General features: G+C 70.2%; 50 protein-coding genes. 17 read left to right on the plus strand and 33 right to left on the minus strand.

Translation table 11 applies throughout. The features are described from left to right. Nucleotides 1-91: 91 nt before the first annotated feature. The 14 genes from ACWENQ_RS41280 to ACWENQ_RS41345 form a co-directional block, all read right to left on the minus strand. Nucleotides 92-415, minus strand: coding sequence for a DUF2469 domain-containing protein (locus ACWENQ_RS41280; protein WP_068895098.1), 324 nt, complete (start codon nt 413-415; stop codon nt 92-94). Nucleotides 416-433: 18 nt separating this feature from the next. Continuing rightward, nucleotides 434-1,096 carry a ribonuclease HII gene (locus ACWENQ_RS41285; protein ID WP_452419191.1) on the minus strand — a complete coding sequence of 221 codons (663 nt, stop codon included), beginning with the start codon at nt 1,094-1,096 and terminating at the stop codon, nt 434-436. 30 nt (nt 1,097-1,126) lie between these two features. After that, nucleotides 1,127-1,696, minus strand: coding sequence for a signal peptidase I (gene lepB, locus ACWENQ_RS41290; RefSeq protein ID WP_449929549.1), 570 nt, complete (start codon nt 1,694-1,696; stop codon nt 1,127-1,129). A 10-nt stretch (nt 1,697-1,706) separates the two neighbouring features. Beyond that, nucleotides 1,707-2,495: a signal peptidase I gene (gene lepB / locus ACWENQ_RS41295; RefSeq protein WP_449929551.1), complete on the minus strand. Its 789-nt coding sequence runs from the start codon at nt 2,493-2,495 to the stop codon at nt 1,707-1,709. Between the two features lie 134 nt (nt 2,496-2,629). Next, a complete protein-coding gene (gene rplS / locus ACWENQ_RS41300) occupies nt 2,630-2,995 on the minus strand; it encodes a 50S ribosomal protein L19 (protein WP_354920090.1) in 366 nt (121 codons plus the stop codon). A gap of 126 nt (nt 2,996-3,121) precedes the next feature. Continuing rightward, nucleotides 3,122-3,895, minus strand: a complete 774-nt coding sequence (trmD, locus tag ACWENQ_RS41305) for a tRNA (guanosine(37)-N1)-methyltransferase TrmD (RefSeq protein WP_452419193.1) — start codon at nt 3,893-3,895, stop codon at nt 3,122-3,124. Further along, on the minus strand, nt 3,892-4,395 hold the full coding sequence (gene rimM / locus ACWENQ_RS41310; protein WP_452419195.1) for a ribosome maturation factor RimM: 504 nt from the start codon (nt 4,393-4,395) through the stop codon (nt 3,892-3,894). Before rimM ends, trmD begins: the two co-directional genes overlap by 4 nt. A 65-nt stretch (nt 4,396-4,460) precedes the next feature. Next, on the minus strand, nt 4,461-4,706 hold the full coding sequence (locus ACWENQ_RS41315; protein ID WP_354920081.1) for an RNA-binding protein: 246 nt from the start codon (nt 4,704-4,706) through the stop codon (nt 4,461-4,463). 1 nt (nt 4,707) lies between these two features. Further along, complete coding sequence (gene rpsP / locus ACWENQ_RS41320) at nt 4,708-5,157, minus strand: 30S ribosomal protein S16 (protein ID WP_354920078.1); 450 nt, start codon at nt 5,155-5,157, stop codon at nt 4,708-4,710. Nucleotides 5,158-5,433: 276 nt separating this feature from the next. Continuing rightward, the gene (ffh, locus tag ACWENQ_RS41325) at nt 5,434-6,987 is read right to left on the minus strand and encodes a signal recognition particle protein (RefSeq protein WP_354920075.1); all 1,554 of its coding nucleotides are present in this window, start codon (nt 6,985-6,987) and stop codon (nt 5,434-5,436) included. 55 nt (nt 6,988-7,042) lie between these two features. Further along, on the minus strand, nt 7,043-7,627 hold the full coding sequence (locus tag ACWENQ_RS41330) for a GTP-binding protein (RefSeq protein WP_449929558.1): 585 nt from the start codon (nt 7,625-7,627) through the stop codon (nt 7,043-7,045). A gap of 54 nt (nt 7,628-7,681) precedes the next feature. Continuing rightward, the gene (locus ACWENQ_RS41335; RefSeq protein WP_449929559.1) at nt 7,682-8,077 is read right to left on the minus strand and encodes a DUF742 domain-containing protein; all 396 of its coding nucleotides are present in this window, start codon (nt 8,075-8,077) and stop codon (nt 7,682-7,684) included. Nucleotides 8,078-8,081: 4 nt separating this feature from the next. Continuing rightward, nucleotides 8,082-8,504 carry a roadblock/LC7 domain-containing protein gene (locus tag ACWENQ_RS41340; RefSeq protein ID WP_354923139.1) on the minus strand — a complete coding sequence of 141 codons (423 nt, stop codon included), beginning with the start codon at nt 8,502-8,504 and terminating at the stop codon, nt 8,082-8,084. Further along, complete coding sequence (locus ACWENQ_RS41345; RefSeq protein ID WP_452419197.1) at nt 8,501-11,353, minus strand: nitrate- and nitrite sensing domain-containing protein; 2,853 nt, start codon at nt 11,351-11,353, stop codon at nt 8,501-8,503. The genes ACWENQ_RS41340 and ACWENQ_RS41345 overlap by 4 nt, the downstream gene beginning before the upstream one ends. Nucleotides 11,354-11,809: 456 nt before the next feature. Here ACWENQ_RS41345 and ACWENQ_RS41350 point away from each other — a divergent pair, with 456 nt between their 5' ends. The 8 genes from ACWENQ_RS41350 to ACWENQ_RS41385 all read left to right on the plus strand — a co-directional run bounded on the left by ACWENQ_RS41350 (nt 11,810) and on the right by ACWENQ_RS41385 (nt 18,730). Further along, a complete protein-coding gene (locus tag ACWENQ_RS41350) occupies nt 11,810-12,790 on the plus strand; it encodes an ABC transporter substrate-binding protein (protein WP_354923133.1) in 981 nt (326 codons plus the stop codon). Continuing rightward, the gene (locus ACWENQ_RS41355; protein ID WP_449929563.1) at nt 12,787-13,560 is read left to right on the plus strand and encodes an ABC transporter permease; all 774 of its coding nucleotides are present in this window, start codon (nt 12,787-12,789) and stop codon (nt 13,558-13,560) included. Before ACWENQ_RS41350 ends, ACWENQ_RS41355 begins: the two co-directional genes overlap by 4 nt. Beyond that, nucleotides 13,557-14,336: an ABC transporter permease gene (locus ACWENQ_RS41360; RefSeq protein WP_452419199.1), complete on the plus strand. Its 780-nt coding sequence runs from the start codon at nt 13,557-13,559 to the stop codon at nt 14,334-14,336. Before ACWENQ_RS41355 ends, ACWENQ_RS41360 begins: the two co-directional genes overlap by 4 nt. 20 nt (nt 14,337-14,356) lie before the next feature. Next, the gene (locus tag ACWENQ_RS41365) at nt 14,357-15,361 is read left to right on the plus strand and encodes a methyltransferase (protein ID WP_354923124.1); all 1,005 of its coding nucleotides are present in this window, start codon (nt 14,357-14,359) and stop codon (nt 15,359-15,361) included. A 123-nt stretch (nt 15,362-15,484) separates the two neighbouring features. Then, complete coding sequence (locus ACWENQ_RS41370) at nt 15,485-16,258, plus strand: ABC transporter ATP-binding protein (RefSeq protein ID WP_449929566.1); 774 nt, start codon at nt 15,485-15,487, stop codon at nt 16,256-16,258. Beyond that, the gene (locus ACWENQ_RS41375; RefSeq protein WP_452419200.1) at nt 16,255-17,211 is read left to right on the plus strand and encodes an ABC transporter substrate-binding protein; all 957 of its coding nucleotides are present in this window, start codon (nt 16,255-16,257) and stop codon (nt 17,209-17,211) included. Before ACWENQ_RS41370 ends, ACWENQ_RS41375 begins: the two co-directional genes overlap by 4 nt. Continuing rightward, nucleotides 17,208-17,966: an ABC transporter permease gene (locus ACWENQ_RS41380; RefSeq protein ID WP_452419202.1), complete on the plus strand. Its 759-nt coding sequence runs from the start codon at nt 17,208-17,210 to the stop codon at nt 17,964-17,966. Before ACWENQ_RS41375 ends, ACWENQ_RS41380 begins: the two co-directional genes overlap by 4 nt. Beyond that, nucleotides 17,963-18,730 carry an ABC transporter permease gene (locus ACWENQ_RS41385; RefSeq protein WP_452419204.1) on the plus strand — a complete coding sequence of 256 codons (768 nt, stop codon included), beginning with the start codon at nt 17,963-17,965 and terminating at the stop codon, nt 18,728-18,730. The genes ACWENQ_RS41380 and ACWENQ_RS41385 overlap by 4 nt, the downstream gene beginning before the upstream one ends. On the opposite strand, the gene ACWENQ_RS41390 is transcribed toward ACWENQ_RS41385, so the two are convergent. The 9 genes from ACWENQ_RS41390 to ACWENQ_RS41430 all read right to left on the minus strand — a co-directional run bounded on the left by ACWENQ_RS41390 (nt 18,699) and on the right by ACWENQ_RS41430 (nt 29,288). Next, the gene (locus ACWENQ_RS41390) at nt 18,699-19,712 is read right to left on the minus strand and encodes a nitrilase-related carbon-nitrogen hydrolase (protein WP_452419206.1); all 1,014 of its coding nucleotides are present in this window, start codon (nt 19,710-19,712) and stop codon (nt 18,699-18,701) included. The two genes, ACWENQ_RS41385 and ACWENQ_RS41390, sit on opposite strands and share 32 nt — an antisense overlap. Continuing rightward, the gene (locus tag ACWENQ_RS41395; protein WP_449929576.1) at nt 19,709-20,152 is read right to left on the minus strand and encodes a DUF3598 family protein; all 444 of its coding nucleotides are present in this window, start codon (nt 20,150-20,152) and stop codon (nt 19,709-19,711) included. Before ACWENQ_RS41395 ends, ACWENQ_RS41390 begins: the two co-directional genes overlap by 4 nt. Nucleotides 20,153-20,154: 2 nt before the next feature. Then, nucleotides 20,155-21,507: an aldehyde dehydrogenase family protein gene (locus ACWENQ_RS41400; RefSeq protein WP_452419207.1), complete on the minus strand. Its 1,353-nt coding sequence runs from the start codon at nt 21,505-21,507 to the stop codon at nt 20,155-20,157. Between the two features lie 68 nt (nt 21,508-21,575). Continuing rightward, entirely contained in the window at nt 21,576-22,127 is a 552-nt protein-coding gene (locus ACWENQ_RS41405) for a GTP-binding protein (protein ID WP_452419257.1), read from the minus strand. Nucleotides 22,128-22,131: 4 nt separating this feature from the next. Continuing rightward, nucleotides 22,132-22,458 (minus strand): DUF742 domain-containing protein, encoded by a 327-nt coding sequence (locus ACWENQ_RS41410; RefSeq protein ID WP_354923097.1) that lies wholly within the window; start codon nt 22,456-22,458, stop codon nt 22,132-22,134. A 107-nt stretch (nt 22,459-22,565) separates the two neighbouring features. After that, nucleotides 22,566-22,988: a roadblock/LC7 domain-containing protein gene (locus ACWENQ_RS41415; protein WP_354923062.1), complete on the minus strand. Its 423-nt coding sequence runs from the start codon at nt 22,986-22,988 to the stop codon at nt 22,566-22,568. Next, the gene (locus tag ACWENQ_RS41420) at nt 22,985-26,329 is read right to left on the minus strand and encodes a nitrate- and nitrite sensing domain-containing protein (RefSeq protein WP_452419209.1); all 3,345 of its coding nucleotides are present in this window, start codon (nt 26,327-26,329) and stop codon (nt 22,985-22,987) included. The genes ACWENQ_RS41415 and ACWENQ_RS41420 overlap by 4 nt, the downstream gene beginning before the upstream one ends. A gap of 173 nt (nt 26,330-26,502) precedes the next feature. Then, nucleotides 26,503-27,912, minus strand: a complete 1,410-nt coding sequence (locus tag ACWENQ_RS41425) for an aminobutyraldehyde dehydrogenase (protein ID WP_449931718.1) — start codon at nt 27,910-27,912, stop codon at nt 26,503-26,505. Nucleotides 27,913-28,022: 110 nt separating this feature from the next. Further along, nucleotides 28,023-29,288, minus strand: a complete 1,266-nt coding sequence (locus tag ACWENQ_RS41430; RefSeq protein WP_449931716.1) for a glycosyltransferase — start codon at nt 29,286-29,288, stop codon at nt 28,023-28,025. Between the two features lie 114 nt (nt 29,289-29,402). Between ACWENQ_RS41430 and ACWENQ_RS41435 the strand changes: the two genes are divergently transcribed. Then, a complete protein-coding gene (locus ACWENQ_RS41435) occupies nt 29,403-30,017 on the plus strand; it encodes a TetR/AcrR family transcriptional regulator (RefSeq protein ID WP_449931714.1) in 615 nt (204 codons plus the stop codon). 1 nt (nt 30,018) lies between these two features. Here ACWENQ_RS41435 and ACWENQ_RS41440 read toward each other — a convergent pair whose 3' ends face one another. From ACWENQ_RS41440 to ACWENQ_RS41455, 4 genes are read right to left on the minus strand one after another with little or no spacing between them, the layout of a single operon-like run. Beyond that, complete coding sequence (locus ACWENQ_RS41440; RefSeq protein ID WP_452419211.1) at nt 30,019-31,620, minus strand: ATP-binding cassette domain-containing protein; 1,602 nt, start codon at nt 31,618-31,620, stop codon at nt 30,019-30,021. Then, complete coding sequence (locus ACWENQ_RS41445; RefSeq protein ID WP_449931710.1) at nt 31,607-32,386, minus strand: ABC transporter permease; 780 nt, start codon at nt 32,384-32,386, stop codon at nt 31,607-31,609. The genes ACWENQ_RS41440 and ACWENQ_RS41445 overlap by 14 nt, the downstream gene beginning before the upstream one ends. After that, a complete protein-coding gene (locus ACWENQ_RS41450; RefSeq protein WP_452419213.1) occupies nt 32,379-33,206 on the minus strand; it encodes an ABC transporter permease in 828 nt (275 codons plus the stop codon). The genes ACWENQ_RS41445 and ACWENQ_RS41450 overlap by 8 nt, the downstream gene beginning before the upstream one ends. A 29-nt stretch (nt 33,207-33,235) precedes the next feature. After that, on the minus strand, nt 33,236-34,354 hold the full coding sequence (locus ACWENQ_RS41455) for a polyamine ABC transporter substrate-binding protein (RefSeq protein ID WP_354923085.1): 1,119 nt from the start codon (nt 34,352-34,354) through the stop codon (nt 33,236-33,238). A 214-nt stretch (nt 34,355-34,568) separates the two neighbouring features. On the opposite strand from ACWENQ_RS41455, the gene ACWENQ_RS41460 reads away from it, so the two are divergent. Both ACWENQ_RS41460 and ACWENQ_RS41465 read left to right on the plus strand, forming a co-directional pair. Next, the gene (locus ACWENQ_RS41460; RefSeq protein WP_452419215.1) at nt 34,569-35,822 is read left to right on the plus strand and encodes a hypothetical protein; all 1,254 of its coding nucleotides are present in this window, start codon (nt 34,569-34,571) and stop codon (nt 35,820-35,822) included. Beyond that, nucleotides 35,819-36,772 (plus strand): SIS domain-containing protein, encoded by a 954-nt coding sequence (locus tag ACWENQ_RS41465; protein WP_449931704.1) that lies wholly within the window; start codon nt 35,819-35,821, stop codon nt 36,770-36,772. Before ACWENQ_RS41460 ends, ACWENQ_RS41465 begins: the two co-directional genes overlap by 4 nt. Before the next feature lie 72 nt (nt 36,773-36,844). Here the strand turns inward: ACWENQ_RS41465 and ACWENQ_RS41470 are convergent, their stop codons facing one another. The 4 genes from ACWENQ_RS41470 to ACWENQ_RS41485 form a co-directional block, all read right to left on the minus strand. After that, nucleotides 36,845-37,402, minus strand: a complete 558-nt coding sequence (locus ACWENQ_RS41470; RefSeq protein ID WP_452419258.1) for a GTP-binding protein — start codon at nt 37,400-37,402, stop codon at nt 36,845-36,847. A 4-nt stretch (nt 37,403-37,406) separates the two neighbouring features. Beyond that, on the minus strand, nt 37,407-37,721 hold the full coding sequence (locus ACWENQ_RS41475) for a DUF742 domain-containing protein (RefSeq protein WP_358140933.1): 315 nt from the start codon (nt 37,719-37,721) through the stop codon (nt 37,407-37,409). A 141-nt stretch (nt 37,722-37,862) separates the two neighbouring features. Continuing rightward, the gene (locus ACWENQ_RS41480; RefSeq protein WP_452419217.1) at nt 37,863-38,285 is read right to left on the minus strand and encodes a roadblock/LC7 domain-containing protein; all 423 of its coding nucleotides are present in this window, start codon (nt 38,283-38,285) and stop codon (nt 37,863-37,865) included. Further along, complete coding sequence (locus ACWENQ_RS41485; protein ID WP_452419219.1) at nt 38,282-41,311, minus strand: nitrate- and nitrite sensing domain-containing protein; 3,030 nt, start codon at nt 41,309-41,311, stop codon at nt 38,282-38,284. The genes ACWENQ_RS41480 and ACWENQ_RS41485 overlap by 4 nt, the downstream gene beginning before the upstream one ends. A gap of 476 nt (nt 41,312-41,787) precedes the next feature. Between ACWENQ_RS41485 and ACWENQ_RS41490 the strand changes: the two genes are divergently transcribed. From ACWENQ_RS41490 to ACWENQ_RS41515, 6 genes are all read left to right on the plus strand, one after another. Next, nucleotides 41,788-42,933, plus strand: coding sequence for a quaternary amine ABC transporter ATP-binding protein (locus ACWENQ_RS41490; protein ID WP_452419259.1), 1,146 nt, complete (start codon nt 41,788-41,790; stop codon nt 42,931-42,933). Then, nucleotides 42,930-44,834, plus strand: a complete 1,905-nt coding sequence (locus ACWENQ_RS41495) for an ABC transporter permease subunit (RefSeq protein WP_452419221.1) — start codon at nt 42,930-42,932, stop codon at nt 44,832-44,834. Before ACWENQ_RS41490 ends, ACWENQ_RS41495 begins: the two co-directional genes overlap by 4 nt. 7 nt (nt 44,835-44,841) lie before the next feature. Continuing rightward, nucleotides 44,842-45,822 (plus strand): ABC transporter substrate-binding protein, encoded by a 981-nt coding sequence (locus ACWENQ_RS41500; protein WP_354922477.1) that lies wholly within the window; start codon nt 44,842-44,844, stop codon nt 45,820-45,822. A gap of 47 nt (nt 45,823-45,869) precedes the next feature. Continuing rightward, entirely contained in the window at nt 45,870-46,802 is a 933-nt protein-coding gene (locus ACWENQ_RS41505) for an ABC transporter substrate-binding protein (RefSeq protein ID WP_452419223.1), read from the plus strand. Nucleotides 46,803-47,122: 320 nt separating this feature from the next. Then, a complete protein-coding gene (locus tag ACWENQ_RS41510) occupies nt 47,123-47,758 on the plus strand; it encodes a DUF998 domain-containing protein (protein WP_452419224.1) in 636 nt (211 codons plus the stop codon). 1 nt (nt 47,759) lies between these two features. Further along, nucleotides 47,760-48,521: a TetR/AcrR family transcriptional regulator gene (locus ACWENQ_RS41515; protein ID WP_354922471.1), complete on the plus strand. Its 762-nt coding sequence runs from the start codon at nt 47,760-47,762 to the stop codon at nt 48,519-48,521. A gap of 95 nt (nt 48,522-48,616) precedes the next feature. Here the strand turns inward: ACWENQ_RS41515 and sigJ are convergent, their stop codons facing one another. Then, nucleotides 48,617-49,549, minus strand: coding sequence for an RNA polymerase sigma factor SigJ (sigJ, locus tag ACWENQ_RS41520; RefSeq protein ID WP_452419226.1), 933 nt, complete (start codon nt 49,547-49,549; stop codon nt 48,617-48,619). Between the two features lie 269 nt (nt 49,550-49,818). Then, nucleotides 49,819-50,722: SDR family NAD(P)-dependent oxidoreductase (locus ACWENQ_RS41525; protein ID WP_452419228.1), on the minus strand; the 904-nt coding region annotated here is incomplete at its 5' end.

Here is a 50,722-nt window from a genome sequence, read left to right on the forward strand (position 1 = left end):
GTGCCCACTCGGCGTTCGTCAGATCACCACGACCCATATGCCAAGAGTGACAAGACCAGCGCTCACCGTCAGGAGATCTAAGAAACAGCTCCTAGCCCGAGAAGCCCTCCTTGGGCATCTCCAGGTCCGACTTGGCGAGTTCCTCGACGTTCACATCCTTGAACGTCACCACCCGTACATTCTTAACAAACCGTGCAGGCCGGTACATATCCCAAACCCAAGCATCCTGCATCTTCACGTCGAAGAACACGTCCCCGTTCTCCGCCGTCCGCACGTCGAGATCCACCGAATTCGTCAGATAGAACCGCCGCTCGGTCTCGACGACATACGTGAACAGCCCGACCACATCACGGTATTCGCGGTAAAGCTGCAGCTCCATCTCGGTTTCGTATTTCTCGAGATCCTCTGCGCTCATCCCGGTCCTCCAGCCTGATCAGGCAACTCCTGCCCCCACTCCATTCTCCCCCACGAAAGTCCGTGACACCGTCACGAAGGAGAAGCGGTGGTGGGAGCACGGCCCGTGCGCGCGCAACGCCCGCCGATGGGCCGGAGTCACATACCCCTTGTGCTCCGCGAAGCCGTACTCGGGAAAGTCCGAGGACAGCTCCGTCATGATCCTGTCCCGCGTCACCTTCGCCACGATGGACGCGGCGGCGACGCAGGCCGCTACCTGGTCCCCCTTCCACACGGCCAGCGACGGCGCGGGCAGCCCGGGCACCGGGAAGCCGTCGGTGAGGATGTATCCGGGAACCATCGGCAACCGCGCCACCGCCCGCCGCATTCCCGTGACGTTGCACTTGTGCAGTCCGCGCGCGTCGATCTCGGCCGGGGGGATCACGATGACGGCGACCTCGGCCGAGGCCATGACCTTGTCGTAGAGTGCCGACCGCGTCTCGGGCGTCAGCAGCTTGGAGTCGGCCAGCCCGGGGATCTCCCGCCGGAGGATGACGGCCGCCACCACCAGGGGTCCCGCACAGGCTCCCCTGCCCGCCTCGTCGACTCCGGCGATCGGGGTCAACCCCCTGCGCGCCAGCGCCCGCTCGTAGGCGTAGAGCCCGGAATCGCGCCGGACAACGCTAGGACGTGGTCGAAACATGACACACGCAGCGTACGCCTCATCCGCGACTCACCGCACCTTGTCGAAGATCTCGGGCCGGCTGAGGATCGTGGCGTGCGAGAGCGGCCAGTAGATGGCCCATGCCCGGCCGATCACCTGGTCCTCGGAGATCCATTCGCCGGCTTCGCGCACGTGGGTCCTGGAGTCGACGGAGGCGGAGCGGTGGTCGCCCATGAGCCAGAGCTTGCCCTGGGGCACGGTGTAGGAGAACTTCTCCCCCGAGGGGAAGTCGTCGGGGAACAGGTAGTTCTCGTCGAGCGGAATCCCGTTGACCGTGATGCGCTTCTTGGCGTCACAGCACGCGACCTTGTCGCCGCCGACCGCGATGACCCGCTTGATGGTGTCTTCGCCGTTCCAGCCCTCGAAGACCACGATGTCGCCGCGCTCGCTGGCGCCGTGGAGCTTGTTGACGCTCACCCGGTCACCGATCCTGAGCGTGTTCTCCATCGATTCGGAGGGGATGTAGAACGACCGCACGACGAACGCCTGCAGCAGCAGCGCCACGCCGACGCCCAGCGCGATCAGGAAGAGCGTCTCCCTGAGCCCGCCTTTGCGCTTGTTGCTCTCTTCAACTGCCATGGGGGTACGGCTACCGCCTCGCAAGCCAGCGTCGGCGCAGCCAGAACAGCGGCAGGGAGCCCGCGAGTCCGGCCAGGGCCGGTGCGGCCCCCTCCAGAGCGCCGACGGGCTGCGCGAACGTTTCGGGGATGGACAGGGTCGTGGCCCTGGACAGGGGCCAGATGATGACGAAGGCCCGGCCGATGACCTGGTCGACAGGGATCGAGCCGCCACCGGGGCCGGAGGTGTGCTCGCGGGAGTCGAGCGAGACCTGCCGGTGGTCGCCCATCACCCAGAGCCGTCCTTCGGGCACCTTGGCCGTGAAGAAGTTCTGGGAGGGCACGTTGCCAGGATAGAGGTAAGTGGATTCGTCCAGCGCGACGCCGTTGACCGTGACACGCCCCTTGACGTCGCAGCACGCGACGGTGTCGCCGCCGACCCCGATGACTCTCTTGATGTAGTCCTTGGTGCCCGGCACGACGCCGATGGCGGTGCCCAGCCACTGGAGGGCGGCGGCGAGGGGATGGGCGGGCGGCCTGGCGGGGGCGGCCGGATCCCACGAGCCGGTGCCGGAGAAGACGACGACGTCGCCGCGCTCGACATCGCGCGTGTGGTACACGACCTTGTTGACCAGGACCCTGTCGTTGGTCAGCAGGGTGTTCTCCATCGACTCCGACGGGATGTAGAACGCCTGGAGCACGAAGGTCTTGACGATCAGAGCCAGCGCCAGCGCCATGACCACGAGCACCGGGAGTTCTTTCCAGAACGACCCTTTTTTCCTGGCGGACGCGGCCGCCGTGTTCCGGCTCTCGCTTTTCATCGCTGATGAGCCTAGATGAAGGCCATACCCCACGGAGTGCACACGCGCCCCTGGGTCGCCTCACCTGAAGGAAATGCCCGCGCAAAGCGCCACGGCCCCGTGACCTGCTGGTCACGGGGCCGTGGGGCGAGGACTCACTTGCCGGCGGGCACGCTGTCACGCTTCTCGCGGATGCGGGCGGCCTTGCCGCGCAGGTCGCGCATGTAGTAGAGCTTGGCGCGACGGACGTCACCGCGGGTGACGAGGGTGATCTTCTCGATGACCGGGCTGTGGACCGGGAAGGTGCGCTCGACGCCGACGCTGTAGCTGATCTTGCGGACCGTGAAGGTCTCGCGGGCGCCACTGCCCTGGCGGCGGAGCACGAAGCCCTTGAAGACCTGGACGCGGGAGCGGTTGCCTTCAACCACTCGGACGTGCACCTCGAGCGTGTCACCGGGGCGGAAGGCCGGGACGTCGCTGCGCAGGGTGGCCTTCTCGAGCTCCTGGATCTTCGTGTGCATGAGAGCGTTTCCTCAACGTTTCGCGAGCATGCGGAGGTCCACCCGGCAGCGCCATGGCGCTGCGACGAGGGGGACACGCCTGCTGGTTGGATGAATCAGGTGGCCGACGGCGGGCACACCAGCGATTCAGTCTGCCACATCTTCCGGCTCGGCGCGAAACGAGAGCAGCAGCTCACGGTCGCGCTTGTCGAGGTCGGCGCCGTCGAGCGCCTCGACCAGGTCGGGCCGGTTCCTCATCGTACGGCGCAGCGCCTCGTCCCTGCGCCATCTGGCCACCTTGCCGTGGTGTCCGGACAGCAGCACGTCGGGCACCTGGCGCCCGCGCCAGACCGGCGGCTTGGTGTAGACGGGCCCCTCCAGCAGGTTGCGCATCGCGCCGGGGGCGAAGGAGTCGTCGACCGCGGAGTGGGCGTTGCCGAGCACGCCGGGCAGCAGCCTGCCGATCGCCTCGACCATGACCAGGACGGCCACCTCGCCGCCCGCCAGGACGTAGTCGCCGATGCTGACCTCGTCGACGCGCAGGCGCGTGCCGTACTCGGCCATGACGCGGGAGTCGATGCCCTCGTAGCGGCCGCAGCAGAACAGCAGCCACGGCTCGTGGGCCAGTTCCTGGGCCAGTTCCTGGGTGAAGGGGCGGCCGCTCGGGGTGGGCACCACCATGCGGGGCGCGCCGTCGCCGATGATCGAGTCGATCGCCTCGCCCCAGACCTCCGGCTTCATGACCATGCCGGGGCCGCCGCCGTAGGGGGTGTCGTCGACGGTCTTGTGGACGTCGTGGGTCCAGTCGCGCAGCTGGTGCAGCCGCACGTCGAGGGTGCCGCGCTCGCGCGCCTTGCCGATGAGGGAGACGTCGAGCGGGGAGAAGTACTCGGGGAAGATCGAGACGATGTCGAGCCTCATGACAGCAGGCCCTCCGGCGGATCGATGACGATCCTGCCCCCGGCCGGGTCGACCTCGGGCACGAGCGCCTTGACGAACGGGACGAGGACCTCGTCGGCGCCCACCCGCCGGACGACGAGGAGGTCCTGGCCGTGGTGGAGGACGTCGGTGACCTCGCCGACCGGCTCGCCGGCGACGGTGACGACGGACAGCCCGATCAGCTGGTGGTCGTGGAACTCGTCGGGGTCGTCGGAGGGCGGCACGTCTGCCGAATCGATGACCAGCATGGTGTCGCGCAGGTCTTCGGCGGCCTCGCGGGAGGAGACGCCCTCGAAACGCACCAGCAAAATGCCCTTGTGCCAGCGGTGACCGGTGATCGACAGCGGCCCGCGCGCGGCGGGCTCGGTGGCCAGGGACGATCCCGGGGCGAAGCGCAGGTCAGGATCGTCGGTGCGGACCTCGACGGTCACCTCGCCGCGCACCCCGTGGGGGCGGCCGATCCTGCCGACGACTAGCTGCACGTGTTCTACCTTCCACGAAAAACGGCCCCCACCGGCCAGGCCGGTGGGGGCACGACACTCCTCGGTCAGCGGACGGTCTCGTGCAGGTCGAGCAGATCGACCCGCACGTACTTGCCGTCAGCCAGGGCGTTGATCACGGTGCGCAACGCCTTGGCCGTGCGGCCGCCGCGACCGATGACCTTGCCGAGGTCCTCGGGGTGGACCCGGACCTCGAGAACGCGCCCGCTGCGAATGCGGCGGGCACGGACCCGGACGTCGTCGGGATTCTCGACGATGCCCTTCACGAGGTGCTCCAGGGCCTCCTCAAGCATGTCAGGCCTCGGCCGGAGTCTCAGCGGACGCCTCAGCAGCGGGCTCCGCGGCCTCTTCCTTCTTCTTGGCCTTCTTCGGCGTGGTGGCGGAGGTGCCGGTGTCGCCACCGGACAGCGCCTCCTTGGCCGCGGCCTCGTAGACGGCGTGACGGTCGGCCTTCGGCTCGGCGACCTTCAGCGGCTCAGGGGCGGGCTCGCCCTTGAACTTCTGCCAGTCGCCCGTGAGCTTGAGCAGCTTGAGAACCGGCTCGGTCGGCTGCGCGCCGACACCCAGCCAGTAAGCGGCGCGCTCGGCGTCGATCGTGATGAGCGAAGGGTTCTCCTTCGGGTGGTACAGACCGATCTCCTCGATCGCCCGGCCGTCACGCTTGGTGCGGCTGTCGGCGACGACGATGCGGTACTGCGGGTTGCGGATCATGCCGAGCCGCTTGAGCTTGATCTTGACTGCCACTGGTGTGGTCTCTCCTGCATTAGAGCGTGGGTGAGCCTCGCCTCGCCGAGTGGGGCACGGCGGAGTGTCGGCCCGAGGGACAGGCGTGACCGGCGGGAGATGAGAGGGCACCCACCTGGTCACGGTGTTCCAACATGTCATTCTGCCAGATCCACGGCAGTGGCCGAACCCGACACGGACTTCAGCGGAAACTGACGCCCAACTGCTGCAGCACGGTGAGGGCCGAGATGGCGAGCACGAGGACCGCGACGACCACTCGTGCCCGCTTGCCGAAGATCACTGCTGGCCCGGCAGCTTCAGCTTGGAGGGGTCGAAGCCCGGCGGCAGCTCCATGCCCTTGGGGAGCTGGCCCCCCAGCGCGCCGAGGTTGCCGAGCGCGCCGCCCACGGCGGGCTTCTCCTCGGCGGAGTTGGCCTTGCCCAGCGCCGCCTTGCGCGGGTCGCCGCTGATGCGCCGCCCCTTCTTGGCCTTCTTCTGCGCGGCCTTGGCCGCCTTGCCCCTGCCGCCCGGCATGCCGGGGATGCCCATGCCCCCCGCCATGCGCTTCATCATCTTCTGCGCCTCGAAGAAGCGGGTGACCAGGTTGTTGACCGCGGTCACGGACACGCCGGAGCCGTTCGCGATGCGCGCCCTGCGCGACCCGTTGATGATCTTCGGGTCCTGCCGCTCGGCGGGCGTCATCGAGCGGATGATGGCGGCGATGCGGTCGAGGTCGCGGTCGTCGATGGAGTTGATCTGGTCGCGCATCTGCCCCATGCCGGGCATCATGCCGAGCAGGTTCTTGATGGGCCCCATCTTCTGGACCATCTGCATCTGCTCGAGGAAGTCCTCGAGGGTGAAATTCTCGCCCGAGGTGAGCTTGCCCGCCATCTTGGCGGCCTGCTCCTCGTCGAAGGTCTTCTGCGCCTGCTCGATCAGGGTGAGGATGTCACCCATGTCGAGGATGCGGGAGGCCATCCGGTCGGGGTGGAAGGCGTCGAAGTCCTCGAGCTTCTCACCCGTCGAGGCGAACATGATGGGTCTGCCGGTGATGTGGCGCACCGACAGGGCCGCGCCGCCTCTGGCGTCGCCGTCGAGCTTGGTGAGCACGACGCCGTCGAAGCCGACGCCCTCCATGAAGGCCTGCGCGGTGGTGACCGCGTCCTGACCGATCATGGCGTCGACGACGAACAGGACCTCGTCGGGCGAGACCGCGTCGCGGATGTCGGCGGCCTGCTTCATCAGCTCCTGGTCGATGCCCAGGCGGCCGGCGGTGTCGATGATGACGATGTCGTGCTGGCGCTGCCTGGCGAAGTCGATGGACTCCCTGGCCACGGCGACGGGGTCGCCCACGCCGTTGCCGGGCTGCGGCGCGTAGACGGCGACCTGCGCCCGCTCGCCCACGACCTGCAGCTGGGTGACCGCGTTGGGCCGCTGCAGGTCGGCGGCGACCAGCATGGGCGCGTGCCCCTGGTCGCGCAGCCACTTGGCCAGCTTGCCGGCCAGCGTCGTCTTACCGGCGCCCTGCAGACCGGCCAGCATGACGACGGTCGGCGGCGTCTTGGCGTAGCGGAGCCTGCGGGTCTCCCCGCCCAGGATCGCGATCAGCTCGTCATTGACGATCTTGACGACCTGCTGGGCGGGGTTGAGCGCCTGGGAGACCTCGGCGCCGCGGGCCCGCTCCTTGACATGGGCGACGAAAGCCTTGACCACCGGCAGCGCGACGTCGGCCTCCAGCAGCGCGATGCGGATCTCGCGCGCCGTGGCGTCGATGTCGGCGTCGGACAGCCGACCCTTGGATCGGAGGGAGGAGAAGACCGATGTCAGCCGGTCGGAAAGCGTCTCGAACACGTGGTTGGCCAGTCCTCGAAGCGAATATGCGTGGTCTTGCGACTCAGCCTAACCGCTATTGGAGACCGGGGACGGCCATGCGGATGGTCAACGCGTGCTCCACCAGGGTGATCAGCGTGCTCTTGACCGAGTCGCGGGCGCGTGCGTCCAGCCTGACGATCGGGATGTGCTGCGACAGCGTGAGGGCGTCGCGCACCTCCTCCTCGGCGTGGACCTGCTGGCCGTCCCAGCCGTTCAGGCCGACCACGAACGGCAGCTTCGCCTCCTCGAAGTAGTCGATCGCGGGGAAGCTGTCGGCGAGCCTGCGGGTGTCGACCAGCACGACCGCGCCGATGGCGCCGCGCACCAGGTCGTCCCACATGAACCAGAACCGGTGCTGACCCGGCGTGCCGAACAGGTACAGGATCAGGTCCCTGTCCAGCGACACCCTGCCGAAGTCCATGGCCACCGTGGTGGTGGTCTTGTTCGGAGTGAGCGACACGTCGTCGATGTGCGCCGACGCGTCGGTCATGACCGCCTCCGTGGTGAGCGGCAGGATCTCCGACACCGCGCCCACGAACGTGGTCTTGCCCACACCGAACCCGCCGGCCACCACGATCTTCGTCGAGGTCAGCCCGCGTTCAACCGGAAACATGCTCATCAGACCGCCATGTGAGGTTCGTGACCGCCGACACAGGCAGGGGCGATCTGTTGGCTAGAGCCTGCGAAGTCCACTGAGCACCCTTTCGAGCAGGTTGACGTCGGGCTTTCCAGCGTCGAGCTGTGGCTGGTGCACCCGTACCAGTCCCTCCGTCGCCATGTCCGCGATCAGTACCCTGACCACGCCGAGCGGGATCCGCAGCAGCGCCGAGATCTCCGCCACCGACCTGACGCTGCGGCAGAGCTGGCTGATGGCCGCGTACTCCGGCATGTGCGACAGGTCGCGCGGCTCCACCGTGGCGGAGGAGACCAGGGCCTCCATCGCGAACTTCACCCGCGGCGCCGTACGTCCGCCTGTCACGGCGTATGGACGGACCGGCGAAGCGGGCTCGACATGGGCGGGCTGCGGTGGCTGCCAGCCGCCGCCGGGGTTCCATCTGGGGTCCGTCACTACATCACCTGGTCTGGGTCGCACGGAGCTCGGCGCGTACGGCAGGCGTGAGCACCTGTCCCGCACGCTCCACCATCAGCGTCATCTGGTAGGCCACCAGGCCCATGTCGCAGTCGGGCGCGGCCAGCACCGCGAGGCAGGAGCCGTCGCTGATCGACATGATCAGCATCAGCCCGCGCTGCATCTCGACGATCGTCTGGGCGACGGGTCCTCCTTCGAAGACCCGTGCCGCCCCCTGCGTCAGGCTGATCAGGCCTGAGGCGATGGCGGCCAGCTGGTCGGCGCGGTCAGTCGGGAATCCGGCGGAGGCCGCCAGCGGCAGGCCGTCCGAAGAGACCACCACCGCGTGGGCGACTCCGGGAACGTTGCTGACGAAGTCGGTGATCAACCAGTCGACTCCGCGTGCCGCGTGGCTCAGGTCGTTCACTCGTCCTCCTCCCTGCTATCAACGGTTCGCGGACCGCCCGGGTAGCGGCCCTCGCTGATGTCGTCACGTGCGGCTCTGAAGCCCTGCTGGAAGCTTGAGAACCTGTTGCGCACCCGCTCCGGCGAGATCGCCGGCATGGGCGCGACGCCCTTGGGCGCCGCGGTGTCGGCGGAGCCGGGGACCAGGTTGGCCCTCGGTACCCGCTTGGGCAGACCCGCGGCGGTGGAGCCGTCCTTGACGGGCTCGCGTACGGCTTCCGCCGCCGACCAGCCCGCGTCGGCCTTGGACGTGTCCCATTCTTCGCCCTTGTCGAACCACGCCGACTCGACGGAGGCGAAGATCGGCAGGAACTCGTCACCTGTGGTGCCCTTCACCTGAGGGATGGGCCCTGTCGGGTTGGACTCGACCTCGGGGAAGTCGTACCTGCCGGTGCCGGTGCCGGGCGCGGGGGTGGCGCCCGGCGCCCGGTCCTCGAAGGACCAGGTGGCGGGCAGGTCGGGCGGAGGCGCGTCGGGCCAGGCGCCCGAGGAGGGCGCCCACACGTCGGCCTCGCCGCTGTCGAAGGTGCCGCCCGCGACGCGAGGACCGGAGGCCCACGCGTTGCTCTCGGAGGGCCACTGCGCCGCGCCACCCTCGGTCGGCCACTGCTGGCCGCCTTCGGACGGCCACTGGGCCGAGGAGGGCCATGATCCCGCGCCGCCGGTGTCGGCGCCGCCCCAGCCGGGCGCGGGCCCGGGGTCGGAGGCCCAGCCGCCGGGGCCGCCCATGCCGGGCTCGGAGGCCCACGCGGGGCCGGTGTCGGCGGTGAAGGCGGGCCGGGGGGCGTCGGCCGTCCAGGCCGCGGGCGTCTCCATGCCCCTGCCGCCGCTTCCGGCCATCGCGCCGGAGCCCGCCATCGCGGGCGTCGGACCGCCGAGCAGCGCCTCGGGCAGCAGGACCATCGCGGTCAGGCCGCCCCCGCCGTGCGGGCGCAGCTGCACCCTGATGCCGTGCCGGTGGGCCAGCCTGGCGACCACGAACAGGCCCATGCGCCGCGACACCGACACGTCCACGGTCGGCGCGTCGCTCAGTCGCTCGTTGGCGTGGACCAGTTCCTCGGCCGTCATGCCGATGCCGGAGTCGGTGATCGACACCATCATGCCGCCGCCGTCGATCCTGTTGCCCGACACCACGACGTGGGTCTCGCGGGGGGAGAACGCCAGCGCGTTCTCGACCAGCTCGGCCAGCAGGTGGATGACGTCGTTGACGGCCTGGCCGGCGACGGCCGCGCCGCCCGGCACCTGGAGGTTCACCCTGTCGTAGTTCTCGACCTCCGACAGCGAGGCGCGGGCCACGTCGACCAGCTGCACCGGCTGGCTCCAGCGGCGCGGCGGGTCCTGTCCGGCGAGGACCAGCAGGTTCTCCGAGTTGCGGCGCATGCGGGTGGCCAGGTGGTCGAGCTTGAACAGGTTCGCGAGCCGCTGCTCGTCCTGCTCGCCCTGCTCCAGGCCGTCGATGAGGGTGATCTGCCGCTCGACGAGCGTCTGGCTGCGGCGGGAGAGGTTGACGAACATGGCGTTGACGTTGGCGCGGAGCTTGGACTCCTCGCCGGCCAGCCGTACGGCCTCGCGGTGGACCTCGTCGAAGGCCCTGGCCACTTCACCGATCTCGTCCTGGGAGGAGACGCCGATCGGCGGGACCTCCACGTTCTCGGCGGTGTGTCCCTCCTCGCGCAGCCGCTGCACGATGCCCGGCAGCGTACGGCCGGCGACCTCCAGCGCGCCGCCGCGCAGCCGGCGCAGCGGGCGGACCAGCGAGCGCGCCATGATCGCGGTGATGACGAGGACGATGATGAGCAGGATCAGCACGAGGGCCACGTTGATGATGGCGACCTGCTGCTCGGCGGACTTCAGCTCGGTGCTCTTGATCCTGATCGAGTCGGACAGCGCCTTCTCGACGGTGTAGAGCCGGTCGGCGGTCTTGGTGATCGCGTCGAACCAGCGCTCGGCGTCCTGGGTGGTGGAGGTGTCGAGCGCCCGCAGCGACGTGCGCTGGTTGTGCAGGTAGACGGCCCTGGCCACGTAGAACTCGGCGCGGCCGACCTCCTGGCCGGTCACGGTGTCGTCGAGGAACTGCCGCTGGGCTGGGGTGGCCGCGGCGCGGAAGGCGTTGCGCTCGCTGTCACGGCCGGAGCGGGCGGCGAGGAAGGCGTCGAACTCGGTGCCGTCGAACCTGCCCCGCAGCAGCGCGATGGCCAGCAGCGCCCGCTCCTTGGAGACCTCGTTCTTGGTCCTGGCGATGGCGCTCAGGGCCGCGCTGGTGACAATGAGCTCGTCGTCCGAGACACCCTGCACCGTCTCGTCGTACAGCTGCAGCATCTCCGACAGGGTCTCGGAGTACTTCTCCATGACGGGCAGTGGCGGCAGCTGGCTGGCGGTGACGGTCTCGCGCAGGGCCGGCAGCTGGTCGAGCCTGATCCGCACCTGCGCGAGCTCGCGGCGGCCCAGGTCCGACAGCGACTCCTCGGCCGCCCGCGCGGCCGAGCGCACCTTGGTGACCGCGGCGTCGACCGCCCGGTGCTGGGACTTGAGGCCCTCCAGCTCGCTGTCGCTCCTGTTCGAGGCGGCGTACTTGGCGGACAGGTCGCGCTCGAGGGCGAGCTCGTGGCCGAGCCCGCCCAGGGCGACCACCAGCTCGGCGCCGTCGGCGACGCGTCCGTACTCCTCGGCGGTGCCGATCGACGTGGTCACGCGGAAGGCGCCGAGCACGACGGCCACGACGGTCGGGATCGCGATGAGCGCCACGAGCCGGGTGCGTACTCGCCAGTTGCGCAGGGCGATCTTGCTACCGGTGTCCGCCGGCTCGGGCATCGGCTCGCGAGCCGCTGGGGGGCCCGGGGGTTCCTGCGCGATGCCACGACCGGAGCCGGTCGTTGCTGTCCTCACAAGTCGTAACCTCTCGCGGATGCCTGCGCTTGTGCGGAGAGAACCGATTCGCCGGTGAGACGAGTGGTTGCAGGCAAGTATCGGGGCAATTGGAGCACAACCTTCTATCTCCCGCCAACGCAATGCAACTTTTGGAACGTTCCAGCAGTCGACGCTTTTCCCGTCACCCCGCCCACCGGACGGCGACCTCATCCCTCAATAAATCAGACATTTAGTTACAGAGAGACACTAAACGCCATATTGGCGACATATCATAATTCCTCCTTTTCGTGCATGTGCTCATATACAAGGCGGCCGCCTTTCAGGAAAGATCGCACTCCTGTACGCTTCACGCCCGTCATAAACGGACATCCACGCTTCCCCCCTCGCAGGAGCTCCTCGATGACTCGCACAGTCCGTGCTCGCGCGCTCGTCCTCGGAATCGCGACGGCGCTCGCCCTGGCCGCCTGCGGCGGATCGGACACCTCCAGCGCCCCCGCCGACGGCAAGGGCCTGGAGAAGACCACGATCAAGGTCGGCGCCCTCCCCATCCCCGACCCGGCCGCGCTCTACATCGCCAACGCGAAGGGCTTCTTCAAGGCCGAGGGCCTCACCGTCGAGCCGGTGCTCATCCAGGGTGGCGCCGCCGCGCTCCCGCAGATCAAGAGCGGCGCGCTGGACATCTCGCACACCAACTACGTCTCGACCTTCCTGGCCGCCAGCAATGGCGAGAAGATCAAGGTCGTCGGCGACGTCTACCAGGCGGGACCCAACACCTTCAACCTGATGGTCCCCAAGGACTCCCCGCTGAACTCGGTGGCCGACCTGAAGGGCAAGACCGTCCTGGTCAACACCCTCAAGAACATCGGCACCCTCACCGTCGAGGCCACGCTGAAGGTCGCGGGCCTCACGAAGGACGACATCAAGTTCGTCGAGAAGCCGTTCCCCGACATGGCCAACGCGCTCAGCACCGGCCAGGGCGACGCGGCGTGGATGACCGAGCCGTTCATCACCGCCACGCAGAGCGCCTCCGGCTTCCGCAAGCTGGCCGACACCATCTCCGGCCAGACCGCGGACCTGCCGATCGCCGCCTGGATGGCGACCGACGAGTGGGTGAAGAAGAACCCGAAGACGCTGGCCGCCTTCCAGCGCGCGATCGCGAAGGCCCAGCAGCTGGTGGCCAGCGACCGCAAGGAGGTCGAGGCCGTGCTGCCCACCTACACCAAGATCGACGCCAAGACCGCCTCGGTGATCACCCTCGGCACGTTCCCGACCTCGCTCAACGAGACGCGTCTGCAGCGGGTGGCCGACCTCATGCTGGAGTACAAGTACATCTCCAGCCGGCTGGACGTGAAGAACATTCTGGTCGGCGCCAGCGGATGAGCGGTGCCCGTATCCTCCGCGGCGCCGCAGGCGTCGCGGGCTTCCTCCTCGTCGGTGAGCTGACCATCCGGTTCGCGCTCACCGACGGCGTGGTCTTCCCGCCTCCCTCGGTGGTACTGCGGGAGGCGGCGGGACTGCTCGCCGACCCCGACTTCCTGTCCGGAGCCGGGATCACCCTCACCAACTGGGCGCTGGGCCTGCTCCTGTCGGTCGTGGTGGCCGTGCCGCTCGGCGTGCTGCTCGGCAGCCTGCCGCCGGTGGAACGAGCCACCCGGCCGCTCCTGGAGTTCCTGCGGCCCATCCCCTCGGTGGCGATCATCCCGCTGGCGATCCTGCTGATCCCGTCGGACTCGCTGATGAAGGTGTCCGTCATCGTCTACGCCTCGCTCTGGCCGGTGCTGATCAACACCCTGTACGGCATGCACGACGTCGACCCGCTGGCCAAGGAGTCGCTGCGCAGCTTCGGCTTCGGCCCCCTCGACGTGCTGCGCCGGGTGAGCCTGCCGAGCGCGGCGCCGTTCATGCTCACGGGGGTGCGCATCGCCGCCGGCATCGCGCTGATCCTCGCGATCAGCTCCGAGCTGCTGGCCGGCGGCACGGGCGGCATCGGCGTCTTCGTCATCCAGGCGGGCAGCGGCAACCGTACCGACCTCATCCTGGCCGCCACGTTCTGGGCGGGGATCATCGGCCTGGTGGCCAACCTGCTGCTGGTCGCCGCCGAGCGGCGGCTCTTCCACTGGCACCAGGCCAGAACCGGAGCGACGACGTGACCGCTCTCAAGCGCGTATGGCTGGTCCCCCTGGTGCTGGTGGTGTGGGAGGTGGCCACGCGGATCACGGCGGACACCGACTTCCCCCCGCCCACCACCATCGTGGCCAGGATTCACGAGCTGTGGTTCTCCGGGCCCGCGACCCGGCTGTTCCTGACCGATGACGCGATCGGGAACGTCCTGCCGAGCCTGGGCCGCATGCTCACCGGCTGGATCCTCGCCGCCGTGCTCGGCGTGATCCTCGGCGTGATCATCGGCCGGTCGCGCACCGCGTCCGACTACGTGGAGCCGCTCATCCAGTTCGGCAGGGTCATCCCGCCGCCGCTGCTGCTGCCGCTGCTCATGGTGCTCCTGCACGCCGGCCTGGCGATGCAGATCGCCGCCATCGTCCTCGGCGTCGTCTGGCCGGTGCTGCTCAACTCCATCGACGGCGCCAGGGCCGTGGACAGGACCCACACCGAGACCGCCATCGTCTTCGGCCTGACCAGGGCGCAGCAGCTGCGCAACGTCGTCATCCCCGCGGCGGCGCCGAAGATCTTCGCCGGGCTGCGGCTGAGCCTGTCGCTCGCCCTCATCCTGATGGTCATCTCCGAGCTGTTCGGCAGCTCCGACGGCATCGGCTACCAGCTCCTGCAGGCGCAGCGCGGCTTCGACACCCCGGGCGTGTGGGGTGCCATCGCGCTTCTCGGCCTGCTCGGCTACCTGGTGAACGGGCTGTTCACGGTGGCCGAACGACGACTGTTGGTCTGGCATCACCACGCCAGGCGCACGCTCTAGATCCCCGTGTTGGAGGAAACGTGTCACACCCGGCCGGCCCTATCTGGGAATCCATCTCCGGCATCTCCCGGTTCGCCGCTCTGGCCACGATGGCCGAGCTGGGATGCGCCGACCAGCTGGCCGAAGGTCCGCTGAGCGCGGAGGAGCTGGCCCTGCGCTGCGGCGCGCACGCGCCGTCCCTGCGGCGGGTGCTGCGTGAGCTGGCCGGCATGGGGATCGTGCGCTCGGTCGAGCAGGGCCGCTACGAGCTGACCGAGGAGGGTTCCTCCCTGCGCTCCGACGCGCCGGACTCGACGCTGCCCGCCGTACGGATGATCGCCGAGGAGGGGTTCTGGTACGCCCTCGGCAACCTGCCCGCGACCGTGCGGCAGGGCCGCTCGGCGTTCGTCGAGCGGTACGGCCCGCTCTACGAGCGCCTGGGCCGGCTCCCCGAGGTGGGCGCCGTCTTCGACGACTACATGACCTCCAGGGCCGTGCCGTTCGCCCGCCAGGTGGCGGAGCGCTACGACTTCTCCCAGGTGGAGACGCTCGTCGACGTGGCGGGCGGCAAGGGCCACATCCTCGCCTCGGTGCTGCGCGCCTACCCGGGCCTGCGGGGTGTCCTGGTCGACCTGGAGCACGTCGTCCCCGGCGCGGCGCAGGCGCTCGACGCTCAGGGGCTGACGGATCGGTGCGAGGTGCTGGCCGGCGACTTCTTCGTGAAGGTCCCCGAGGGCGCCGACGCCTACCTGCTGGCCAGCATCCTGCACAACTGGGACGACCACGACGCCGAGCGCATCCTGCGCAGGGTACGGGAGGCGATCAGGCAGGACGGGCGGCTGCTCATCCTGGAGATGGTGCTTCCCGACGAGGACGTGCCGCACGTCGGCAAGGACATGGACATGCGGATGCTGGCCCTGTTCGACGGCGGCACGGAGCGGACCCGCCAGGAGTACGCCGTACTCCTCGAGAAGGCGGGTTTCCAGCTGCGCGAGGTGTTCGACCTGTCGGCGGGGGCGAGCCTCGTCGAGGCCGTGCCGGTCTGACGAAATCCCAGCTCACTTTCATCGCGAATACTCGCAAACCGGACATGACAATGGCTGTCGGATCACCTGCTCCGCTAGAGTCCGGATCACAATTCCACCCCCCAGCGGCCCTGAGGATTCAGCGTGCTTGAGATATCGGACCTCTCCCACGTCTACGGCAGCGGCCCCAGTGCCCACCACGCCATCGAAGGGCTGAACCTCAGCGTCTCCGAGGGCGAGCTGCTGTGCATCGTCGGGCCGTCGGGGGCGGGCAAGTCGACGCTCCTGCGCTCCATCGCCGGGCTCATCCAGCCGACGGGAGGAGAGGTCCGCATCGCCGGCGAGCTGGTCAAGCAGACGCCCGACAACCTGGCCGTCGTCTTCCAGGACTACAGCCGCTCGCTGTTCCCCTGGATGAGCGTCGCCGACAACGTGGCGCTGCCGCTGCGCCGCAAGGGCATGGACAAGCAGCAGCGCAGGGCGGCCGCCCAGGAGGCGCTGGAGTCGGTCGGCCTCGAGGGAGCCGGCAAGAAGTACCCCTTCCAGCTGTCGGGCGGCATGCAGCAGCGGGTCGCCATCGCCAGGGCGCTGGCCTACCGGCCCAAGCTGATGCTGATGGACGAGCCGTTCGGCTCGGTCGACGCGCAGACCAGGGAGGACCTGGAGGACCTCGTCCTGCAGGTGCGCGGGCACCACCAGATGACCATCGTCCTCATCACCCACGACATCGACGAGAGCGTCTACGTCGGCGACAGGGTCGTGGTGCTGTCCAAGGCACCGGCCCACGTCGTGGGCGACCTGAAGGTGGAGCTGCCCTCTCCGCGCGACCAGATCTCCACTCGCGAGCACCCCGACTTCGTCCACCTGCGCGCCGAGGTCGGACGCCTCGTGCGCGGCGTCGAGAGGACCAACGCGTGAAGCGAGCCGCACTGACGATCGTTCTGGTGACGGCCCTGGCCGCATGCGGCGGCGGGGGCGGCGGCACTGGCGGTGAGGCGGGCCAGGAGAAGACGACGCTGACCGTCGGCGTGGTGCCGGTGCCGTCGTCGGCGGCGCTGTTCATCGCCGAGAAGAACGGCCTGTTCAAGGCCGAGGGCCTGACGGTCAAGACCGAGATCATCCAGGCGCCTCAGGCGGTCATGCCGAAGATCCTCAACGGCAGCATGGACGCCTTCCTGACCAGCTACGTCTCGCTGCTGGCCATCAACGACTCCGGCGCGGCCAAGCTGAAGCTGTTCCAGCACGTGCAGACGACCGCCCCCGGCATCGCCGGCGTCGTGGTTCCCAAGGACTCCCCCATCAAGTCCGCGGCCGACCTCAAGGGCAGGACGATCGGCGTCAACGTGCTCAAGGCGCTCGGCCAGACCCTCACCAACGCGCACCTGCAGCAGGCGGGCGTCAAGCCGGAGGAGGTCAAGTTCGTCGCCGTGCCGTTCGCCGACCAGCTCACGGCGCTGTCCACGAAGAAGATCGACGCCGCCTGGCTGGTCGAGCCGTTCCTGAGCGCGGCCAGGAAGAACGGCGCGGTGGAGATCATCGACACCACCTCCGGGCCGACGGCGGGCCTGCCGCTCGACGCGTGGGGCGTGTCGGAGGACTGGCTGGCCAAGAACCCGAAGACGGCCGCCGCCTTCCACCGCGCGCTGGCCAAGGCGCAGCAGATCGCCGCGACCGACCGCGCGGCCGTCGACGCCGTCGTCCCGACCTACACGCAGATCCCGGCCGAGGTGGCGTCGGCGATGAAGCTCGGCCAGTTCTCCACCGAGGTCGACAAGGCCGGCTTCCAGAAGCTGGCCGACCTGCTGCACGGCTACGGCTACCTCAAGGCCAAGCCCGACGTCACCACGCTGATCCCCGCCGGGATCGGATGACCAAGGCGCTGGGCGTCGTGGGCGTCCTCGGCTTCCTGCTCCTGCTGGAGGCCGCGGGACGCACCGGGCTGATCGCGGTCCTGCCGCCCGTGTCCGTCGTGCTCGTGACCGCGGCCGGGCTGGCGGCCGACGGCGCGTTCCTCGCCGACGTCGGCGTCACCCTCGCCGCGTGCGCGACGGGGCTGCTGATCGCGGTGGTCACGGCGGTGCCCGCGGGGCTGCTGCTCGGCTCGGTGCCCGCGGTCGAACGGTCGGTCCGGCCGCTGGTGGAGTTCCTGCGCCCGATCCCGTCGCTGTCGCTGATCCCGCTGGCGATGTTCGTCTGGACCGACAGCCAGGACGCCAAGACCGCGCTGGTCGTCTACACCTGCTCCTGGCCCCTGCTGATCAACACCATGTACGGCCTGGCCGACGTCGACCCCCTCGCCAAGGACACCCTGCGCGGCTTCGGCTTCGGCCCGCTCGCCGTCCTGTGGCGCGTCTCCCTGCCGAGCACCGCCCCGTTCATCGCCACCGGCGTGCGCATCGCGGTCTCGGTCACGCTGATCGTCGCGGTCAGCGTCGAGCTGATCGCCGGTGGCGCCGGCGGCATCGGCACCTTCCTGGTGCAAGCCGGCAGCGCCAACCGGGTCGACAGGATGCTGGCGGCCACCATCTGGGCAGGTGCGCTGGGGCTGGGCGCCAACGCGCTGTTCACCGCCGCCGAGCGGCGGCTGTTCGGCTGGCACCGGGCCAGAGCGGGGGAGGCGGCGTGATCAGGCGGCTGGCGTGGTACTGGCTGCTGCCCGTCGCGGCCGTCGCCTGGGAGACGGCCACCAGGGCGATCGGCGCGGTCTACTTCCCGCCCCCTTCCACGATCCTGTCCAGGATGCGCGAGATGTGGTTCGCGGGACCGCCCTCGCGCCTGTTCCTCACCGAGGAGGCCGGCGGCGACCTGCTGCCGAGCCTGGCCAGGCTCGGCGCCGGATGGGCGGTGGCCGCGGCGGCGGGTGTCGCGCTGGGCCTGGTCCTGGGCCGCTCCCGGTGGCTGGCGGCACTGGTGGAGCCGCTGATCCACTTCGGCAGGTCGGTGCCGCCCGCCGCGCTGCTGCCGGTGTTCCTGGTGTTCTTCAGGGTCGGCACGCCGATCCAGCTGGCCGCGATCGTCTACGGCGTGCTGTGGCCGGTGCTCATCAACTCGATGGACGGCGCCCGCTACGCCGACCGGCAGTACCTCGACACCGCCCAGGTGTTCCGCCTGCGCCGCTGGCCGATCGTGCTGGCGGCGGCCGGGCCCAAGATCTTCGCCGGGCTGCGGCTGAGCGTGGCACTCGCCCTGATCATGATGGTGATCTCGGAACTCTACGCGAGCAGCGAGGGCATCGGGCACCGCATGCGCGAGGCCGAGGGCAGCTTCGACATCCCCGCGATGTGGGCGGGCATCGTGCTGCTCGGCGTGCTCGGCGTGGTGCTCAACGGGGTCTTCCTCGCGGTGGAGCGGCGGGCGCTCAGGTGGCATCGGGGCCGTACAGCCGCCTGATCGCCGCCTGCTGGCGCTCGACGAACCACCGCCTGGTGGGCGGCCCCGCGGCGAGGCCGTCGGGGCGCTCGACGTCGTGCCAGCCGTACTCCTCGGCCCACAGCGCGGGCTTCACCCTGGCCAGCAGGTTGCCCATGCCGGGGCGGCGGCGGAAGCGGCGCAGCGCGGCCAGGTCGAGCTCGGCGGCGGCCACCAGCGACTCCCCCTGTGCCGCCTGGGCCAGCGGGCGGCCCTCGAAGTCGAGGATCTCGGAGCCGCCGCTGGTGGAGTCGCCGGGGATCGGCAGCCCCTCCAGCCCCCCGCTGTTGGCGGAGACGACGTAGGCGAGGTTCTCGACGGCCCTGGCCCGCCGGGCGATCGCCTTGGGGGTGAGCGCGGGCGAGGAGGCCTCGGAGGTGGGGTTGCAGAAGACCTCGGCGCCGCGCAACGCCAGCGCCCTGGCCAGTTCAGGGACGAGGATCTCCTCGGAGGCCAGCACGGCCAGGTTGCCGAGCTCGGTACGGGCGACGGGAAGGACGGCGTCCAGGCCGTAGACGTCGAGGTAGCGTTCCCACACGTCGTACGGCGTCGGCGAGAACATCGAGTGCAGCCGCCGGTAGCGCAGGACGGCCTCGCCCGCCGGGTCGAGGATGACGGTGGCCTGGAAGAACAGCTCGGGGAAGTGCGGGTCGCTCTCGTAGGCGTTGACGCACAGGAACAGGTCGTTGCCACGGGCGATCTCGCCCAGCTCCCGGTACTCGGGGCCGTCGGGGGCCAGGGCCGCCCTGTCCCGCCACTCGGCGGCGCTCTCGCCGAAGGGGAAACCGGTGAGCACGTACTCGGGAAGCACCACGAGCCGCAGGTCGGGGCCGATCCACGCCTTGGCCGCCGCGGTCTGGGCGGCGATCCGGCCGATCGCGGAGGCGACGAGCGCGCGCGGGTCCGCCGAGCCGTTCACCGCGGTGGTCCTGACCTGCAGGGCGAGTGCCCGGTAGGCGCTCACCCGACGCGCTTCTCGTCGATCAGCGTGCGGCGCACGCACACCCCCGCCTCGATCCACTGCCACACCCTGCTGCGCGTCGTGCCGTCATCGCTCAGGACGATCAGCTCGAACAGCCGCAGGTCCGCGTCCTCCGCCTTGAAGACCCAGGTCAGATAGATGGTGGTGGCGTCGACTTCCCAGAACTCGCCCCTGATCCGCTCGGTGTCGAAGGCGCAGCGCCCGCCGCCCAGGTAGGTGCCGGGGAACTCGTGGCGCTCGGTCCTGCCGTCGTCCCAGACGTACTCGTTGACCTGGTGGTAGGCGCGGTCGTCGACGATCGAGCAGGTCAGGCGGGAGCGGTGCAGGTCCACGACCTGGCCCAGGCTGTCGAGGTGGCGGTAGGTTCCCTCCCACTCGCCCTCGTGCCTGGCCAGCAGCGGCATCTCCGCGCGAAGTCCCATGGCTACACGCTCCAGACGGATCGGGACGACCGGTTCACCAGGTGGGCCCTGCGCCTGACGAAACGGGTGACGGCGGCCGGGCCCATGCGGGAGCCGCCGAGCCCGGACAGGTTGAAGGAGTGCTTCTCGCCCTCGTGGACGAAGGCGGTCAGCGCCGCGTCGTTGACGCTCACTGCGCCCACCCGCAGGCGGGCCGCCACCCGCCTGGCCTCCTCCTCGGTGGCCGCGAACACGGCGGCCGACAGGCCGTAGGCGGAGTCGTTGGCCAGCGTGACCGCCTCGTCGACACCGTCGAAGGGCATCACGGGCAGGACGGGGCCGAAGGTCTCCTCGGTCATGACCCGCATGGAGTGGTCGACGTTCGACAGCACGGTGGGCCGCATCCAGTGGCCGCCGCCGTGCCGTTCGATCGATCCGCCGGTGTGCACGACGGCGCCCCGCGCGACCGCGTCGTCGATGTGCGCGAGGATGACGCCGGTCCTCACCAGGGGCCCCACGGTGCCCCCCTCGCAGGTCAGCGCCATCCGCTCGGCCTTGGCCACCAGACGGGCGAGGAAGTCGTCGAAGACCTCGCGGGCGACGTAGACGCGCTCGATCGACTGGCAGGCCTGCCCGGCGTTGGCGGTGCCGCCGCGCAGGACGGCGGTGGCCGCCCGGTCGAGATCGGCGCCGGCCAGCACGACGGCGGGGTCCTTGCCGCCCAGTTCGAGGAAGGCGGGGATGAAGGCGCGGGCGGCGGCCTCGGCGACCTTCCTGCCGGTGGCGACGCTCCCGGTGAACACCAGCGCGTCCACCAGACCCACCAGCGCCCGCCCCGTCTCCGCGTCGCCTTCGACGACGCGCAGCGGCAGCTCGGACGGCACCAGCCGCATGAGCGGTTCGATGAATCGGGGGGCCAGCTCGCTGGGCTTGACCAGCACCGCGCACCCGGCGGCGAGGGCGGGCACCGCGTCGATCAGGCCGAGCAGGAGAGGGAAGTTCCACGGGCTGATCACGCCGACCAGCTCGTACGGCACCGCCTCGCCGCCCACGACGACGCCGGGGATCGCGGCGGGCTCGTCGGGCCGGTCGGCCAGGAGGGCGGGCGCCTGCCGTACCCACCGGTCGACGATCGCGGCCACCGCGCGCCGCTCGATCTCCGACTCGGCGCGGCGGCCGGTGTCGGCGACCAGCGCGGCCAGCAGATCGTCGTCGCGGGCGAGCGCCGCGCCGAAGGCGGACAGCGCCGCCGCCCTTTCGGCCACGCGCCAGGCCGCCGACCGCGCGCGCAGGGCGTCCGCCGTCGCGGCCAGCTCCTCGGGCGAGACCGGCGACAGCGGCCGCTCGGGCTCGCCGGTGAGGGGGTTCACCACCATGATCAGAGCCGACAATAGCCGTAAACCCCGGCCGAACTCCAGCTCCGGGCCACGGGGCCCCGCGGTTGTCAGCCGCGGGGGCCCACGTGGCTGGTGAGCGCGTGCTCCACGAGGGTGATGAGGGTGCTCTTCACCGAGTCGCGCGACCTGGCGTCGAGACGGACCAGCGGGATGTGCGGGGAGAGCGTGAGCGCCTCCCGCACCTCCTCCTCCGCGTGGAGGTACTGGCCGTCCCACCCGTTGATCCCGACCACGAAGGGGAGCTTCGCCTCTTCGAAGTAGTCGATCGCGGGGAAGCTGTCGGCGAGCCTGCGGGTGTCGACCAGCACGACCGCGCCGATGGCGCCGCGCACCAGGTCGTCCCACATGAACCAGAACCGGTGCTGACCGGGCGTGCCGAACAGGTACAGGATCAGGTCCCTGTCCAGCGACACCCTGCCGAAGTCCATGGCCACCGTGGTGGTGGTCTTGTTCGGCGTGAGCGACACGTCGTCGATGTGCGCCGACGCGTCGGTCATGACCGCCTCCGTGGTGAGCGGCAGGATCTCCGACACCGCACCGACGAACGTGGTCTTGCCCACACCGAACCCGCCCGCCACGACGATCTTCGTCGAGGTCAGGCCGCTAGAGCCTGCGAAGTCCACTTAGCACCCTTTCCAGCAGGTTGAGATCCGGCTTACCCGCCTCCAGCTGCGGCTGGTGGACGCGGATCAAGCCCTCGGACGCCATGTCCGCGATCAGCACCCGGGTGATGCCGAGCGGGACCTTTAAGAGAGCGGAGACCTCCGCGACCGACCTGACCGACCGGCACAACTGGATGATCGCTTGGTACTCCGGACTGAGGAGAGAAAGATCGCGATGTTCGGATGTGGCGGAGGAGACCAACGCCTCCATCGCGAACTTCACCCTGGGCGCCGTGCGCCCACCGGTCACGGCATACGGCCTGACCAGCGAGCTCGGCCCCTGAGGGCGTGGGGCCCCATGTCGCCCCTGATTGTTATCACCAGCCCAACCCTGATCTGTCACAGCCTTCTCCTGTCCCCCATCTCACGCCCCCGCTAGCGGGGACGCGCCGCCTGCAGCTCGGCCCGTACGGCAGGTGTCAGCACCTGACCGGCCCGCTCCACCAGCAGCGTCATCTGGTACGCCACCAGGCCCATGTCACAGTCGGCCGCGGCCAGCACCGCCAGGCACGACCCATCACTGATCGACATGATCATCAACAGGCCGCGCTGCATCTCGATCACCGTCTGGGTGACCATGCCGCCCTCGAACACCCTGGCCGCGCCCTGGGTGAGGCTGATCACACCGGAGGCGACCGCGGCGAGCTGGTCGGCCCTGTCCTTGGGGAATCCCTCGGAGTAGGCAAGCGGCAGACCGTCGGACGACACGACCACGGTGTGCGCGACACCGGGCACGTTGTTCACGAAGTCGGTGATCAGCCAGTTGACGCCGCGGGCGCCCTGACTCAGCTCTCTCATCTGTCCTCCTTGTTCTCGCGGGCGTGGTCGCGAGTGAATTCACGGCCCTGCCGCACTCCCTGCTGGAAGCTCGACAGGCGGCTGCGCACCCGGTCGGGCGAGACCGGCGCGGGCACCTCGGGCGGCGCGCTCTCCGGCGTGCTCGCCGTACCGGGGACCAGGTTGGCTTTGGGGACCCTGCGCGGCAGGCCCGAGGAGGTCGTGCCGCCCTGGGCGGGCTGCGCGGCGGCGCGCGCGGCCTGGAAACCGCTGTCGGCGGGCGAGGACCACGAGGTGGACATGCTCTCGCCCGGCCGGCGCTGCGGCAGCCCCTGCGGGCGGCCTTCCGGCGCCGGCGGCTGCTCGCCGGAGAGGCGAGGGCGTGGGGACGGCTCGGGGTCCGCCTCCTCCCGCGTGCTCTCCCTGGCGGCCTTCAGCTCCTCGGGGTCGGGCCGGCGGAACCAGTCGGATCCGACGGAGGAGAAGATCGGCAGGAACTCCTCCCCGTCCTCGTCCATCGGGGAGCTCCGCACGACGGGCAGCGGGCCGGTCATGTCGGCCTCCGGCAGCCCCATGAAGGAGCTGTGGGAGTCGTTGCCCGGGGAGCCGAACGCGCCGGCGGGGTCGCGCTTGACGTGGTCGAAGGCGGAGTTGGCCTCAGGCTCGAGCGGGCGGCCGAAGGCGTCCATCGACCGCGGGTCCGGCTCGGGCAGGCTCCTGGAGAACGGGTCGAAGGCCGGTTCGGGCGTGCCGGACACCGCGGACGGCCAGCCGCGGTCGGCGAGCCCGCCGGACGCCCCGGCACCGCCGGGGCGCTGGCCGTTGGCGGAGAAGCCGCCTTCGGAGAAGCCACCCTCGGAGAAAGCACTGTCGGAGAAGCCACTGTCGGAGAAACCGCTGTCGGCGAAGCCGCTCTCGCGGGACCCGCCGTCGGAGAAGGCGCTCTCGCGGGACCCGCCGTCGCCTTCGCGCGATCCGCCGTCGAAGAAGGCGCTGTCGGAGAAAGCGCCGTCCGAGAAGGAGCTGTCCGAGAAGGAGCCGGTGGAGAATCCCGTGTCGGCGAAGCCCTGCTCGCGCGACCCGCTGTCGGTGAACGTGCCGCTGGGGAAGGCGCTGTCGGACGGGCCGCTCGTGGCGGCCTCGGCGTCGGCCGTGCCGAAGGCGGACTCCTCGCCCATGGACGGCCACGCGGTGTTGCCTCCGGGCGGGGGCAGCGTGCCGGGCCACGGCGTGTGCATCGGCTCGTCGAACCCGCGCACGTCCGGGCTGTCCATGCCGAACGGGGCGACGGGGGCGGCCATGACGGGCGAGTCGAACGGGCTGAAGGAGCCCTGGGTCTGCGGGAAGGGGAAGCCGGTCTGGGCCGGGGCGGACGCGCTGACCAGCAGCGTGTCGGGCAGCACGACCAGCGCGGTGACGCCGCCGGAGGGCTGCGAGCGCAGCTGCACCGTGATGCCGTGGCGCAGCGCCAGCCGGCCGACCACGAACAGGCCCATGCGGCGCGAGACCGACACGTCGACGACGGGCGGGTTGGCCAGGCGCCAGTTGGCCTGCGCGACCTCGTCGGCGCTCATGCCGATGCCGAGGTCGACGACCGCGATCATCACGCCGTTCTCGGCGCGGTTGCTGGAGACGCTGACCTTGGTCTCCCGCGGGGAGAACGAGATGGCGTTCTCGATCAGCTCGGCGAGCAGGTGGACGACGTCGGTGACCGCGGGGCCCGCCACCAGTGTGCCGGTCGGCACCTGGATGTTGACGCGCTCGTAGCCCTCGACCTCCGACAGCGACGCGCGGGCGATGTCGACGAGCTCGACGGGCTGCGTCCACTTGCGGGCGGCCTCCTGGCCGGCGAGGACCAGGAGGTTCTCGCTGTTGCGGCGCATGCGGGTGGCCAGGTGGTCGAGCCTGAACAGGTCGGACAGGCGCTGCTCGTTCTCCTCGCCGTTCTCCAGGCCCTCGATGAGCTGGAGCTGGCGTTCGACCAGGGTCTGGCTGCGGCGGGAGAGGTTGACGAACATCGCGTTGACGTTGGCGCGCAGCTTGGCCTCGTCACCGGCCAGCCGGATGGCCTCGCGGTGGACCTCGTCGAAGGCCCTGGCCACTTCACCGATCTCGTCACGGGTGAGCACGCCGATGGAGGGCACCTCGGGGATGGCCGCGCCGTCGCCGGACTCGCGCAGGATGCGGACGGTGTCGGGCAGCGTATGGCCGGCCACCTCCAGCGCCTCGGCGCGCAGCCTGCGCAGCGGGCGCACGAGCGAACCGGCCACCCTGGTGGTGATCAGCAGCACGAGCAGCAGCAGCACGAGGATGACCGCGCCGGAGACGATGGCGTTGCGCTGCTCGGCGTCGGCCAGTTCCCTGGTCTGGGCCACGATGGAGGTGGCCAGCTGGTCCTCGACCTTGCGCATGGTGTCGACCGTCTGCTCGGTGCTGTCGTACCAGAGCTTGAGGTCGCGGCGCGAGGTGATGTCGAGGTCGCGGATCTCCTTGTACTCGCGCATCTGGGCCAGGGCGCGCTGGCGCATGGCGTCGGCGCGGTCGACCTCCTGGCCGCGGACCATCTTGCGGTAGAAGGCCAGGTCGTCGCCCGCCGCCTCGGACTCGAAGACGGCCAGCTCGGCCTGCTGGGCGTTCCACGAGCCGAGGAAGTCGGACAGGTCGTCGTAGTCGAGGCTGCGCTCGATCTGCGCGACGACGAGGATGACCTGCTGGCGGGAGACCTCCTCCTTGGCGCGCTCCAGCGCGCCGAGGGCGGTGGCGTCACCGAGCAGGCCCTCGTTGTTGCCCTCGGCGATGAGCTCGCCCTGCAGGCCCTCCATGACGTCGATCATGGAGGTGAAGGTTTTGATCGCCGCTCGGGGGGGAACGCTGTCGCTGTCGCCGATGATCGAGTCGCGGAGCCCGTCGAGGCCCTCGAGCCAGCGGACCACCTCCTCGACCTCGTGGCGCACGCGGAGCGGGTGGGCCTCGTCGATCGCCCTGGCGCTGTCGAGCACCTTCTTCTTGCCCGCGTCGACGACGTCCCGCTGGTTGCGCAGCTGGGAAAGGCGGCCGGCGCGGCGGTTGTCGGCGATGTACCAGGCGGTGAGCGCCCGTTCCTTGCCGAGCTCGTGGGAGAGCGCGCCGAGCCGCTGCACGAGCTCGGCCACCTGGGTCAGGCGGCGGTACTCGGACGCGGTGCCGATGGAGTTGGCAAGCTGGATACCCGCGAGGAGGACGCCCACGACCGTGGGAATCAGGATGAGCAGGATGAGGCGCGATCGCACCCGCCAGTTGCCCAGCTGGAAACGACCGCCCGGCCCGGGCTGCTTGCCTGTGTCCTCCCCCGGGGCGGCGTGCCGGGGGTTTTCCGTCCTCACTGAGTGTCGCTACCTCTCGCCATACGTGCTCGGGAAATCTCTGACACGCATGTGGCGCATGGGATTGCAGGAGCGATCGTAATTGGAACACAACCTGACCAGATCAGCGAACGAGACAAAGCTCGCTAAACACCCATAAATCCGGCTTTTTCGCCCATAACGCCACACGCCGTTTAGGCCGGCCGGAACGAGTCCCGCTCGGCCGGAGCCGCGTGCTTGATCATCAAATGGCGGGTCACAGAGTACTCCTGCACCGCCTCCTGGCTCATGTCCTTGCCGAACCCGCTGCCCTTGACGCCGCCGTGCGGGGCCTCGCTGGCGATGGGCAAGTGATCATTGACCCAGGTCACGCCGACGTCCAGCCGGTGCGAGACGCGCATGGCCCTGGCCACGTCACGCGACCAGACCGAGGAGGCCAGGCCGTAGCGGGTGTCGTTGGCCAGCCTGACCGCCTCCTCCTCGCCGTCGAAGGGCAGCACGACAAGCACGGGACCGAAAAGCTCACCCTGCACGACCTCGCTGTCCTGCCGCGGGCCCGCGATGAGGGTGGGCGGGTAGAAGAAGCCGGGCGCGTCGATCGGGGCGCCGCCGCAGACCACCTCGCCACCGGAGTCGGCGGCCGCGCGGGTCACGAAGCCGTGGACCCGGTCGCGGTGCGCGGCGGAGATCAGCGGCCCGATGTCCGTCGTGGGGCTCCAGGGGTCGCCGACCTCGATCTCGGCCAGCGTAGCGCGGATGGCCTCCACCGCGTCGCCGTACACCTGGCGGGCGACGTAGACGCGGGTGGCGGCGGTGCAGTCCTGGCCGGTGTTGTAGGTCGCGCCCATGGCCACACCGCGCGCGGTCTCGGCCAGGTCGGCGTCCTCGAAGACCAGGGCGGGCGCCTTGCCGCCGAGCTCCAGATGCACCCGCTTGAGCGTGCGCGCCGCTCCCGTCATGACCGCCCGGCCGGTCTCGGTGGAGCCCGTGACGCTCACCATGTCCACGCCCGGGTCGGTCACCAGCGCCTCGCCCACCTCGGCGTCGCCGGTCACGACCTGCACCAGGTTCGCGGGCGCGCCAGCCTTGGCGATCAGCTCGGCCAGCCGGACGGTCGTGCGCGGCGTGTTAGGCGCGGGCTTGATCACTACCGCGTTGCCCGCGGCCAGGGCCGGGCCGAGCTTCCACACCGCCATGACGAAGGGGAAGTTCCACGGCGCGATCGAGCCGACCACCCCGACGGGACGGCGCAGCAGCACCGAGGTGTAGCCGGCGCTGAGCACCCCGGCCCCGCTGCCCTCCAGCGAGCGCGCGGCCCCGGCGAAGAAGCGCAGGTTGTCGGCGGCGAAGGGCAGCTCGCCGTCCCTGAAGACGGCCGCGGGCTTGCCGGTCTCCTCCACCTCGAGCCTGGTCAGCTCCTCGGCGTCGGCCTCCACCAGGTCGGCCAGGCGCAGCAGCACGCGGGCACGCTCGGCGGGGGTCGCCTGCGACCACTCCTCGAAGGCCGCCCTGGCCCGCCGGACGACCTCGGCCACCTCGTGGACGGGCGTGTCGGGCAGCTCGGCGAACGGCAGGCCGGTGGCCGGGTTGATCAGTTGACGCATGGTGTCTTTCCTCGGAAACGATCGGGTCGGTCGCCTGCCGTGACGGCCGGAGACCACGTCTGAGGGGAACGCGCGACGGCGTTCCCCTCAGACGGTCGGTCAGGCGTGGCTTACTTGCCGAGCTGCTCGATCAGGTCGGCGGCCTTGCGCAGGCCGTCACGCCGGCGGATCTCCTCACCCGCGGCGGCCAGCCTGGCGCGCAGCTCGGTGTCGCCGAGCAGGCGGTCCAGCGCGCCCGTGAGCTCCTCGTCGGTGAAGGAGTAGGTGGACAGGCGCACGCCGTAGCCGAGCTCGTCCACGCGCTGGGCGTTGTCGTACTGGTCCCAGAACAGCGGCAGCAGAATCATCGGCTTGCCGAAGTGGATCGCCTCGGTGGTGGTGTTGTTGCCGCCGTGGGTGATGACCAGGTCGACCTGCGGGATGATCTTCGTCTGCGGGACGAACTCCGCGCCCCACATGTTGTCAGCGAGCTTGATCTCCTCGTGCAGCGGGCCCTTGGAGACGATGTACTGGTGCGGCGTGGTGGCCAGCACGTCGATGACGCGCTGCATGAGCTCCACGTCGGCCGAGCCGAGCGAGCCGAGCGAGAAGTAGACCAGCGCGCCGTCGGCGCGCTCGAAGGGCAGCGCGAAGTCCTCGTCGGTCTCGCGGACCGAGGAGTCGAGGCGGTGCCAGCTCGGACCGAGCGGGCGGGCGTCGGTGTAGTCGAGCAGCTCGGGGTAGACGTAGAGGTTCAGGTCGCCCTCGTGGATGAAGTCGAGGTCGGGCAGCGGCCGGGTGCCCTGCTCGACGCACCACTCGTTGAAGGCGGTCCAGATCTCGCGGTGGGTGCGGTCGTACTCGGCGACGAAGGCGTCCCACTCGCCGCGGTCGCCGGAGGGCAGGCCGGAGAAGACCGGCGGGATCCCCTCGCCGCGAACCTCCAGCGGGTTGCAGGAGACGATCCTGACGAACTTCTTGCCCGTCGTCAGCAGCGCGGGGAAGGTGATGACGTTGTCCTCGACGATGATGTCGGGCTGCACCCGCTCGATGATCGCCTTGAGCTGCGGCTCGCAGTACTTCACGCCGTCGATCAGGGCGTCCCAGATCGGCTTGGTGACGGTCTCGAGCTGCTCCTTGGTGCTCTTGCGGTACTCCGGAGCCGTGTCGCGGATGAAGTCCTTCCAGAACTGGCCGGCGTCCTGCTCCTCCTCGGCGGGCGGCGCCAGGTCCACCAGGTCCTCCTCGAAGCCGAGCGCCTCGAGCTTGCCCTTCCACGACGCCTCGGCGGCGAAGACCACCCGGTGCCCCCTGCGGCGCAGGATGTCACCGATGCCGATGCTGTTGTTCGTGGGTCCGTACGCGCTCTCGGGCATGAACAGGATGGTGAGAGACATGATCAACTCCGGGGGGACACTCAGTTGAATTTCAATTCAAATACTGTCTAGCGGGATGGTCAACTTCAAGGCAGTATGTGCCCGCATGACCTTAATGACGCCACAGGAACGGGGGTGCTGGTGACCGCGCGCAAGAGTCGCTCGGACCGGCGGATCGACCTCATCGAGGCGGCCCGGCGGGCCATCGTCCGCCACGGCATCGACGGGGTGCAGCTGACGCACGTGGCCGAGGAGGCCGGACTGACCTCGGGCGCGGTGCTCTACCACTACCCCGACCTCAGCGAGCTGCTGGTCGAGGCCCACCACGCCAGCGTGGAGCGCTTCTACGAGCACCGCATGCGGCAGATCTCCGCGATCAGCGACCCCGCCCGCAAGCTGGTCGTCACCATCCGCTCGGGACTGCCGACCGGGCCGCTCGACCCGGACGTGCGGCTGCTGAACGAGCTCGGCGGGGCCGCCGGCCGCAACCGGATCTACGGCCTGCTGCTGACGACCCTGTACGACCGCCAGGTGTCGATGTACCAGGCGGTCCTGGACACCGGGACGGCGCTCGGCGTGTTCACCCTGGCCACCGACTCGCTGACGATCGCGCGCAACCTGGTGGCCCTGGAGGACGCCTACGGCTATCGCATCACGGCCAGGCATCCGCTCATCGGCCCCGAGGAGGCCGTGGAGCTGATACTGAGCTATGCCCGAGCGGCCACCGGCTGCCAGCTGGCTCCCCACTGACTCAACCTTCCCGGATCAGCACCGCGTCGTGGGCGTCCCAGTCGAGCCGGACCTGGGCGCCCGCCTCGACCTTCGCGGCGCCCTGCTGGGCCACCAGGACAGGCTTGTCCCGGCCCTCCACGGTGACCGCGATGTGCGAGATGCCACCGTAGAAGCTCACATCGACCACGGTGCCGGGCAGGCCCTCGCCGGACATCTCATCGGACAGCCGCACCTTCTCCGGCCGCACGGCCAGCAGCGCCTTCCTGCCCTTGCTCTCGCCACCCTCGGCCTCGCCGCCCTCGGCCTCGCCGTCCTCGGTCTCAGCACCGTCAGACTCGGCGTCCTTGCCGTCGGTTCCCTCTGCGTTGGCGCCATCAGACTCGGCACGCTCGGGCTCCGCGCCCTCGGCGTCGGTTCCCTCGCTCTCAGCGCCGTCAGACTCAGCATCGTCGGACTCGGCGCCGCCGGACTCGGCACGCTCGGTCTCCGCGACCTTGCCGTCGGTACCCTCGGCCTTGGCGCCATCAGACTCGTCGCCGTCAGACTCGGCGCCGTCCGTCGCGGTGTCCTCTGACTCGGCACGCTCGGTCTCCGCGCCCTCGGCGTCGGTACCCTCGCTCTCAGCGCCATCAGACTCAGCACCGTCAGACTCGGCGCCCTCGGACTCGGCATCGGGAGAATCGGGGCCGTCGGTCGCGGCATCCTCGGACTCGGCGCCTTCAGACACCGCATCCTCGGACACCGGCTCCTCAGACGACGGCTCCTCAGACGACGGCTCCTCGGACACCGGCTTCTCGGACGCCGCGTCGTCGGGCTCGACGATCTCAGGATCCTCGATCTCGGCGCTCTCGGCGGGCAGGACGCCGAGTCCGGGGACCTCGAGGCCGCCCGGCACCGCCGTACCCTCGAAGAGGTTGTTGGCGCCGACGAAGTCGGCCACGAACGGCGTGCGGGGCCGCTCGTACAGCGCGACCGGCTCGTCCACCTGGCGCACCTGGCCCGTCTGGAAGACCGCGATCCGGTCGGCGAGCGACATGGCCTCCTCCTGGTCGTGGGTGACCACGACGAAGGTGATGCCGACCTCGTGCTGCAGCCGCTTGAGCTCCAGCTGCATGCCCGCGCGGACCTTCTTGTCCAGCGCGGACAGCGGCTCGTCGAGCAGCAGCAGCCGCGGGCGCTTGACGATCGCTCTGGCCAGGGCGACGCGCTGGCGCTGGCCGCCGGACAGCTGGGACGGCTTGCGTCCGGCCATCTCGGCCAGCCCGATGGTCTCCAGCACCTCGCCGACCCGCTGCCTGATCTCGACCTTGCCGAGCTTCTCCTGCTCCAGGCCGTAGGCGATGTTCTTGGCCACGGTCATGTGCGGGAACAGCGCGTAGGACTGGAACATCAGGTTGATCGGCCGCCGGTTCGGCTGCATCGACAGCAGGTCGTCGCCGTCGAGGGTGACCGTGCCCGCGTCGGGCGTCTCGAAGCCGGCCAGGATGCGCAGCAGCGTGGTCTTGCCGCAGCCGGAGGGGCCGAGCAGGGCGAAGAACTCGCCCTGCTCGATCTCGAGCGAGACGTTGTCGAGCGCGGTGACGTCTCCGAACCTGCGGGTGACGCCGTCAATCTTGAGCACGAATCTCCCCGATCTTCGTCATGCGCTGGGCGACGATCACCACGGTGAAGCTCACCAGCAGCAGGATCGAGGCGAGCGCGTTGATCTCCGGGGTCACCCCGAACCTGACCATTGAGTAGATGACGATCGGCAGCGTCGGCTCGGTCGGCGCCGCCGTGAAGAACGCGATGACGAACTCGTCGATCGACAGGGTGAAGGCCAGCAGCGCGCCGGCGACGATGCCGGGCACGAGCTGCGGCAGCGTCACCCTGACGAAGGTGGTGACGGGTCCGGCCCCGAGGTCGCGTGAGGCCTCCTCCAGCGAGGAGTCGGCGTGGGTGAGCCTGGTGCGCACGACGGCGGCGACGAACGCCATGCCGAACAGCGCGTGCGCCAGGATCACCGAGTGCAGGCCGAGGCTGAACTTCACCACGTCGTAGAAGACCAGCAGGCCGATGGCCAGCACCAGGTCGGGCAGGATGGCGGGCATCAGGCCGAGCGCGTCGAGCAGCTTGGACCTGGTGTACCTGGCCAGTCCCACCGCCAGCATCGTGCCGAGCACGGTGGCGAGCACGGTCGAGCCCGCCGCCACGATCAGCGTGTTGGCCAGGCCCTTGAGGATCTTCTCGTCCTGCGCGAGCACGCCGTACCACTTGAGGCTGAAGCCCTCGTGGACGTACGGCGAGCGGCCCGCGTTGAAGGACATCACCAGGAGCACGAGGATCGGCGCGTAGAGGAAGACGTAGGTCAGCCAGAACGGCACGTAGAGGAAGCGCGGCTTACCCACGGCGGTTCACCCACGACTGGACGACGAGCAGCACGACCAGGACCAGGATCACGGCGAGCGCCAGGGTGGAGCCGAACGGCCAGTCACGTGACTTGAGGAACTCCGTGCGGATCAGCGTGCCGACCGTGGCCGAGCGTCCGCCGCCGAGGATCTCCGGGATGACGAAGTTGCCGAAGCTCGGCACGAAGACGAACAGGCAGCCGGTGGCCACGCCCGGCAGCGTGAGCGGGAGCGTCACGCGCCTGAAGGTGGTGAAGGCCGAGGCTCCCAGGTTGGCCGAGGCCTCGCGCAGCTGCGGGTCGAGCTTCTCGATGGCGGCGTACAGCGGCAGCACCATGAGCGGCAGGTAGGAGTAGAGCAGGCCGGTGACCATCGCGCCCTGGTTGTAGAGCAGCTCGAACTGCGTGCCCAGCGCGGAGTTGATCAGGCCGGGGCCGCTCAGCAGGATCGTCCACGCGTAGATCCTGATGATGAAGTTCGTCCAGAACGGCAGGACGATCGCGACCAGCGCGATCGTCTTCCACGTGCGCGGCAGCCTGGCGATCAGGTACGCCGTCGGGTAGCCGAGCAGGAGCGCGAACACGGTGGTCAGCGTGGCCAGCTCGATCGACTCCAGGACCACGTCCAGGTAGAGCGGATCGAGCAGCCTGGTGAAGTTCTCCGTCGTGAACTCGTAGACGATCCCGCCGAAGCGGCCGCGCCTGAAGACGGTGTAGCTGAGCACCAGGACGAGCGGGACCAGCATCAGCACCGCCAGGTAGGCGATGCCGGGCCCCAGGAACACGAACGCGCCCAGCCGGCGCCCCCACCGAGGGGACACCGGCCGGGCCTTACCCACGGTCTTCACGCTTACTTGGCCGCGACCTCGGTCGACAGGCGGGTGAACTTGGTCGCCGCCTCTCCCAGGTCGATGATCGACTCACCCTGGAGCAGCTCGGCGGGCGAGATGCCGAGCAGCGACCCCTCGGGGATCTGGACCTTGTCCATGGCCGCCTTGTTCGGGACCTTGTAGTTGATGTTGGCGGCCGCCCAGCTGTGGATCTCGGGGTCGAGGATGTAGTTGATCAGCGCGTGCGCGGCCTCCTTGTTCTTGGAGGACTTCATGATCACCATGGTGTCCACCCAGAGGTCGCTGCCCTCCTTGGGGACCACGAACTTGATGTTGTTCTTCGGGTCCGTGGTGGGGCACCAGCCGTCCCACGCCTCGACCATGACGGCCTCGCCGGACTTCAGCTTGTCGCCGAAGGTCACGTCGTCGTACTGGAGCAGCTTGGGCTTGGCCGCGAGGAGGAGCTCCTTCGCCTTGGCGATCTCCTCGTCCTTGTCGGTGTTGACCGAGTAGCCGAGCGACTTGAGCGCGGGCAGGGCCAGCCAGCGCTCGGTGGTCATCATCGTGACCTTCTTCTCGGCCCAGGCCGGCGGCGTCAGGATGTCCTTCCAGCTGGTCGGCTCGGCCTTGACCAGGTCGCTGCGGTAGCAGATGCCCGTCGTGCCCCAGGTGTAGGGGACGGAGATCTTGTTGCCCTTGTCGTAGGAGAGCTGCGTGGCCTCGGGGTAGAGGTTGCTGAGGTTCGGGATCAGCTCGGGGTGGATCGGCTCCAGCAGGCCCGCCGCCGCCAGCGCCTGGGCGTACTGGCCGGAGACGAAGGCCACGTCGACGCCCGCGCCGCCCTGCCCGGTCAGCTTCGCCATCGCGGTCTCGTTGGTGTCGTGCTCGACGACCTTCACGTCCGCGACGCCCAGCTTGGCCTTGGCCTTCTCCGGCAGTTCCTTGGGCGTGTAGCCCGGCCACACGGTCACCGTCAGGCTCTGCTTGGACAGGTCGGCCTTGGCGTTGAGCGGCGCCGCGCTCTGTGCCGGCTTGGCGCTGTCGGTCGACGACTCACCGCCGCACGCCGCGACGGCGAGCGCGAGCCCGGCCGCCGCCACGACGGCCGGAAGACGACGGGTGTACCGGGTACGGGACACGGCCGCTACTCCTTCTAGATTCAGATGTACGAGGGGTCTCGCGACCAACCGGGCACTGCAGACCAAAGCAGGAGTGTTGCAGCCAACATCAACATGAGCAAGACTTTTCCGGACATTGTCACCAGGAAGTTCGATAAACGTGTTGAATCGCGATTCAATATGGCGACGACTGCCGGCCCCACGTAAGAATCACGTTACCGATCAGGACGGCGCCGTGACCAGTTCCCGGCCAACTCTCACCGCCGCTCTCAGCGCCGGTGAAGGGTTCACGGCGGCGTTCCTGGCGGCGCTGTCGGCCCCCGTGCCCGAGCCCTTCAGGGTCCGCCGCTACCTACCCATGCCCGCCCCGTACGGCACCGCCGGCGAGCCCGGCGCCGGGGACGCCTGGCGGGAGCGCGGCATCGACGTCGACCAGACCAACCACTCGGTGGTCGTCGGCGAGCGGGTCGTGGTGAAGTGGCTGGCCGAGCCGGCGCCGCTGCCCCACCCGACGCTCGCGGCGTTCGCGCACCTGACCGAGGCGGGCTTCCGGGACACCGCCCCGCCGTACGCGGCGCTCACCAGGGTCGAGCCGTCGGGCGCCGAGACGCTGCTGGCCCTGGTGACCGGCTACCTGCCCAGGGCGAGGGACGGGTGGGAGTGGTGCGTGGACGAGGCGGAGGCGGGCCGTACCGGCTTCGCCGCCACGCTCGGCCGGCTGGCCGCCGACCTGCACCTGGCGCTCGCCACCTTCCCCGCGGCGGACGGCGCGGCCCCGGCACCAGTGCGCCTTCCCCAGGACGCGGCCCCGGCACCAGTGCGCCTCCCGCAGGACGCGGCCCCGGCACCAGTGCGCTCCCCGCAGGACGCGGCCCCGTCACCGGCGGGCGGCGAGCCCGGCGGGGCGGACCTCTCGCGGCAGGAGTCCGCGCTCGACCGGGCGGCCGGGGCGCTGGAGGAGGCGCTCGCGCTCACCGACGGCGAGGACGGCGCGTGGCTGCGCGCCCACGAGCCCTCCCTGCGCGCCGGGCTGGCCCCGCTGGCCACCCCGGTCACCACCCCGAGGATCCGCATCCACGGCGACTTCCACGTCGGCCAGATCCTCCAGTGGCGCGACGGATACGCGGTGATCGACTTCGACGGCAATCCCACGGTCGCCGACGCCGACCCCTACCAGCCCGCCGCCCGCGACGTCGCCCAGCTCACCACCAGCCTGGAACACGTCGCCCAGGTGGCCGTCAAGCGCCGCGGCACCGCCCCCTCCGCCGCCGCCGAGTGGGCCGCCGCCGCCAGAGCCGGTTTCCTGGAGGCCTACCGGCTGCGGCTGCGCGCCGCCGGCCGGGCCGAGCTGCTGGACGAGCGCCTGCTCGGCCCGTTCGAGATCGAGCAGGAGTGCCGCGAGCTGATCTACGCCGCGCGCCACCTGCCCCGCTGGCGCTACGCCCCCATGGGCGTGCTGCGCACCCGCTACACCGAGGAGAACCCGTGAACCCCGAGCTGTTCCACGCCGACCTGGAGGCCAAGCCCTCCGCCCTCGCCGACCTGGCCGCGTGGCTGGAGAAGGAACCGCTGACGCTGCCGGAGGGGCTCAGGCGAGTGGTGTTCCTCGGCATGGGGAGCTCGCGCTACGCCGCGAGCGTCGCCGCGCTCCGCCTGCGGGCCAGGGGCTTCGACGCCTACGCCGAGTACGGCTCGGCCGCCGCCACCTTCCCCGCCGGCCCCGAGACGCTCGTCGTGCCGATCTCGGCGACCGGCGGCAGCAGGGAGACGCTCGACGCCCTCGCCCGCTACGCCGGCGGCCCCTCCCCCGTCGTCGCCCTCACCAACGTCGCCGACTCGAAGATCACCGAGGGCGCCGACCAGGTCATCCCGATGCTGGCGGGCGAGGAGCGGGGCGGCGTCGCCTGCCGTACCTTCCAGCACACGCTGGCCCTGCTGCTGGCGCTGGAGTCGCACCTCACCGGCGCGCCCCGCGACCTGCCCGAGCTGGTACGGCGGGCCGCCGAGGCCACCTCCGACCTGCTCGACCGCCGCGACGAGTGGCTGCCGACCGCCCTCGACCTGCTCGACGGGCCGAACGGCGTCTACACGATCGCCCCGGCCGAGCGGCTGTCGTCGGCCCAGCAGTCCGCGCTGATGGTCCGCGAGGGGCCGCGCAGGCCGGCCGACGCGTGCGAGAGCGGCGACTGGTCGCACGTGGACGTCTACCTCACCAAGACCCTCGACTACCGCGCCCTGCTGTTCCCCGGATCGGCCTACGACGAGCAGGCCATGGACTGGGTACGGCAGCGCGGCTCCACCGTCCTCACCGTGGGCGGGCATGTGGAGGGCGAGCGCGCCGCGATCCGCTACCGGCACGACGAGGATCCGGACGTGGCCCTGCTGACCGAGACGCTGGTCGCCGAGCTGGTCGCCGCCCACTGGTGGCGCACCGCCTGACGCCCCGCTCCCCGGACCTGGGCCCGCCGGGTGCGGGTCAGGGTCCGGGCCAGGAGGTCGGGTCGTAGGCGGTCAGAAGGTGGGGCCGTAGGAGGAGCGCACGGTCAGGGCGTGTTCGACGAGCGTGATGAGCGTGCTCTTGACCGCTTCACGGGAGCGCGCGTCCGTCCGGACGATCGGCACGTGCGGGGCGAGCGTCAGCGCGTCCCGCACCTGGTTCTCCACGTGCGGGAAATGCCCGTCCCACCCGTTGAGCCCGACCACGAACGGGAGCTTCGCCTCTTCGAAGTAGTCGATCGCGGGGAAGGAGTCGGCCAGGCGCCGCGTGTCCACCAGCACGACCGCGCCGATGGCGCCGCGCACCAGGTCGTCCCACATGAACCAGAACCGGTGCTGACCGGGCGTGCCGAACAGGTACAGGATCAGGTCCCTGTCCAGCGACAGCCTGCCGAAGTCCATGGCCACCGTGGTGGTGGTCTTGTTCGGGGTGAGCGACACGTCGTCGATGTGCGCCGACGCGTCGGTCATGACCGCCTCCGTGGTGAGCGGCAGGATCTCCGACACCGCACCGACGAACGTGGTCTTGCCCACACCGAACCCGCCCGCCACGACGATCTTCGTCGAGGTCAGGCCGCTAGAGCCTGCGAAGTCCACTTAGCACCCTTTCCAGCAGGTTCCTGTTCGGCATGCCCGCGTCCAGCTGCGGCTGGTAGATCCGCACCAGACCCTCCGCCTCCATGTCCGCGATCAGCACCCTGGCCACGCCGAGCGGGATGGCCAGCAGCGCCGACACCTCCGCGACGGACCTGATCTGGCGGCAGAGCTCGCTGATCGCGCGGTATTCACGGGTGTGGTTCATGCCGAGCTGCGCCGAGGTCGCCGAGGAGACCAGCGCCTCCATCGCCAGGTTGGTGCGCGGCGCGGTGCGCCCGCCGGTGAGCGAGTACATCCGCACCAGCGAGGGGCGCTCCTCCTCGGGAGGAGTGGGCGCGGGGCCGTAACCCGGCGGCTGGCCGTACCCCCGGCCGTAGTCCGCCGGCGGCCCATATGGAGGAGGGCCGTCATTCCACGAAGCCACGATCGTCTCCCATCACCAGGGGTGCGCGGATGACAGTTCCGCCCGTACGGCGGGCGTGAGCACCTGGCCCGCCCTTTCGACCAGCACGGTCATCTGGTAGGCGACCAGGCCCATGTCGCATTCGGGCGCGGCCAGCACCGCCAGGCACGAGCCGTCGCTGATCGACATCACCAGCAGCAGCCCGTGCTGCATCTCCACGACGGTCTGGGTGACCCCGCCGCCCTCGAAGACCCGGGAGGCGCCCTGCACCAGGCTGATCAGCCCGGCGGCCACGGCGGCGAGCTGGTCGGCGTGGTCCTTCGGGAACCCGCGCGAGAACGCCATGGGCAGCCCGTCGGAGGAGACGACCACGGCGTGCGCCACACCGGGCACCTCCTCGACGAAGCCGCTGACCAGCCAGTTGACGTCCCTGGCGGCCTGGCTCAACTCCTTCACCGCTGCTCCTCCTCCTGCGCGTTGTCGAGCTCGGCGCGGCCCTTCCGCACGCCCTGCTGGAAGCTGGCCAGCCTGCTCCTGATCCGGTCGGGCGAGACCGGCGGCATCGGCGGCGTGGGAGCTGCGGACTGCGGGGCGGCGGCGGTGCCCGGCACCAGGTTCGCTCTGGGCTTGCGCTTGGGCAGGCCCGAGGAGGTGAGGCCGCCGAGGCTGGGGTCGCTGGCCGCGCGGGCGGCCTGCCAGCCCGCGTCGGCGGGCGACGACCAGGCGTCGGGCGAGGGTGCGCCCTGCGGGGACGCGACGGGCGGGTACGGATCGGCCGGCCGTGCCGTCGCGGGCCTGCCCGGCACGCCGCCCCCCAGGGTGGGTCCCGCAGCGGGCCCCGCGCTGGGTCCCGCGTGCGGACCGGTGTCGAACGCGGGGGCGTCCGGGGTGTCCGGGGCGTCGGAGAAGGGTTCCGGCCGCTTGAACCAGCTCGACTCCACCGCCGCGAAGATCGGCAGGTACTCCTCCTCGCCGGTGTCGAGCGAGGAGGTCTCCACCCTGGGGAGAGGGCTGGTGGCGTCGGGGAAGCCGGACCTGGGTGGCGCGTCGAAGGAGTCGAACGGGCGGCGGTCGAGCGTGCCGTACGAGTCGGGGCCCTGGGAGCCGCCCAGGCCGGGCATCTCGCGGAAGCCGGGACCGTCGTCCGGAGCGTGCCCGCCGCGCTTGGGCAGCCCGTTGGCCGTGAAGTCGGAGGTGTAGTCGGACGGGAAGTCGGAAAGGTCGGCCGAGGGCGCGTCGTTGGTGCCGAACCAGTCGACGGGCGGCGAGTCGAGCACCGGCGCGCCCATGGGCGAGGGCTTCAGGTCGTCGAGCACGGGCCGCTCGTACGGCTGGGGCCCGGCCTGCGGCGGCACCATCGGCTGGAGCGGCACCTGCGGGCCCGACGGCAGCTGCGACATCGGCGACATGGGCGGCACCTGCGGCATCTGCGGCATCTGCGGCTCGGACGGCGAGCCGTGCAGGGGCGGCATGCCCTGCCCCGCCGGGAAGCCGTGCCCTGGCTGCTGGCCGGGGATGGCGGTCAGCAGGCTCTCGGGGATGAGCACCATCGCCGTGAGGCCGCCGACGTCCTGCCTGCGCAGCTGCACGCGGACGTTGTGCCGGAGCGCCAGGCGGCCGACCACGAACAGGCCCATCCGCCGCGACACCGACACGTCCACCACCGGCGGGTTGGCCAGCCGCCAGTTGGCCTGGGAGATCTCCTCCTGGCTCATGCCGATGCCCTGGTCGGTCACCGCGATCATGACTCCGCCGCCGTCGATGCGGCTGCTGGAGACCGTCACCTTGGTGTCGTTCGAGGAGAAGGACACGGCGTTCTCCACCAGCTCGGCCAGCAGGTGGACGGTGTCGGTGACGGCCTGGCCGGCGATGGCGACCTCGGAGGCGCCCTGGATGACGACCCTGTCGTAGCTCTCGACCTCGCCGAGAGCGGCGCGGACGATGTCCATCAGCTCGACGGACTGGGTCCACTTGCGGGCGGCCTCCTGGCCGGCGAGGACCAGGAGGTTCTCGCTGTTGCGGCGCATGCGGGTGGCCAGGTGGTCGAGCTTGAACAGGTCACCGAGGCGGGTGTCGTCCCGCTCGCCGCGTTCGAGCCGCTCGATGAGCGTCAGCTGGCGTTCGACCAGGGTCTGGCTGCGGCGGGAGAGGTTGACGAACATCGCGTTGACGTTGGCGCGCAGCTTGGCCTCGTCGCCGGCCAGCCGTACGGCCTCGCGGTGGACCTCGTCGAAGGCCCGCGCGACCTCGCCGACCTCGTCGCGGGAGAAGACCCCGATCGGGGTGACCTCGGCGGAGACGTCGCTGTCGCGCGCCTCGCGCAGGCGCTGGACGAATCCGGGCAGCCGCTCGCCGGCGATGTCGAGGGCCTCGCTGCGCAGCCTGCGCAGCGGGCGCACCAGCGAGCGCGCCACGCCGGTGGTGATGAGCAGGACGGCCAGCAGCAGCGCCACGACGGCGCCGGCCACCAGGTAGGCGCGCTTGGTCTCGGCCCCGGCCAGTTCCTCGCTGCGCAGCACGATCGCGGCCGACTGCCGCTCCTCGACCGAGCGCATGGACTCGACGATGACGGTGGCGGCCTCGAACCACTCGCGCGCGTCGTCGCGCTTGGCGAGGTCGAGTCCCTTGAGCGGGGCGCCGGTGCTCACCCTGGTGAGGACCAGCTCGCGCAGGAAGCGCGCCCGGTCGGCGCCGCGGCCGTTGACCGTCTCGTCGAACAGGCGGCGTTCGGCGGCGGTGGCCTCGGCGGCGAAGGCCTTGCGCTGGTTGGCCTCGTTGGACTGCTCGCCGAGGAAGGTCTTGAGCTGTTCCTGCTCGAACCTGCCGACGACCAGCACGCTGGTGAGCAGCGCCTGCTGCAGCGAGGCGCTCTCCTTGGCCCGCGCGAGCGCGTCGAGCGTCGCCGACTGGCGTACCAGTTCCTCGTCCTCGCCGTTCTTGCCGAGCTCGTCGTTCAGGGTGAGCAGGTCGGCGATGACGGTGGTGTAGGCGTCGAGGGCGGCGCCGGGCAGCAGGTCGGAGTCGAGCGCCTGGTCGCGCAGCGCGGCGAGGTCCTCCAGGCGGTTCAGCACGGTCGCGACCTCGTCGCCCGTCCGGCCCGCGACCTCGGTGCCGAGGACGGCGGCGCTCTGCCGTACCTTGTCGGCCTGGGTGTCGACCCTGCTCATCTGGGTGCGGACGTCGGCCAGGCCGCGCTCGGGGCGGCCGAGGGTGATGTACCAGGCGGTGCGGGCGCGTTCGGCGCCGAGCTCGTGGGTGAGACCGCCGATCTGCTGGGCGAGCTTGGCCAGCTGGTTGGCGCGGTCGTAGTCGGCCGCCGCGCTGGTGGAGGCGACGACCTGGATGCCGCCGAGGAGGACGGCCGCTGCGGTCGGGACGAGGATCAGCGCGACTAATCGCGCGCGCACCCGCCAGTTGCGCAGCCGCCATCCACCGTGATCGGCGGCCTGGTCGGCGGCCTTGGCACTGGTTCTTCTACTCACCGAACGCAACCTCAGTTGGGGGGAGAGCCTCCCGTGAGACTCCTGGGAAAACTCCAGCAAGTGGCGGCTATTTCAGCACACCAATACCTGAACGACCAAACGAACATAACGCGACAAATCTAGTCGGGTACCACACAAGCGTCGATAACTTGGGGCCCCCAATTTCGGTCCGCCGTTATCGGATCCAGAGATGAAAATGTCGCTATATATCACCTTCTGTCCGGTTGTGGGGGTTTGCCGCGTTCCAGTTGAAGATCCACTCCGTAACGCCCGCGTCTCTACATGGTCACGACGTTGTGATTCGCGTTATTCAGGCCCTATGTTGAGCCCCGTCGCGCCTACCCTCGACAACTCGGACCGGGCCAACCGCGGGGCCGGCAAGCTTCTGGAGGCAGCAAGTGGCAGCCGGGCAGGACAGTGCGGCGATCCAGGTCAGCGGGCTGTGGAAGATCTTCGGCCCGCGGGCGGATCGCGTCATGAAAGGCCCTGACAAAGATCTCGACCCGGCCGAACTACGCGAGAAGACCGGCTGCACGGCCGCCGTCAGAGACGTCACGTTCGATGTCAGACCAGGCGAGATGTTCGTCGTGATGGGTCTGTCGGGAAGCGGTAAGTCCACCCTGGTGCGCTGCCTGACCCGCCTCATCGAGCCGACGGCCGGAAAGATCTCCATTGGCGGCCAGGACGTGATCGCCGCCGCCCCCGCCCAGCTACGGGAATTACGCCGCCATCACGTCAGCATGGTCTTCCAGCACTTCGGCCTGCTGCCGCACCGGCGCGTCATCGACAACGTCGCCTACGGCCTGGAGATCCAGGGCGCTCCCAAACCGCGCAGGCACGAGCGCGCGAGAGAGATCCTTTCCCTGGTCGGCCTCGACGGGCACGCCACCGCCTACCCCGACCAGCTGTCGGGCGGCATGCAGCAGCGCGTCGGGCTGGCCAGGGCACTGGCCGTCGACCCCCAGGTGATGCTGTTCGACGAGCCGTTCAGCGCGCTCGACCCGCTGATCCGCCGCGACATGCAGGCCGAGGTCATCAGGCTGCACCGCGAGGTCGGCAAGACGATGGTCTTCATCACCCACGACCTGTCGGAGGCGCTCAAGCTGGGCGAGCGCATCGCGATCATGCGGGCGGGCCGGATCGTCCAGCTCGGGACACCGGAGGAGGTCGTGGGCGCGCCCGCCGACGACTACGTGGCCGACTTCGTCCGCGAGGTGCCGCGCAGCCACGTGCTGTCGCTGCGCTGGATCTGCCGGACGCCGGAGCCGGGCGAGCATCTGGACGGCCCCGTCCTCCCGGCCGGCACGATCATCAGGGACGCCATCCCCGCGGTGACCGGCTCGGCCAGGCCCATCCGTGTCATGAACGGGGACGAGCTGATCGGCGTGGTCGACCGCGTGGACATCCTGTCGGCGATGGCGCACGAGCCGGCCGTACCGGAGGAGATCCGGGTGCCCGAGCCCGCACCGTCACCCGAGGAGGCCGCGCAACCCGGCGCGCACCAGGGCGAGGCCGGCGACCCGACGGGAGCGCACCCGGACCAGGGCGAGGGCGACGACGCGGCGGGAGCGCACCCGGACCAGGGCGAGGGCACGGCGCCCGTCCCGCAGGCGCGCGCATGAGCGGCGCCGTCGCCGTCGCGGACGCTCCCGGCATCCGCCGCCCGCCCCGCTGGGTCGTGCCCGCGGTCGCCGTCGCCGCCCTCGTGGCCGGCTACCTCACGCTGAACGGCACCGCCACCCTCCCGCACGACGACGAGGCGGCCGCCTTCCTCGCCGTCAACGACGCCCGCGACTGGGTCGACGCCAACAGGAACGACAACCCGCTGTTCCTGTACTTCATCAACTACGTCCGCATCTACCTCGGGCAGCTCTACACCGCCTTCGAGACCGTGCTGCAGGCGCTGGGCTGGCCCGGCCTGATCGGGGTGATCGGCGGCCTCGGCTGGTTGGCCGGCGGCTGGCGGATCGCGCTGCTCGGCTTGGCCGGATTCGCCTCCTTCGGGGTGCTCGGCGTCTGGGACGCCGGTGTCCGCACGCTCGCCCTGGTGCTCGCCTCCGTGCTGATCGCCCTGCTGATCGGGCTGCCGCTGGGCGTCTGGGCGGGCCGTTCGCCACGCCTGCGCCGGGCCCTGTCGCCGGTGCTCGACGTCATGCAGATCATGCCGACGTTCGCCTACCTGACCCCGATGGTGCTCTTCTTCGGCATCGGCCCCTCGTCCGCGACCGTCGCCACCCTCATCTACGCGATGCCGGTCGCCATCAAGATCACCGCGCTGGGGATCGAGCAGGTCTCCCGTACCGCGACCGAGGCCTCCGACTCGATCGGCGCCACCCGCTGGCAGACGCTGCGCAAGGTACAGCTGCCGATGGCGCGCGAGACGATCGCGCTGGCGATCAACCAGACCATCATGATGGCGCTGTCGATGGTCGTGATCGCCGCTCTCATCTCCGCCCCCGGCCTCGGCTCCGACATCATCCGCGGCCTGTCGCGGGCCAACGTCGGCTTCATGCTGCCGGCCGGCGTCGCGATCGTCGTCATGGCGGTCGTCCTGGACCGGATGACGATGGCGGCGGCCCGCCGGAGCGCCACGGGACCCCTCGGGTACGCCGTCGCGGGCGCGCCGGCCGTGGTCGGCCTGGCGCTCACCTTCGTGCTGCCCCCCGCCTTCCCCGAACAGTGGGTGGTGCCGATCGGCGGCCCCGTCAACGACGCGGTGGAGTGGGCCAAGTTCAGCTGGTACGACGTCACCGAGGCGATCAAGAACATCACCTCCACGATCCTGCTCAACCCGCTGCAGGACGTGCTGACCTCCACGCCGTGGTGGCTGGTGGCCGCCGCCGTCCTGGCGCTGGCCTGGTGGGCGAGCGGGCCGCGCCCCGCGCTGGTCGCGCTGGCGTGCCTGCTGGCGCTGGCGGGGGTGGGGCTGTGGGAGCACAGCATGGCCACGCTGACCACCGTTCTGGTCGCCGCGGCCGCCGCGCTCCTGCTCGGCCTCGTCCTCGGCGTCGCCGCCGCGCGCTCGCGCGCCTTCTCGGCCGTCCAGCGTCCGCTGCTCGACGCGGCCCAGACGATGCCGTCGGTGGTCTACCTGCTGCCCGCGCTGGCGCTGTTCGGGCCGACGAGGTTCACCGCCATCTTCGCCTCGGTGATCTACGCGGTGCCACCCGTGGTGCGCCTGGTCGAGGACGGCATCCGCGGCGTGTCCCCCACCTCCGTCGAGGCGGCGCTTTCAGCCGGCTCCACCCGGCGCCAGCTGCTGTGGAAGGTCCAGCTGCCGATGGCACGCGGGGCCATCCTGCTGGCCGCCAACCAGGGCATCGTCATGACGCTCGCCATGGTCGTGGTGGGCGGCATGGTCGGCGCGGGCGGGCTCGGCTACGACGTCGTCACCGGCTTCTCCCAGCACTCCGACTTCGGCATGGGCTTCGTCGCCGGAGTGGCCACGGTGCTGCTGGGCATCATGCTCGACCGCATCACGCAGGGCGCCGACAGGCGCACTTCCCCCCACTCAAGAGGATGATCACCGGATGAAGATACGCCTCATGGCCGGGGTCGTCGCCCTCGGCCTGGCCGTCGCAGGGTGCGGCGGCGGCGCCAGGGTCGACGGCGGTACCACGGCGAGCCCCGCCACCCAGCCCAGCGGCTCGGCGAGCGCCGCGGCCGCGGGGACGGTCAGGATCGCCATCAACCCCTGGGTCGGATACGAGGCCAGCGCGGCCGTGATCGCGCAGCTGCTGCAGAGCCAGCTCGGCTACACGGTCGAGAAGAAGGAGCTCAAGGAGGAGGTCGCCTGGGCCGGCTTCGAGACCGGCGAGGTCGATGTCATCGTCGAGAACTGGGGGCACGACGACCTCAAGAAGAAGTACATCGACGAGAAGAAGGTCGCCGCCTCGGCCGGCTCGACCGGCAACAAGGGCGTCATCGGCTGGTACGTCCCGCAGTGGATGGCCGACAAGTACCCCGACATCACCGACTACAAGAACCTCAACAAGTACGCCGACCTGTTCAAGACCTCCGAGTCCGGCGGCAAGGGCCAACTGCTCGACGGCGACCCCTCCTACGTCACCAACGACGAGGCGCTGGTCAAGAACCTGAAGCTGGACTTCAAGGTCGTGACGGGCGGCAGCGAGGCCGCACTGCTGGAGTCGGCGGCGCAGGCGCAGGAGCAGCAGAAGCCGCTGCTGTTCTACTTCTGGACCCCGCACTGGCTCTTCGACAAGGTCAAGCTGGCCAGGGTGAGCCTGCCGCCGTACACCGCCGGCTGCGACGCCGACCCCAAGAAGGTCGCCTGCGACTACGCCGAGCTCGACCTCGACAAGATCGTGAGCAAGAAGTTCGCCGACACCGGCGGCAAGGCCTACGAGCTGGTCAAGAACTTCACCTGGACCAACGAGGACCAGAACGCGGTCGCCAACGACATCCAGAACAACGGGATGTCCGCCGAGGCCGCCGCCAAGAAGTGGATCGACGCCCACACGGCCACGTGGCAGGCCTGGATCCCGAAGTAGACGATCGTGTGCCCCCGTCGCCGGCGGGGGCACGCCGGAGACCGCACATGAGAACCAAACTGCTGGCCGCGGCCCTCACCCTCGGCCTGATCCTCACCGGCTGCACCAGCGAAGCACCCCAGACTCCGAAGGCCACCGGCACCGTACGGCTGGCCGTCAACCCGTGGGTCGGCTACGAGGCCAGCGCCGCGGTGCTCGCCTACCTCCTCGAGCACGAGCTCGGCTACAAGGTCGAGACCAAGAAGCTGACGGAGGAGGAGTCCTGGAAGGGCTTCGAGAGCGGCGACGTCGACGTCATCGTCGAGAACTGGGGCCGCGACAAGGAGAAGAAGGAGTTCATCCAGGACAAGAAGGTCGCCGTGTCCGCGGGGCTGAACGGCAACAAGGGCGTGATCGGCTGGTACGTGCCGCAGTGGATGGTCGAGGAGTACCCGGACATCACCAACTGGCGCAACCTCAACAAGTACGCTCACCTGTTCAGGACCGAGAAGTCGGGTGAGCTCGGGCAGGTGCTCGACGGCGACCCCACCTTCGTCACCGCCGACGAGGACCTGGTCCGCAACCTGAAGCTGAACTACAAGGTCGTCTACGCGAGCAGCGAGGACGCGCTGATCAAGGCGATGCGGTCGGCCACCAGGACCAGGCGCCCGCTGCTGATGTACTTCTACCAGCCGCAGTGGCTGTTCACGCAGGTCAAGATGGCCAAGATCAACCTTCCGTCGTACGCGATCGGCTGCGACGCCGTGGCGGCGAAGGTGGCCTGCGACTACCCGCCGTACCTGCTCGACAAGATCGTCAGCAAGAAGTTCGCCGACACCGGCGGCAGGGCCTACGAGCTGGTCCGCAACTTCTCCTGGACGAACGACCACCAGAACGCGGTGGCCAGCGACATGACCGACGGCGGCATGTCGGCCGAGCAGGCGGCCAAGAAGTGGATCGACGCGAACAAGATCGTGTGGAAGGACTGGCTGCCCAGGTGATCGGGCACCGGGCCCTCCCCCGGCCACCCCGGCGCGCGCCACGTCCCGGCCGCCGGCCGGGAGAAACCCGTCGCCGACCCGAGGGCACCCATCCTCACCCCAGGGAACCAGTCGCCGCCCGGACGGAACCGGTCGGCGGCCTGGGGGCACCGGTCCCGCCCCCCGAGGAAACCGGCCGCCGTCTCGGGGGCGCTGGTCCCGCCCCCGGGGAAGCCGGTCGGCGGCACGGGGGGAACCGGTCGGCGGCACGGTCCGGCGTCATTCGGTCGGCGGCCCGCCCCGCGCCGTGACGTGGCCGGGCAGGATGGGAGGTGGGGCGCGTGATCGGTGAAGGGACCGCGATGAGGCTGATGCGGTTGTCGGGGGTGGCCGGCGCGGTGGTCTTCGTCACCGCCTTCCTGGTGGAGGGCGCCACGCGGGGCGGCGGCTACGACCCGCTCCGGCATCCCGTCAGCTCGCTCGCCATCGGCGACCTCGGCTGGACCCAGACCGCGAACTTCCTGGTCACAGGGTTGCTCATGCTGGCCTTCGCGATCAGCCTGCGCGGCACCTCCCGCTGGGGCCTCGCCCTCATGCTCGCCTTCGCCGTCGGCCTGATCGGGGCCGGCCTCTTCGTGACCGACCCGGTGAACGGTTACCCGCAGGACACGCCGGCGACCTCCACCACCGCCGGCACCCTGCACGACCTGTTCTCGCTGCTGGTCTTCGCGGGACTGCCCGCCGCGTGCTTCGTGTACGCCAGGCGCTTCGCCGGATGGGGCAGGCCCGGCTGGACGGCGTACTCGATCGTCACGGGCGTCGTCTTCCTCGCCGGCTTCGTGATCACCGGGGTCGGCTTCTCCGGCGCCGCCGGACTCTCCCCGATCGCGGGACTGCTCCAGCGGCTCACGCTCGTCGTCGGCCTGACCTGGGTGGCCCTGCTGGGCAGCGGAATCCGTACGGTGTACCGTACATAAGGTGACCGTCGAGTACACCGGCAAGGGCGACCCCGCCCGCAGCCTCGCCCTCCTGTGGCGCACCAGCGAACGCCCGAGCCGCAAGGGCAAGCCGGAGCTGAGCGTCGACCGCATCGTCAGGGCCGCCATCGAGGTGGCCGACGCCGAGGGGCTGGCGGCGCTGTCCATGCGGAGGGTCGCCGAACGGCTCGGCGTCGGCACCATGTCGCTCTACACCTACGTGCCCGGCAAGCCCGAACTGCTCGACGTCATGCTCGACACCGTCTACGGCGAGACCGCCCGCCCCGACGACCTCCCCGGCGGCTGGCGGGCCCGCCTGCTGCAGATCGCCCGCGAGAACTGGGCGCTCTACCTGCGCCACCCGTGGCTGCTCCAGGTCGCCACCAGCCGTCCTGTGCTCGGCCCCAACACCACGGCCAAGTACGAGTACGAGCTGCGCGCCATCGACGGCATCGGCCTCACCGACGTCGAGATGGACTCGGTCATCACGCTCGTCACCGGGTTCGTCCACGGCGCGGCGCGAGGCGCGGTGGAGGCGCTGGAGGCGGAGAAGCACACCGGGATGACCGACGAGCAGTGGTGGGCGGCGCACGCGCCCTTCCTGCACCGGATCGCCGACGTCAACCGTTTCCCCGTCGCGTCGCGCGTCGGCGAGGCCGCAGCCGAGGTGTACGGCTCGGCGCACAGCCCCGAGCACACCTTCGAGTTCGGCCTGCAGCGCCTCCTCGACGGCATCTCCCTCCTGATCGACTCCCGCTCCTGACCGACTCCGGATCCCGACCGACTCCCGCCCCTGACCGGCGCCGATCCCCGACCGGCTCCGGATCCTGATCGACTCCCGCCCCTGACCGAGTCGCGTTATTTCTCCGGCAGTCGGGCTACATCAGATACCGGTCCGATGTGGGCAAGCTTGTCGGGATTGGCGACCGAGTGGACCGCCTGGACCACGCCGTCGGCGATGTCGAGTTCGACCACGGCGGCCACGCGTCCTTCGGCGTCGTACATCACAGCGCCCGGCCCGCCGTTGACCCAGGCCGGCCGGAGAGAGACGCCGAGCATCCGTATCCGGCGGAGCCCGGCGACGAGCAGCTGTGCGACGCGCCGCGGCTCGGTCGCCGGCTTCCCGATCGCCTGTGCCTTGCCGCCGCCGTCCCCGTGCAGCACCACGTCGGGCGCGAGCATGCCGAGCAGCGCGTCCATGTCGCCGCCCGCGGCGGCCTCGAAGAACCTGCGGGCGAGCTCCTTGCCCTGCGCCCGCCGCGCCGGGGTCGGCGTCCTGTCGCCCAGCCGCCCCCCAGCGGCGATGCGCTGCCTGGCGCGCGCGAAGATCTGCCGGCAGTTCACCTCGGTCTTGCCGATGATCCTCGCCACATCCGGGTAGCCGTACCCGAACACCTCGCGCAGCATGAACACCGCCCGATCCACCGGCGAAAGGGACTCCAGCAGCACGAGGAACGCCATCGACAGCGAGTCGGCCAGCTCGGCGTGCTCGGCCGGGCCCGGCCCATCGGCGGACACGACGACCGGCTCGGGCAGCCAGTCCCCCACATACGTCTCCCGCCGCACCCGCGCCGAACGCAGGTGGTCGATGCCCAGCCGCGTCACCGCCGTCGCCAGGTACGCCTTGGGGTCGGCGATCACGGTTCCCGCCTGGCGCGCCCGGGTCATGCCGAGGAACGCGTCCTGCACGATGTCCTCGGCGTCGCCCACGGAACCGGTCATCCCGTAGGCGATGGAGAACAGCAGCGGCCGGTACCCGGTCGCGCCCGTCTCATCCGCCGGCCCAGGCACAGAATCCCTCCCGCCGACTCGCGTACCGCTGCTCACCTACTCGCCTTCTCGCCTTCTCGCTCGAGGACGCTTCCGCACGACGGGCAGCAGAGTATCCGAGGCGCCCGGCCCGTCGATCACGCCCTATCACTGCACGGTTCCCTCCGGTGCCGCAACCGGCCCGGTCTTGTCCACATACCCCCGCCCGCACCAACGGCGGACGCAGGCCCGACCACGAAGGCAGACCCGACCACGGAGGCAGACCCGACCGCGGAGGCAGGGCGCGGCGGTCACCAGGCGATGCGGCCAAGGCGATCGATGAAGATCCCGGTCGGCCCGTCGGCGTCGATCATCGCGAGTTCGAGGATCGGGTCGGTGCCCTGGGTGACCGTCAGCTGGCCGGTGTGATTGTTCATGTCGGTGGCGGCGAACTTGCGGTTGGCGACCTCCCCGGGGGTGACCATGTTGAACTTGATCTCCGGGAGCGCCTGGGCGTACCGGACGGTGATCATGTTCAGTGCCGTCTTGGACGAGCTGTAGGCGAGCTCGTGCATTTTCGAGGCGGGCTGCTCCGGATCGGTCACGACCGCGAAGGTACCGACGGCGCTGGACACCATCACCACCCGCGGATTGTCCGCCGCCCGCAGCAGGGGAAGGAACGCGTGCGTGACCCTGACCGGTCCGTACACGTTGGTGTCGTAGACGGAATGAATCTCGTCAACCGTCGCGTCCGCGGGCGCGATGGCTCTTCCTGACGCGCCGGCGTTGTTGATCAGCACGTCCAGCCGGTCGGTGTGCTCCCGGACGAGTCGTTCCGCGTCGGTCACCGACTCGTCCGAGGTCACGTCCAGCGGGACCATGACCACGTTCGCGCCACCGGCGGTCAGCTTGTCGGCGGCCGCCCGTCCTCGACCTTCGTCACGCGAGCCGAGAAAGATCGTCCAACCCAGTTCCCCGAGGCGCCGGGCCGCCTCGAACCCCAGTCCCTTGTTGCCTCCGGTGATCAGCACCGAGGTCTGTTCCGCGTTCGTCATGCCCTCTAAGACGACATGCTCCATCGGGCTGTGACACCGTGTGAGCGAGCTCACATCAGGAGCACGTTGCGGGTTGCCGACTGTGCCGCCGAACCCCGCTGCAGCCGGCCCGGCACTCGATCCGGCCGACCACTCCGCCGCAGCCGACCCCGCACCGTAC

The sequence above is a fragment of the Nonomuraea sp. NPDC004354 genome, assembly GCF_053602555.1.

What these genes read in the sequence shown, in the direction of transcription:
- ACWENQ_RS41350 (WP_354923133.1), top strand. Translation starts at nt 11,810, where the DNA reads ATGACTCGCACAGTCCGTGCTCGCGCGCTCGTCCTCGGAATCGCGACG.
- lepB (WP_449929549.1), bottom strand. Translation starts at nt 1,696, where the DNA reads ATGGCAGTTGAAGAGAGCAACAAGCGCAAAGGCGGGCTCAGGGAGACG.
- ACWENQ_RS41425 (WP_449931718.1), bottom strand. Translation starts at nt 27,912, where the DNA reads ATGCGTCAACTGATCAACCCGGCCACCGGCCTGCCGTTCGCCGAGCTG.
- lepB (WP_449929551.1), bottom strand. Translation starts at nt 2,495, where the DNA reads ATGAAAAGCGAGAGCCGGAACACGGCGGCCGCGTCCGCCAGGAAAAAA.
- ACWENQ_RS41330 (WP_449929558.1), bottom strand. Translation starts at nt 7,627, where the DNA reads ATGAGCATGTTTCCGGTTGAACGCGGGCTGACCTCGACGAAGATCGTG.
- trmD (WP_452419193.1), bottom strand. Translation starts at nt 3,895, where the DNA reads ATGAGGCTCGACATCGTCTCGATCTTCCCCGAGTACTTCTCCCCGCTC.
- ACWENQ_RS41280 (WP_068895098.1), bottom strand. Translation starts at nt 415, where the DNA reads ATGAGCGCAGAGGATCTCGAGAAATACGAAACCGAGATGGAGCTGCAG.
- ACWENQ_RS41475 (WP_358140933.1), bottom strand. Translation starts at nt 37,721, where the DNA reads ATGTACTCGCTCACCGGCGGGCGCACCGCGCCGCGCACCAACCTGGCG.
- ACWENQ_RS41400 (WP_452419207.1), bottom strand. Translation starts at nt 21,507, where the DNA reads ATGGTGGTGAACCCCCTCACCGGCGAGCCCGAGCGGCCGCTGTCGCCG.
- ACWENQ_RS41500 (WP_354922477.1), top strand. Translation starts at nt 44,842, where the DNA reads ATGAAGATACGCCTCATGGCCGGGGTCGTCGCCCTCGGCCTGGCCGTC.
- ACWENQ_RS41380 (WP_452419202.1), top strand. Translation starts at nt 17,208, where the DNA reads ATGACCAAGGCGCTGGGCGTCGTGGGCGTCCTCGGCTTCCTGCTCCTG.
- ACWENQ_RS41355 (WP_449929563.1), top strand. Translation starts at nt 12,787, where the DNA reads ATGAGCGGTGCCCGTATCCTCCGCGGCGCCGCAGGCGTCGCGGGCTTC.
- ACWENQ_RS41415 (WP_354923062.1), bottom strand. Translation starts at nt 22,988, where the DNA reads ATGAGAGAGCTGAGTCAGGGCGCCCGCGGCGTCAACTGGCTGATCACC.
- ACWENQ_RS41505 (WP_452419223.1), top strand. Translation starts at nt 45,870, where the DNA reads ATGAGAACCAAACTGCTGGCCGCGGCCCTCACCCTCGGCCTGATCCTC.
- ACWENQ_RS41315 (WP_354920081.1), bottom strand. Translation starts at nt 4,706, where the DNA reads ATGCTTGAGGAGGCCCTGGAGCACCTCGTGAAGGGCATCGTCGAGAAT.
- ACWENQ_RS41495 (WP_452419221.1), top strand. Translation starts at nt 42,930, where the DNA reads ATGAGCGGCGCCGTCGCCGTCGCGGACGCTCCCGGCATCCGCCGCCCG.
- ACWENQ_RS41395 (WP_449929576.1), bottom strand. Translation starts at nt 20,152, where the DNA reads ATGGGACTTCGCGCGGAGATGCCGCTGCTGGCCAGGCACGAGGGCGAG.
- ACWENQ_RS41430 (WP_449931716.1), bottom strand. Translation starts at nt 29,288, where the DNA reads ATGTCTCTCACCATCCTGTTCATGCCCGAGAGCGCGTACGGACCCACG.
- ACWENQ_RS41345 (WP_452419197.1), bottom strand. Translation starts at nt 11,353, where the DNA reads ATGCCCGAGCCGGCGGACACCGGTAGCAAGATCGCCCTGCGCAACTGG.
- ACWENQ_RS41285 (WP_452419191.1), bottom strand. Translation starts at nt 1,096, where the DNA reads ATGTTTCGACCACGTCCTAGCGTTGTCCGGCGCGATTCCGGGCTCTAC.
- ACWENQ_RS41490 (WP_452419259.1), top strand. Translation starts at nt 41,788, where the DNA reads ATGAAAGGCCCTGACAAAGATCTCGACCCGGCCGAACTACGCGAGAAG.
- rplS (WP_354920090.1), bottom strand. Translation starts at nt 2,995, where the DNA reads ATGCACACGAAGATCCAGGAGCTCGAGAAGGCCACCCTGCGCAGCGAC.